54 protein-coding genes and 4 tRNA genes (1 of these 58 cut by a window edge) are annotated in these 57,671 nt (G+C 50.4%); 46 read left to right on the top strand and 12 right to left on the bottom strand.

All coding sequences use genetic code 11. The features are described 5' to 3' along the window. From ACTJKB_RS15665 to ACTJKB_RS15635, 7 genes are all read left to right on the top strand, one after another. Nucleotides 1–429 carry the 3' portion of a hypothetical protein gene (locus tag ACTJKB_RS15665; protein WP_440835154.1) on the top strand. The gene continues 57 nt to the left of window position 1, outside the view, so 429 of the gene's 486 nt are visible here — the last part of the coding sequence; its start codon lies beyond the left edge, outside the window; its stop codon occupies nt 427–429. A gap of 15 nt (nt 430–444) precedes the next feature. Continuing rightward, the gene (locus ACTJKB_RS15660; protein ID WP_440835152.1) at nt 445–1,011 is read left to right on the top strand and encodes an RDD family protein; all 567 of its coding nucleotides are present in this window, start codon (nt 445–447) and stop codon (nt 1,009–1,011) included. Between the two features lie 235 nt (nt 1,012–1,246). After that, the gene (locus tag ACTJKB_RS15655) at nt 1,247–6,622 is read left to right on the top strand and encodes a chitobiase/beta-hexosaminidase C-terminal domain-containing protein (RefSeq protein WP_440835150.1); all 5,376 of its coding nucleotides are present in this window, start codon (nt 1,247–1,249) and stop codon (nt 6,620–6,622) included. Between the two features lie 214 nt (nt 6,623–6,836). After that, nucleotides 6,837–7,523, top strand: coding sequence for a YjgB family protein (locus tag ACTJKB_RS15650; RefSeq protein ID WP_440835148.1), 687 nt, complete (start codon nt 6,837–6,839; stop codon nt 7,521–7,523). A 45-nt stretch (nt 7,524–7,568) separates the two neighbouring features. Further along, the gene (locus tag ACTJKB_RS15645) at nt 7,569–8,723 is read left to right on the top strand and encodes a winged helix-turn-helix domain-containing protein (protein ID WP_440835147.1); all 1,155 of its coding nucleotides are present in this window, start codon (nt 7,569–7,571) and stop codon (nt 8,721–8,723) included. An 82-nt stretch (nt 8,724–8,805) separates the two neighbouring features. Further along, complete coding sequence (locus tag ACTJKB_RS15640) at nt 8,806–10,083, top strand: MFS transporter (protein ID WP_440835145.1); 1,278 nt, start codon at nt 8,806–8,808, stop codon at nt 10,081–10,083. 25 nt (nt 10,084–10,108) lie between these two features. After that, nucleotides 10,109–10,687: a histidine phosphatase family protein gene (locus ACTJKB_RS15635; RefSeq protein WP_440835143.1), complete on the top strand. Its 579-nt coding sequence runs from the start codon at nt 10,109–10,111 to the stop codon at nt 10,685–10,687. Between the two features lie 186 nt (nt 10,688–10,873). Here ACTJKB_RS15635 and ACTJKB_RS15630 read toward each other — a convergent pair whose 3' ends face one another. Together ACTJKB_RS15630 and ACTJKB_RS15625 are read right to left on the bottom strand one after the other, a co-directional pair. Beyond that, nucleotides 10,874–11,653: a TatD family hydrolase gene (locus ACTJKB_RS15630; protein WP_440835142.1), complete on the bottom strand. Its 780-nt coding sequence runs from the start codon at nt 11,651–11,653 to the stop codon at nt 10,874–10,876. Between the two features lie 4 nt (nt 11,654–11,657). Then, nucleotides 11,658–12,791: a stalk domain-containing protein gene (locus tag ACTJKB_RS15625; RefSeq protein WP_440835140.1), complete on the bottom strand. Its 1,134-nt coding sequence runs from the start codon at nt 12,789–12,791 to the stop codon at nt 11,658–11,660. Nucleotides 12,792–13,059: 268 nt separating this feature from the next. Between ACTJKB_RS15625 and ACTJKB_RS15620 the strand changes: the two genes are divergently transcribed. The 4 genes from ACTJKB_RS15620 (at nt 13,060) to ACTJKB_RS15605 (ending at nt 15,349) form a co-directional block, all read left to right on the top strand. Further along, a complete protein-coding gene (locus ACTJKB_RS15620; RefSeq protein WP_440835139.1) occupies nt 13,060–13,476 on the top strand; it encodes a MarR family winged helix-turn-helix transcriptional regulator in 417 nt (138 codons plus the stop codon). 184 nt (nt 13,477–13,660) lie between these two features. Then, on the top strand, nt 13,661–14,245 hold the full coding sequence (locus ACTJKB_RS15615) for a sigma-70 family RNA polymerase sigma factor (protein ID WP_440835138.1): 585 nt from the start codon (nt 13,661–13,663) through the stop codon (nt 14,243–14,245). Next, a complete protein-coding gene (locus ACTJKB_RS15610) occupies nt 14,235–14,993 on the top strand; it encodes a DUF3600 domain-containing protein (protein WP_440835137.1) in 759 nt (252 codons plus the stop codon). Before ACTJKB_RS15615 ends, ACTJKB_RS15610 begins: the two co-directional genes overlap by 11 nt. Before the next feature lie 176 nt (nt 14,994–15,169). Next, nucleotides 15,170–15,349 (top strand): aspartyl-phosphate phosphatase Spo0E family protein, encoded by a 180-nt coding sequence (locus ACTJKB_RS15605; protein ID WP_440835135.1) that lies wholly within the window; start codon nt 15,170–15,172, stop codon nt 15,347–15,349. Here ACTJKB_RS15605 and ACTJKB_RS15600 read toward each other — a convergent pair. Next, on the bottom strand, nt 15,323–15,898 hold the full coding sequence (locus ACTJKB_RS15600) for a TetR/AcrR family transcriptional regulator (RefSeq protein WP_440835134.1): 576 nt from the start codon (nt 15,896–15,898) through the stop codon (nt 15,323–15,325). The two genes, ACTJKB_RS15605 and ACTJKB_RS15600, sit on opposite strands and share 27 nt — an antisense overlap. A gap of 269 nt (nt 15,899–16,167) precedes the next feature. Between ACTJKB_RS15600 and ACTJKB_RS15595 the strand changes: the two genes are divergently transcribed. From ACTJKB_RS15595 to ACTJKB_RS15585, 3 genes are all read left to right on the top strand, one after another. Further along, nucleotides 16,168–17,370: an MFS transporter gene (locus ACTJKB_RS15595; RefSeq protein ID WP_440835617.1), complete on the top strand. Its 1,203-nt coding sequence runs from the start codon at nt 16,168–16,170 to the stop codon at nt 17,368–17,370. 377 nt (nt 17,371–17,747) lie between these two features. After that, nucleotides 17,748–18,950 (top strand): ABC transporter substrate-binding protein, encoded by a 1,203-nt coding sequence (locus tag ACTJKB_RS15590; RefSeq protein WP_440835132.1) that lies wholly within the window; start codon nt 17,748–17,750, stop codon nt 18,948–18,950. Next, nucleotides 18,947–20,650, top strand: coding sequence for a methyl-accepting chemotaxis protein (locus ACTJKB_RS15585; RefSeq protein ID WP_440835130.1), 1,704 nt, complete (start codon nt 18,947–18,949; stop codon nt 20,648–20,650). Before ACTJKB_RS15590 ends, ACTJKB_RS15585 begins: the two co-directional genes overlap by 4 nt. Nucleotides 20,651–20,828: 178 nt before the next feature. Here ACTJKB_RS15585 and ACTJKB_RS15580 read toward each other — a convergent pair whose 3' ends face one another. Further along, complete coding sequence (locus ACTJKB_RS15580; RefSeq protein WP_440835128.1) at nt 20,829–22,892, bottom strand: methyl-accepting chemotaxis protein; 2,064 nt, start codon at nt 22,890–22,892, stop codon at nt 20,829–20,831. 315 nt (nt 22,893–23,207) lie between these two features. Here ACTJKB_RS15580 and ACTJKB_RS15575 point away from each other — a divergent pair, with 315 nt between their 5' ends. The 12 genes from ACTJKB_RS15575 to ACTJKB_RS15520 all read left to right on the top strand — a co-directional run bounded on the left by ACTJKB_RS15575 (nt 23,208) and on the right by ACTJKB_RS15520 (nt 37,143). Continuing rightward, the gene (locus ACTJKB_RS15575; protein ID WP_440835127.1) at nt 23,208–24,050 is read left to right on the top strand and encodes a methyl-accepting chemotaxis protein; all 843 of its coding nucleotides are present in this window, start codon (nt 23,208–23,210) and stop codon (nt 24,048–24,050) included. An 11-nt stretch (nt 24,051–24,061) separates the two neighbouring features. Further along, nucleotides 24,062–25,273, top strand: a complete 1,212-nt coding sequence (locus ACTJKB_RS15570; protein ID WP_440835126.1) for a hypothetical protein — start codon at nt 24,062–24,064, stop codon at nt 25,271–25,273. A 161-nt stretch (nt 25,274–25,434) separates the two neighbouring features. Beyond that, nucleotides 25,435–26,520, top strand: coding sequence for a LolA family protein (locus ACTJKB_RS15565; protein ID WP_440835124.1), 1,086 nt, complete (start codon nt 25,435–25,437; stop codon nt 26,518–26,520). 224 nt (nt 26,521–26,744) lie between these two features. Then, nucleotides 26,745–27,926, top strand: coding sequence for an alanine racemase (gene alr, locus ACTJKB_RS15560; RefSeq protein WP_440835616.1), 1,182 nt, complete (start codon nt 26,745–26,747; stop codon nt 27,924–27,926). Between the two features lie 212 nt (nt 27,927–28,138). Then, entirely contained in the window at nt 28,139–28,420 is a 282-nt protein-coding gene (locus ACTJKB_RS15555; RefSeq protein WP_025708964.1) for a CopG family ribbon-helix-helix protein, read from the top strand. A 3-nt stretch (nt 28,421–28,423) separates the two neighbouring features. Next, nucleotides 28,424–28,774 (top strand): type II toxin-antitoxin system PemK/MazF family toxin, encoded by a 351-nt coding sequence (locus ACTJKB_RS15550; RefSeq protein WP_019913013.1) that lies wholly within the window; start codon nt 28,424–28,426, stop codon nt 28,772–28,774. A gap of 166 nt (nt 28,775–28,940) precedes the next feature. Continuing rightward, nucleotides 28,941–29,549 (top strand): TetR/AcrR family transcriptional regulator, encoded by a 609-nt coding sequence (locus tag ACTJKB_RS15545; RefSeq protein WP_440835123.1) that lies wholly within the window; start codon nt 28,941–28,943, stop codon nt 29,547–29,549. A 233-nt stretch (nt 29,550–29,782) separates the two neighbouring features. Beyond that, nucleotides 29,783–30,991: an MFS transporter gene (locus tag ACTJKB_RS15540; protein ID WP_440835121.1), complete on the top strand. Its 1,209-nt coding sequence runs from the start codon at nt 29,783–29,785 to the stop codon at nt 30,989–30,991. A gap of 147 nt (nt 30,992–31,138) precedes the next feature. Next, complete coding sequence (locus tag ACTJKB_RS15535; RefSeq protein WP_440835614.1) at nt 31,139–33,322, top strand: Tex family protein; 2,184 nt, start codon at nt 31,139–31,141, stop codon at nt 33,320–33,322. Between the two features lie 218 nt (nt 33,323–33,540). Continuing rightward, nucleotides 33,541–34,452: a GNAT family N-acetyltransferase gene (locus ACTJKB_RS15530; protein ID WP_440835120.1), complete on the top strand. Its 912-nt coding sequence runs from the start codon at nt 33,541–33,543 to the stop codon at nt 34,450–34,452. 205 nt (nt 34,453–34,657) lie between these two features. Next, nucleotides 34,658–35,953, top strand: a complete 1,296-nt coding sequence (locus ACTJKB_RS15525; RefSeq protein ID WP_440835119.1) for a GntP family permease — start codon at nt 34,658–34,660, stop codon at nt 35,951–35,953. 35 nt (nt 35,954–35,988) lie between these two features. Then, nucleotides 35,989–37,143: a glycerate kinase gene (locus ACTJKB_RS15520; RefSeq protein ID WP_440835118.1), complete on the top strand. Its 1,155-nt coding sequence runs from the start codon at nt 35,989–35,991 to the stop codon at nt 37,141–37,143. Nucleotides 37,144–37,240: 97 nt separating this feature from the next. Here ACTJKB_RS15520 and ACTJKB_RS15515 read toward each other — a convergent pair whose 3' ends face one another. Further along, a complete protein-coding gene (locus ACTJKB_RS15515; RefSeq protein WP_440835117.1) occupies nt 37,241–38,266 on the bottom strand; it encodes a CdaR family transcriptional regulator in 1,026 nt (341 codons plus the stop codon). A 213-nt stretch (nt 38,267–38,479) separates the two neighbouring features. Between ACTJKB_RS15515 and ACTJKB_RS15510 the strand changes: the two genes are divergently transcribed. After that, the gene (locus ACTJKB_RS15510) at nt 38,480–39,268 is read left to right on the top strand and encodes a hypothetical protein (protein ID WP_440835115.1); all 789 of its coding nucleotides are present in this window, start codon (nt 38,480–38,482) and stop codon (nt 39,266–39,268) included. Between the two features lie 198 nt (nt 39,269–39,466). Here the strand turns inward: ACTJKB_RS15510 and ACTJKB_RS15505 are convergent, their stop codons facing one another. Continuing rightward, the gene (locus ACTJKB_RS15505) at nt 39,467–40,441 is read right to left on the bottom strand and encodes an S-layer homology domain-containing protein (protein WP_440835114.1); all 975 of its coding nucleotides are present in this window, start codon (nt 40,439–40,441) and stop codon (nt 39,467–39,469) included. Nucleotides 40,442–40,700: 259 nt separating this feature from the next. Between ACTJKB_RS15505 and ACTJKB_RS15500 the strand changes: the two genes are divergently transcribed. The 4 genes from ACTJKB_RS15500 to ACTJKB_RS15485 all read left to right on the top strand — a co-directional run bounded on the left by ACTJKB_RS15500 (nt 40,701) and on the right by ACTJKB_RS15485 (nt 44,934). Then, nucleotides 40,701–42,680 (top strand): GTP-binding protein, encoded by a 1,980-nt coding sequence (locus ACTJKB_RS15500; protein WP_440835113.1) that lies wholly within the window; start codon nt 40,701–40,703, stop codon nt 42,678–42,680. Nucleotides 42,681–42,830: 150 nt separating this feature from the next. Further along, nucleotides 42,831–43,097: a hypothetical protein gene (locus ACTJKB_RS15495; protein WP_440835112.1), complete on the top strand. Its 267-nt coding sequence runs from the start codon at nt 42,831–42,833 to the stop codon at nt 43,095–43,097. A 42-nt stretch (nt 43,098–43,139) separates the two neighbouring features. Continuing rightward, nucleotides 43,140–43,709 carry a histidine phosphatase family protein gene (locus tag ACTJKB_RS15490; RefSeq protein WP_440835110.1) on the top strand — a complete coding sequence of 190 codons (570 nt, stop codon included), beginning with the start codon at nt 43,140–43,142 and terminating at the stop codon, nt 43,707–43,709. A gap of 100 nt (nt 43,710–43,809) precedes the next feature. Beyond that, on the top strand, nt 43,810–44,934 hold the full coding sequence (locus ACTJKB_RS15485; RefSeq protein ID WP_440835109.1) for a GGDEF domain-containing protein: 1,125 nt from the start codon (nt 43,810–43,812) through the stop codon (nt 44,932–44,934). Between the two features lie 58 nt (nt 44,935–44,992). On the opposite strand, the gene ACTJKB_RS15480 is transcribed toward ACTJKB_RS15485, so the two are convergent. Beyond that, on the bottom strand, nt 44,993–45,568 hold the full coding sequence (locus ACTJKB_RS15480) for a CGNR zinc finger domain-containing protein (protein ID WP_440835107.1): 576 nt from the start codon (nt 45,566–45,568) through the stop codon (nt 44,993–44,995). A gap of 207 nt (nt 45,569–45,775) precedes the next feature. Between ACTJKB_RS15480 and ACTJKB_RS15475 the strand changes: the two genes are divergently transcribed. Further along, complete coding sequence (locus tag ACTJKB_RS15475) at nt 45,776–46,270, top strand: DinB family protein (RefSeq protein ID WP_440835105.1); 495 nt, start codon at nt 45,776–45,778, stop codon at nt 46,268–46,270. 141 nt (nt 46,271–46,411) lie between these two features. Beyond that, a complete protein-coding gene (locus ACTJKB_RS15470; protein ID WP_178382630.1) occupies nt 46,412–46,579 on the top strand; it encodes a hypothetical protein in 168 nt (55 codons plus the stop codon). A 104-nt stretch (nt 46,580–46,683) separates the two neighbouring features. On the opposite strand, the gene cmpA is transcribed toward ACTJKB_RS15470, so the two are convergent. Together cmpA and ACTJKB_RS15460 are read right to left on the bottom strand one after the other, a co-directional pair. Further along, entirely contained in the window at nt 46,684–46,821 is a 138-nt protein-coding gene (gene cmpA / locus ACTJKB_RS15465) for a cortex morphogenetic protein CmpA (protein ID WP_143191759.1), read from the bottom strand. A gap of 87 nt (nt 46,822–46,908) precedes the next feature. Then, complete coding sequence (locus tag ACTJKB_RS15460) at nt 46,909–47,268, bottom strand: hydrolase/acyltransferase (protein WP_440835103.1); 360 nt, start codon at nt 47,266–47,268, stop codon at nt 46,909–46,911. Between the two features lie 121 nt (nt 47,269–47,389). Here ACTJKB_RS15460 and ACTJKB_RS15455 point away from each other — a divergent pair, with 121 nt between their 5' ends. Then, the gene (locus ACTJKB_RS15455; RefSeq protein WP_440835612.1) at nt 47,390–47,875 is read left to right on the top strand and encodes a SprT family protein; all 486 of its coding nucleotides are present in this window, start codon (nt 47,390–47,392) and stop codon (nt 47,873–47,875) included. A 7-nt stretch (nt 47,876–47,882) separates the two neighbouring features. Here ACTJKB_RS15455 and ACTJKB_RS15450 read toward each other — a convergent pair whose 3' ends face one another. Beyond that, nucleotides 47,883–48,536 carry a pentapeptide repeat-containing protein gene (locus ACTJKB_RS15450; protein WP_440835102.1) on the bottom strand — a complete coding sequence of 218 codons (654 nt, stop codon included), beginning with the start codon at nt 48,534–48,536 and terminating at the stop codon, nt 47,883–47,885. A 31-nt stretch (nt 48,537–48,567) separates the two neighbouring features. Beyond that, complete coding sequence (locus tag ACTJKB_RS15445; RefSeq protein WP_440835101.1) at nt 48,568–48,996, bottom strand: Lrp/AsnC family transcriptional regulator; 429 nt, start codon at nt 48,994–48,996, stop codon at nt 48,568–48,570. Between the two features lie 130 nt (nt 48,997–49,126). On the opposite strand from ACTJKB_RS15445, the gene ACTJKB_RS15440 reads away from it, so the two are divergent. The 11 genes from ACTJKB_RS15440 to ACTJKB_RS15390 all read left to right on the top strand — a co-directional run bounded on the left by ACTJKB_RS15440 (nt 49,127) and on the right by ACTJKB_RS15390 (nt 56,847). Continuing rightward, nucleotides 49,127–49,879, top strand: coding sequence for an MBL fold metallo-hydrolase (locus ACTJKB_RS15440; RefSeq protein WP_440835099.1), 753 nt, complete (start codon nt 49,127–49,129; stop codon nt 49,877–49,879). 88 nt (nt 49,880–49,967) lie between these two features. Further along, nucleotides 49,968–50,043, top strand: a tRNA-Asn gene (locus tag ACTJKB_RS15435). A gap of 7 nt (nt 50,044–50,050) precedes the next feature. Next, nucleotides 50,051–50,139 (top strand) — tRNA-Ser (locus tag ACTJKB_RS15430). 494 nt (nt 50,140–50,633) lie between these two features. Further along, the gene (locus tag ACTJKB_RS15425) at nt 50,634–51,539 is read left to right on the top strand and encodes a branched-chain amino acid ABC transporter permease (protein WP_440835098.1); all 906 of its coding nucleotides are present in this window, start codon (nt 50,634–50,636) and stop codon (nt 51,537–51,539) included. 12 nt (nt 51,540–51,551) lie between these two features. Next, entirely contained in the window at nt 51,552–52,520 is a 969-nt protein-coding gene (locus ACTJKB_RS15420) for a branched-chain amino acid ABC transporter permease (RefSeq protein WP_440835096.1), read from the top strand. After that, the gene (locus ACTJKB_RS15415; protein ID WP_440835095.1) at nt 52,489–53,271 is read left to right on the top strand and encodes an ABC transporter ATP-binding protein; all 783 of its coding nucleotides are present in this window, start codon (nt 52,489–52,491) and stop codon (nt 53,269–53,271) included. The genes ACTJKB_RS15420 and ACTJKB_RS15415 overlap by 32 nt, the downstream gene beginning before the upstream one ends. A gap of 5 nt (nt 53,272–53,276) precedes the next feature. After that, nucleotides 53,277–53,978: an ABC transporter ATP-binding protein gene (locus ACTJKB_RS15410; protein WP_440835094.1), complete on the top strand. Its 702-nt coding sequence runs from the start codon at nt 53,277–53,279 to the stop codon at nt 53,976–53,978. A 75-nt stretch (nt 53,979–54,053) separates the two neighbouring features. Continuing rightward, nucleotides 54,054–55,253 (top strand): ABC transporter substrate-binding protein, encoded by a 1,200-nt coding sequence (locus ACTJKB_RS15405; protein WP_440835093.1) that lies wholly within the window; start codon nt 54,054–54,056, stop codon nt 55,251–55,253. A gap of 126 nt (nt 55,254–55,379) precedes the next feature. Continuing rightward, the gene (ald, locus tag ACTJKB_RS15400) at nt 55,380–56,516 is read left to right on the top strand and encodes an alanine dehydrogenase (RefSeq protein WP_440835092.1); all 1,137 of its coding nucleotides are present in this window, start codon (nt 55,380–55,382) and stop codon (nt 56,514–56,516) included. A 170-nt stretch (nt 56,517–56,686) separates the two neighbouring features. Continuing rightward, nucleotides 56,687–56,761 (top strand) — tRNA-Glu (locus ACTJKB_RS15395). A 3-nt stretch (nt 56,762–56,764) separates the two neighbouring features. Beyond that, nucleotides 56,765–56,847 (top strand) — tRNA-Leu (locus ACTJKB_RS15390). 94 nt (nt 56,848–56,941) lie between these two features. On the opposite strand, the gene ACTJKB_RS15385 is transcribed toward ACTJKB_RS15390, so the two are convergent. Beyond that, nucleotides 56,942–57,139 (bottom strand): Rha family transcriptional regulator, encoded by a 198-nt coding sequence (locus ACTJKB_RS15385; RefSeq protein WP_074108399.1) that lies wholly within the window; start codon nt 57,137–57,139, stop codon nt 56,942–56,944. A gap of 146 nt (nt 57,140–57,285) precedes the next feature. Here ACTJKB_RS15385 and ACTJKB_RS15380 point away from each other — a divergent pair, with 146 nt between their 5' ends. Further along, nucleotides 57,286–57,651 carry a helix-turn-helix domain-containing protein gene (locus tag ACTJKB_RS15380; protein WP_440835091.1) on the top strand — a complete coding sequence of 122 codons (366 nt, stop codon included), beginning with the start codon at nt 57,286–57,288 and terminating at the stop codon, nt 57,649–57,651. Nucleotides 57,652–57,671 lie beyond the last annotated feature (20 nt).

The following is a 57,671-nucleotide window of genomic DNA, read 5'->3' as shown; positions in this document are numbered from 1 at the left end:
TATCTTTGGATGCGGCCGCAGCAGATGGAGCGGGAATACGGAAGTATTATATATACAAATGAATCCGGAGTCATAAAAAGCACGACTATTCACTTTAAAGGACAGGTTGTCCGGGGCGTCCTCCTGTTCTCCAAAAGTACAATAAACGGAACATTGACTGTAGACCAGGATCTGACCTATAAGATAAAGCTGAAGGATAACGGAGGTTATTATCTGGGGGTTATGACGGCATGGGATACCGATCACCAGACACGTACAACCGGGGTGATTTCTGCGGCGAAGAAGCTGGACCGGTTCTGGATTACGCTGACTGATCTCGATAAGCGCTATAATCTTAAGAACGGTGAGGGGAATATTTCAGGTCCGGCAAGTACACTGGAAGAAGCGAAGCAGGTAGGAAAGGATATTTTGGCTGCGTACAGGTCTTAACTCTGGAGGTACAACATGAATCGAAGTGTGGAAGAACAGCTGGTTCCAGGGGACTTCACAGGATTTTGGAAAAGGGTGCTGATCAGTATTGTGGATGTTCTGGTGCTTCTTCTTCCGGCCTATGTTGTGAATAAGTTCTTCGTCTGGGCGACAGAACATTATCATTCGGGGATACCGTTGTTTATCCAGTTTGCGCTGCTGTGCGCATTTAATATTTATATGGTGGTCAAATACGGCGGGACGCCCGGAAAGCTGCTCCTGAAGGTCAGAATTATAAATGCGGACGGACAGCTGCCCTCTGTGAAGCAGGCATTGATCCGGGATAGCTTCTATATTCTGAACTCATTTTTGGCGGTCATTGCAAGCTTGAGTGTGTACAAAACCCTGTCGATTTCCACTCATGCCGGGGAATGGCTTCCGCTTGTGATTGGTTTGAATGCATTTTTTGGCTTTGTGATTATAGTGGACTGCCTATGCGTCGCATTCATCAAGAATAACCGGGCCATACATGATCTGATGGCGGGAACGTACGTGGTTGATAAGTCGGCGATGGATAGTCTTAAGCCAGACAAGATAAGTTGATATGTTCCCAAAGGGATAGAATCGGCAGTCCGCTGCTGAGTTCTATCCCTTTACTGTTTTAATCTAATTGCAGCTAGTGTTGCGGAAGAATTCAACAAAATAAAATAAATATTCGTAATTATCATTTTTAATATAAAAATTAAAGGATTTGTACCACCTGCTGTCGAATTATGGAACCCATAAAGCGTATATGCCCATTCATCTTAGAACGAATAAATTATTGGAGGCAGCGATTATGAAAATAAGGTCCAAAAGGTCGAGTTATTCGCTATTGGGTGTGCTCTTGCTTGGAATGGCAGTACTCTTCTGCTTACGCCCGGTACATCTGTATGCTGCGGGTCCGGCGCCGGACAGTTTCACAACCTCCAGCTATACCAACTTGCCTTCAAATGCAATGACTGGTATGGCCTACGGCAACAATGTGTATATCGCAGTCGGCTACTACGGGGCCATTATCAAATCGGCAGATGCCGAAACCTGGGTGAATGTTAAAACCAAAGCTGACATTAACTATGCAGGAGTGGCAGCACCCGATTCTTTTACTTTTAACGGGGCAGCTTATGGAAGCGGTTTATTTGTTGTTACGGGGAGTGAAGGGGTTATTCTGACCTCGCCAGACGGCAATAACTGGACCCAGCGCACCTCCAATGTCACGATTGGCATTTCGGGTGTTGAATTTCTCACTTTTAATGGGAACAGTGCTTTCTACGCGACAACACAAGGGAAGCTGCTGACCTCACCGGACGGGATCAATTGGACCTCTCTCGTTCCTACAGGGCTTGACCCCTCGGCATACGTAACCAGAGTGACCGTAGGAAATAGCGGCACCAAATTAGCCATAGGGGCATCAAACGGAAAAATCTACTCCACGATTAACGGCACCACCTGGACCTGGACGCAGCCCTCTACCGCGGCAGGACCTTCCACCGGTACCAACATGCTGTCCTGGATGAACGGCCGTTACTATATTTCAGATCCTAGTGCTTACCTCTGGACCTCTACGGATCTCTCCACGTATACGCTGATGGGACTTCCTTTTAAGCAGAATGCCTCACAATACAACAATCAGATGTTTAACGGGTTTTATGATGGTACGAAGGTCTACTTGTTCGGTTATGAATCTCCAAACTATGGAGCAGTATACACATCGACGAACGGAACCGCATGGACCATGCAGCCGTTCAAAAATTATTTTGTTACACAGAACCCGCGTTTTCTGAACGGGAAATATTTTCGCTTGGGCAATGAAGGAATGATGGTTTCCTCAGATGGGGCGGATTGGCGCTATAAATGGGGAGGCGCTTTTACTGAGATTGTTCATGGCAGCGGATCACAGTATATTGCAGTGGGGAAAATGGGCGGTGACGGGGCGATCTGGAACTCGGCTGATCTTGCAAATTGGAACCAGGTAACACTGTCCTCAAGAGCGGCTGGATTCTCGGCGGCGGCATACGGTAATAACACCTATGTGGCGATTGGCGAGGCCAATCAGACAAGCACAACGCTGGCTACCTCGACGGACGGATCTTCCTGGACGCTGCAAAGCAGCTTGAATGATTCGACAGCTATATCGGACATTGCTTTTGGGAATGGGAAATTCGTTGCGGTCGGTTCAGGTGCGGGAGCTGCCAAAATAAAAACGTCGGCGGACGGTATCACCTGGCATGAGCCTACCCTGCCTGCACAATCGATAGATGCGGTGTATTCCATTGCATACACGAATAATCAATTTATTGCTCTGGGTTACGGCTATAATAACCAAGGTAATATAGATGCATCCAGTATTTGGACTTCGACGGATGGGGAGACCTGGACGAATCGCTCAGGAGCTTATCCTAACCAGACAGATGTCCTGAATAATGTTCTATATGACGGAAGCAAATATGTTCTGACTGGTTATAACTCTATCACGTATGAGGTGTTCTCACGTACCAGTGATGATCTCACCACATGGAGTTCACCAACAATGACGGGTTTGTCCACCTTTAACTCAACCTCAGCTATGATGGGGCAAAAGGGCAACAACCTCTACATGCTGGCCTATGACAGCAACTATGTGCCGGGAGTGTATTTCACGGATGATCACGGTTCGACCTGGCAGAATGCCGGTGTGGACTTATCTTCCATTGATCCGAATGCGGTCTATTCGCTGATGGAGGCGAATGGAAGAGTGATTCTCTCCGGGAATTCACAGTTGGTTATGACGACAACAGGAACCATGGCGCAAGCGGCTGCACCGGCAGCGAACCCAACCGGAGGCGCAGTAGCGTCAGGAACGACAGTCGCACTGAGCACGACTACCAGCGGAGCGGCGATTCACTACACGCTGGACGGCAGCACACCGACGAGCGGTAGCGCGGTATATAGCGGCGCGATTCCGGTGACGGGCGCGGTGACGATTAAGGCGATAGCCGTGAAGGTGGGGATGACGGACAGCGCGGTCATGAGCGAAGCTTATACGATTATGGCGCAAGCGGCTGCACCATCCGCCAGTCCGGCGGGAGGCGCAGTAGCGTCAGGAACGACAGTGGCGCTGAGCACCGCTACCAGCGGAGCAGCGATCCACTACACGCTGGACGGCAGCACGCCGACGAGCGGTAGCGCGGTATATAGCGGCGCGATTCCGGTGACGGGTGCGGTGACGATTAAGGCCATCGCCGTGAAATCGGGGATGACGGACAGTGCGGTAATGAGCGAAGCTTACATGCTAATGGCGCAAGCGGCTGCACCATCCGCCAATCCGGCGGGAGGCGCAGTAGCGTCAGGAACGACAGTGGCGCTGAGCACCGCCACCAGCGGAGCAGCGATCCACTACACGCTGGACGGCAGTACACCGACGAGCGGTAGCGCCGTATATAGCGGCGCGATTCCGGTGACGGGCGCGGTGACAATCAAGGCCATCGCCGTGAAAGCGGGGATGACGGACAGTGCGGTAATGAGCGAAGCTTATACGGTTATGGCGCAAGCGGCTGCACCATCCGCCAGTCCGGCGGGAGGCGCAGTAGCGTCAGGAACGACAGTGGCGCTGAGCACCGCTACCAGCGGAGCAGCGATCCACTACACGCTGGACGGCAGCACGCCGACGAGCGGTAGCGCGGTATATAGCGGCGCGATTCCGGTGACGGGCGCGGTGACGATTAAGGCGATAGCCGTGAAGGTGGGGATGACGGACAGCGCGGTCATGAGCGAAGCTTATACGATTATGGCGCAAGCGGCTGCACCATCCGCCAGTCCGGCGGGAGGCGCAGTAGCGTCAGGAACGACAGTGGCGCTGAGCACCGCTACCAGCGGAGCAGCGATCCACTACACGCTGGACGGCAGCACGCCGACGAGCGGTAGCGCGGTATATAGCGGCGCGATTCCGGTGACGGGCGCGGTGACGATTAAGGCGATAGCCGTGAAGGTGGGGATGACGGACAGCGCGGTCATGAGCGAAGGCTATACGATTTCGGCAGCACCGAACAGCATGATTAGTCCGGTCAGTGCCGCTTTTGACAAAAAACAGAGCCAACAGGCCAATCTGGCCGTTGAACTGACATTGAACGGCAATACGCTTACTGGAATCTCCAACGGGATAGCCAACCTTACTTTGGGAACGGACTTCACGCTGTCTGGTAGTACGGTAACGATTACCAAAGAATACCTTGCTGCTATGGCCACAGGTACAACGAACTTAACCTTCAGATTTAGCGCAGGCGCGGTTCAGAATTTGGAGATTACAGTAACCGATTCGACGGTTCCTGTTCCCGGTGTACCTTTACTGCAATCCGCAGTTTTTGGTAATGCTCAGGTCCAATTAATCTGGACGCCGGTAGAGGGTTCGACAGGGTACAAAATCTTCCAGAGACTGGGTGATTCAGCATATGGTAGTGAAGTCGGTACCGTCAGCGGTTCTGTCTACAGCTATAATGCAGTGAATCTATTGAATGGAACGACCTATTATTTTGTGGTCAAAGCAACCAATGCTGAAGGGGACAGCGTAGCCTCCAACGAACTGAGCGCCACTCCAAAGACGGTTCCGGGAGCTCCGGCCAGCGTAATAGCGGTTTCCGGGAACGGGCAAGCGATCATTTCCTTCACGGTTCCTGAAACAAACGGAGGCAGCCCGATTACAGGGTATGAAGTTACCTCCTCGCCGGGGAATATTGTAGCTAATGGAACTGCTAGCCCCATTACGGTCACGGGACTCACCAACGGAACGATTTATACTTTTACGGTGAAAGCGGTCAACAGCGCAGGCAGCAGCACAGCCTCAGCCCTGTCGAATGCCGTAACGCCAATCGCTCCATCCAGCGGAGGGGGAGACCCTTCTCCTGCAGTACCAACGCCAACACCAACGCCAACAACGACACCAGCTCCCACCGGTTTTGACATTCTTGTAAATGGCAAGGTGGAGAGCGCCGGAGCAGTATCCACTGCCACGGTAAATGGACAGACGGCCGTGACCGTAGCCATTGATCAGGTCAAGCTGGAAGAGAAACTCGCGGTGGAAGGGCAGGGTGCTGTAATTACAATTCCGGTAAACCTGAAATCGGATATTGTTATTGGCGAGTTGAATGGTCAAATGATTAAGAACATGGAGAATAAGCAGGCGGTATTAGAGTTGAAGAGTGGAGCGGCAACGTATACCCTGCCTGCAGGGCAAATCAATATTGATGCGATCTCAAGTCAGCTCGGAACCACAGTTGCTCTTGAGGATATTAAAATCAAAATTGAAATTGCTACTCCTGCAGCGGATACATTAAAAATGGTAGGGAATTCGGCTGTTCAAGGTGGATTCACGTTAGTTGCACCTCCGCTCAATTTTGTGGTGCGGGCAGAGTATGACGGTAAAACCATTGAAATATCCAAATTTAACGCCTACGTAGAACGGGAGATGGCTCTTCCGGAGGGTGTGGATCCGAACAAAATTACAACAGCCATCGTGGTTGAGCCAGATGGATCGGTGAGACACGTACCTACCAAGGTCACTACGATTGATCAAAAATATTTTGCCAAGGTGAACAGTTTAACCAACAGCACCTACTCCATTATCTGGAATCCGCTGGAATTTAAAGATATGACTGGACACTGGGCTAAAGATATCGTCAATAACATGGGCTCACGGAAGATCATTGACGGTACGGGAGAGGGTGTATTTACTCCCGATGCGGATATCACACGGGCTGAATTCGCTGCTATCATCGTACGCGGACTTGGACTGAAGCTGGAGAACAGCACAACTCCATTTGCGGATATAAAGGCAGGGGCTTGGTACAGCAGCGCGGTTCAAACCGCCTATGCATACAATCTGATCTCTGGATTTGAAGATGGCAGCTTCCGGCCGGGAGACAAGATCACCCGTGAGCAGGCGATGACCATCATAGCTAAGGCGATGAAGATCACCGCATTGAAAGACAAGCTTCCGGCTCAAGCCGCAACTGAGCTGCTAAGCCCGTTCAAGGATGCCGGCATTGTCTCGAAGTGGGCGGTGAACAGTGCAGCAGATAGTATTCAGGCAGGTATTGTCTCCGGACGGAGCGCCTCCCAGCTGTCTCCTCAGGCTTATGTTACAAGAGCCGAGGTTGCCGCTATGATCCAAAGATTGCTGCAAAAGTCCAATTTGATCTAGATAAAATCACCTTGCGCCTCCCGAGCTGCCCACAGCAGCCGGGGGGCGCTTTTTTTTCCTGAATATATGTTTCTCGCTATAAATCAAGGGTGGCGAAGCCATTTTCACTGGGTCATCCGGCAATGTCCACCGCTGCAACCTTTACGGATTGTCACCCGTCTGAATGAACAGATTGATCTCAGAGAGAACAGACAACCCAAGGAGATGACACTGCATGAACACTTCATTCAAAGCAACAGCCGGAATCCTAATACTTGCTGGTATATTGGGGCTTTCTGCCTGCAGCTCTTCCAATAATGACGCAGCTAACACTACCCCGGAAGCTGCACCTACAGCGGAAGCTACGGCAATTTCACAACCGGAGGCAAGTAGTTCGTCTGCGCCTTCTACAGAACCGTCGAAAGTACCGTCCGCCGCTTCGCCAAACGCTGCAGGCGGAGGCAGCGAATCGGCCTCTTCACCAGAGGACAGCCGCAAGCTGCTTGAAGAGCTTTTACAGCTGGCACAGCAAGGCAAAGTGCCAGGTGTAGAATATGCCGCACACACTGGGTTAATTGACGAGGTTGAAGCGGCCTGGGGTCAGCCGGACACGAAAGAGTCGGCGGGTAAAGGCATCTATTCAACATACAGTAAGAAGCATGTGGTCTTCGGCTTCAACAAGGGCAGCAAGATCTTTGACGTCCGATCCAGCGCCGCCGATTTGCAAAAGCTGACGCTGAAGCAGATTAAATCGGTGCTTGGCACACCGGACCGCACCACGGTCAATGGCAGCGATAAAATCTATATTTACCAGGCAGGCAAGAGATACGATCTCAAGTTCATCATTCCGGATGCTTCCGGTACGGTGGATCATATTTCTGTATTTTCTGAACAGGATTCGATTAACAATAAGGCCGGATAAGCTATAATACCTCCATGGACTTATCCTTGGAAAAGAGGTTCGGCTATGCAACTTGAATTAGACGGGAGCGAATACACCGTCACAGCAGGCGGGATTACGATCACGCTGCTGCCCAAGGAATTCGCTCTTCTGCAATTTTTGTACCGCAACCGTGGGCGTACGTTCAGCCGGGAGCAGCTGCTGGATCATGTATGGCCATTGGAGTACCCGGTAGAACGGACAGTGGATGACCATATCTACCGGCTGCGCAAAAAGCTGGCCGTCCTGAGCGGCCTGGGCATCCGGACCGTCCGGGGCTTCGGGTACAGTCTGACCCTGCCGGGATCTCCAGCCGGTGTAATGATCAATCCTACAACGAATGATTTAGAGCTGCGTGAAACCATTCGCGGTGTGTTCTCCAAGTTTCATGTATACGGCCAAGGCAAATCCATGCTGACTTTGGCGCGGCAGCAGGATATTCTTGGGTTTGAGCTGGACCCGGAGTATTCGATGGTCATTCACTTTGTACAGGGAGATTTGGATTGGCTGCTGCACACGGAAGAAGTTCCGCTCAAGGACCGGCTGTTTTATTTGCTGCTGTACCACTTTTTCTCTGGTGATCCTAAGGAGAGACTTGCGTATTGCGAGCAGATCATTGAACGGCAGCTGCTGTACCCTGAATATCAGCTGGAGCTGGAAATTCTCACGATTCTGGACTTGTTCACTCTTGCGGGACAACCGGAGCGGGCCGTGGAGCGTTTGGAACGTTCACATCAGGTCATTGCTGAGCTTGGTTATGAAAATTTCATTCCCGTGACCATGATTACAGAGCTGTTTGTGCATCTCGTGGCGGGAACCGGGGATGACGAGCTTAACCGGATGGACGAAGCGATTGGAGCTGTCCTTCAGGAGAAGCCTTTTCTACGGGAGATTGGTAGCTATAAAGTGGTAAAGGGACTTTGGAGCTTGCGGCTGGAACATTGGCAGGAATCGGAGAATCTGCTGGATGAGGGCTTGCAGGTACTGGAGATGTCAGAATTCGTTCCGCTGAGGCTCTACGCGTTATACCGGATTGTCCATTTCTGCCGCATGTTCCCGCCCTCCAAAAAGCTGCAGCGTAAATATGAAGACTTGTTCGCGCTGGAGCTGGAGCAATCCGGGTTAAACCGGATGGAGAAGCCTTTGGAGCACCTGATGCAGCAGTTGCTCAAATCCCTCTGATTATTCTCTGACAATTCCCCGTTACAGTAGATCATGAATGATCCTGTTCCATGATTCTAAATGTAACCTGGAGGAATGACAGATGGAAACTTCTATGAAGCAGGGAAACAGCCTGCTGCACAACAAAGTATATATGCGCGTATACAGCGCCTTCGCCACAGCGACCTTTGGTGACTGGTTCGATACGCTGGCGATTCAGGTCCTCGTCGGCTACCGGTGGCACGCAAGTCCCCTAATGCTGGCACTGATTCCGGTAGCCATGGCGCTGCCAAGCGTTCTACTCGGCTCTGTGGCCGGGGTCGCTGCCGACCGGCTGAACAAGCTGAAACTGATGCGCATGTGCGATCTGCTTACCGCGATCCTGACCGTACTGGTGTTGTTCGCACCTGGTATGGTGTGGCTGCTGCCACTGCTGGTGCTGCGATCTTCGATTTCTACGTTGAATGTTCCGGCTCAGCAGTCCATGACCCGCAGTATTGTCAGAGAGGATCAGCTGCTTCAGGCCACTTCTTTGAACGGTATCGTGAATCAGGGCTCCAAAATTGCCGGTCCCCTGCTTGGCGGTGTTGCGCTTACGCTGCTCAGTCCGCATTGGTGTATTTTGCTGAATGCGATATTTCGGGTAGGCTCCTATTTGCTTCTCCTCTCGGTCAAAAACATCCATACAGAAGGTGAACTCCCGGCTGCACAGACGCAGGAGGAAAGAGTTCCCATGGGTATGATGTGGAAAGAGGGCTGGAGCTTTATGCTGCGCAGCCGACTGCTGCTGCATACAATGTTATTTGGACTTGCCGGAGCTCTGGCGATCCAGATCATTGATTTCCAGTTCACCAGCCTGTTCCGGGTGATCTCACCGGCGAATGAATCCCTTCTGGGCTGGATAGTGGCCGCCTCCGGCGTGGGTGCCGTAGCTGTTATCCTGCTTCTGGGTAAGTTGAAACTGGGAACCCGCTATGGTCTAAGACTGGGAATGGGCTATGTACTGATCGGCGGATCGGTTGGGGGTCTCGGATTACTTCAGCCGGGCGCTTCTGCGCTTTGGGTGTTGTTGTTCGGCTTCGTACTGGGAATTGGAAATGGAACCTTTTTCGTGACCTTCAATTACTGCCTGCAAAAAGAAACCCCGCCCCACATGACCGGCCGTATCTTCGGCATTCAGAGCACCATCCTCGGTGTGGTGATGATTGCGGCGCCTCTCCTGGGAGGGCTATTGGTCCAAATGGCCGGGCCTGGCCGTATCTTCTTGAATTTTGGCCTCGTTCAAGTGCTGCTAGGACTCGCAGGTATCCTCTTTGGCCGATTACTTTGGCCTGAGGCCAAGCCGGAGCGGGGACGGACAGCAGTGGAGCATAGTTCTTAACATACTTCATTTACAGGAGGGTCCAATGACAACTTATATTTATATGGTTCGGCATGGAGATTCGCTCAAAACCTCGGGCAATGAAAGATCGCGCGTATTGTCCCCTCAGGGTGAGAAGGATGCGCGTAGAGTAACGGAACGATTGCTGAACGAAGGCATACATGCGCTATACAGCAGTCCTTATGTCAGAGCAGTGGATACGATTGCCGGACTGGCTAAGGTATTGGGCAAAGAAGTCCAAAGGATTGAGGATTTAAAAGAAAAATGCTGGACGGATGATGACCGTACGCTGCAGGACCCGGAACTATATCCATATCTGGAGCGGATGTTCGCGGAGCCGGAATTTGTATTGGATGGCGGCGGAGAGTCCAATCGGGTCTGTAAAGACCGGGCCGTAAAGGCGCTGAAGGCGATTCTGCGGAATCACCCGGAAGAGAGGATTGTTATCGGTACTCACGGAATGGTGATGACGCTGATGATGAATGAGTTTTCCGAAGAATATGGGTTGGATTTTTTGACGCAGACCACCAAGCCGGATATTTACCGTATAGAAATTATGGACGGACTGATGACTCATGTGGAGAGACTGCCGCTTAACGACTGAAGTGCAAATCCTCTGAATTTTATGAAGCCGTTCAACGAATTTCAGCAGCAACCACCCTGCCCCGGACTCCGTTTGATGCCCAAATAAAGCGGGAGCAGCGGCTGCTGAATGAAAATTTTATTTTGTCATGAATCTTGTTGACGGTTTAATGAGAACGTTGAAGGGGAGCCATTGAGCCGCCCAAGGCTACAGCTGATAAAAGCGTGCCGTATTGGCGGTCAGCATCGCCTTCGCCTGGTCGGCGGAATAACCATGCAGCGTTGCCCAAGCTGCCGCAACGTCATGAACCATTGCCGGCTGGGTAGGATGTCCGGCAAAAGGGCCTTCGAACGGCCAAGGACCGTCCGTCTCGGCCATGACCAGCCCCGGCGGATAGCGCCGTGCGAGTTCCTGAATCTCCGGCTCGTATACAATATCCGGTGTGAAGGAGATGTGGTAGCCCCGTTCAATCATGCGAAGAACCGCTTCTTCCGGACCTTTGAACCAATGAAAATGAGCTCTGGTGATGTCGTGCTTCTCCAGCAGATCGCAGGCGGTCACGGCATCCTCATAGACGGCATGCAGGATCACCGGCTTGTCCAGCCGGGCAGCCAGAGCAAGCAGCTCATCCAGAAGCCGCACATAGGGCTCCATGTCGAAAGCTTCACCGCGCTCTAGCGCTTCGGCTCTTGAATAGTAGGGAAGCCCGATCTCGCCTATAGCCACCATATTTTCCGCGTGCTGACTGATCCACTGTATTAGCGCGGCTAACTCTCCTTCTGCCGGAACCGGCTGCTCGGGATGGAAACCGTAGGCCGGCTTCACCCGGCCTGGATACCGTGCAGCGATTTCCTGTGTGCGGATGCAGGAGTCCAGATTCATTGAGACGGCAACCAGCGAGTGGAGGTCATACTCCGGAAGCCCATGCAGCATGGTTTCCAGTTCTGAATCTGTATATTGCTCAAGGTGAATATGGGCATCAATCATTGGCTCACTGCTCCTTTTCCACATACTGCTTAGTAGTATCGTAGGGTTCAAACCGGATCGAGTCCAGGTTCAATCCTCCACTGCCTGCTTTGTAGTCCAGTATCAATGTCCCCAGACTCTCCTCAATTCCAGCATTTACACTGGTTTCTGCCTTCAGCTTGCCATTTGCCACTTGATAATGAGTACCTGCCCCAATCCCAACCTGTGTGCCAAAATGGTTCAAACCGCCATCCCCGGCACGGCCGGGAAGCCTCAAGGTAACCTTCGATGGAGCAGGGCCGGCAAGCTCAAGCCGGACCACAACATCGCCGTTGTCGAGCGAGATCTTGGAGGTGACAGCTGCCGAAGCAACCTTTTCTGCTGCCGGTACCGCAAGCTCCTTCCACTCTTCCGGCTTGACCACATGGACCTCCTCCAATGAAATGCCTGTGCCTGTACCAAGGCTGAATACCGCTGTAGCTTCCGGCTTCCCGTCGTTATCCACATCGGCATAGTAAAGCACCGGAGGGTAAGACCCAAGTCTGGGAGCTTCCCATTTGAAACTGTGCTTTTTGCCGTTCACTTCGAGTATGAACCCTTTATAGGTACTGCCATCCTTCCGGGCCGCATAGAGCTTGACTTTGCCGGAGGTGCCAGCTGCAACCGCCAATGGTTCAGCGGGAACCCGCACGGATGTACTGACATCTCCAGACGTAATGGATACTGCACTTCCAGAAGCTGTTCGCTTGGCTTCGGCCCCAGTTAATGAAGACACCGTACCGGCCGAAATATACACATGTCCCTCCTTCAAAAGGACAGGCCCTTCAAGGTTGTCTTCATAACCGCCGTCCGTCTGCGTATATTGAACCTGTATGGCTGAACTGCCGGGTGAAAGAACCGTGCGGGAGCTGTTATCGGTTAGGATGAGCTTTTTGCGCGCATTATCCCATTTCAATTCAACCGGATAATATTCCAGCAGCGCTCTTGCGGGAACATACAGGATCTCCCCGGAATGAAAAGGATGAAGCTTGGGCAGAACAGGCTGGCCATCTACAGTCAGTGTGAGTGGTGCGGCGGCGGATATCGAATCTATAGTGGGAGCTGCCGCACATCCGGCAATTAGCAGGGCGAGGGTGGAAGCGGTCAGTATTTTTTTCACAGAATAACCTCCAGAGTCTAAAAGTTCCAATCTGTTCAATTATACTGTAAATGATCTGCCCGGGGGCCACGATCCGTTAACAATAAGAAGTCAGGACTGTTACGTTTGGGCAGAGTGTAGGAAATCCCGGCTACAGATGGCAATGTGATTGCTAACGGATCACTTCACCCGGACCACGGTGGGCAGCAAAGGATACGGTGGCTTCGCGCTTGGTATTCGGATACAGGAGGGGCTTGACACTCTTTTTGCATAAATTTAACATGGAAGAATGAATGAGAATAATATCTTGGCGGCCATCGGCCGAATTCACCGGCGCGGGAATAAGTTCATTGAACGGGAGCTCAAAAAACATAATATTCATGGAATTGCCCCTTCACACGGGGACATTTTGTTTCAGCTGTTTGCCCGGGAAGACATCACGATGAACCAGTTATCCTGCTCAATCGACAAGGACAAGTCAACGATAACGGCATTGGTAGACAAATTAGTGCGGTTTGATTATGTGAAACGGGAACAGGACCCGCTGGACGGCCGGATACACCGCCTGTCGCTTACACCTAAAGGCCGGGAGCTCCAGCCCATCTTTGAGGAAGTATCAGAAACGCTTCTTGATGCAGTCTATGCGGAGTTTGTACCGGAGGAGAAACAGCAGCTGCTTGCTTTACTGGAGAAGATTAAGCTGTAAGCTGTGATAACTCCCTGATGGAGCACCAAAAAATAGACATACATAAGAGCAGTCGGGCCTTCCATTTATGGAGGGTTCTGTTTGTTTTCAGTTGTGGTCCCGTATAATGAATCCTAAAAATAAATCGAACGATCTGAGCGTTTCCTTCCAATACATAGTGTAAGCCTGAAGGAGGGGAAGACAGATGGAAGAGCAAAACGAATATTCGCAGCTCATAGCGCGCACGCTGGCCGGCAGCCGTGAAGCCTATGGGGAGTTGTATGAAGCGACTGTTCGCGATGTCTACCGGACTGTGCGTTTCCTCGTTTCCGAGCCTTCCGATGCGGACGATGTGGTGCAGGATATCTATCTCGAGCTGCACCGCTCGCTGGAGCAGTATGATGGGACCCGGGCGTTTAGGCCTTGGCTGATGGGTCTTGTGATGCGCCAGGTTCAAGCTTACCGGAGGAAAGGCTGGAGACAGCTCCGGATCACAAAGAAAGCGGAGCACACTGCCCCAATCCTGGATGCTGATTTTGCCGGTGAAGTCATAGACAGGCTGTCCAGCCGGATGCTCATGGATAAGGTGAACAGTCTGCCATACAAGCTGAGGCAAGTCATTGTTCTGCACTATTTGCAGGAATATTCCCAGGAAGAGGCCGCAGCAATCCTCGGCATTCCGCTGGGGACTGTCAAATCCCGCATTCATGCTGCATTGCAGAAGCTGCGCCGGAAACAAAAGGCTGACACCATTAGAATAGGGAAGGTGGAGGATCTGCATGAGTCTTGAAGAGAACCTGCGGCGGACGCTGCAAGCAGAAACCGAAGGCTGGAGCGCCCCACCGGAACTGAAGGGGAAGATTCTGAATGGGATTTCACCCGGACAAGGGGGCAGACGCATGAAAAAATGGCTCGTAGCTACGATAATAGCAGCATCGTTGATCATCCCGACCGGAGTCTTTGCCGGATACAATTATTTGGCTGATTCCGTATATGGTTCACAGGACAACTATATTCAAAACGGCGGCACCCTTGAGCAGTATGACCAGCTTGAAGCCAAGCTCCAGCAGGCGAAGCAGAACCTGAGTAAGGAGGATTTCAAAAGTCTGACCGCGTTGCTGCATGAGATTGGCGGTTTCAATCTGCAGATTGCCGATACGGCAGGAGCACTTCATCCCGAGAAGCTGAGTGCTGCGGATCAGGAGCGGTATCACAAGCTGGCGGCAGAGCTTGAGCCCTATTTCAGCAAATTGGTAAATACCGGAGCACTGCAACAACCGGTGAAGCAGGTGGACTCCGATACGTTCTGGGAACAGCAGCTTGCCAAGGCGAAGCAGACTTTCAGCGGTGAAGAGCTGGCCAAGTTCCAGCAATTAATCAGTCAATTTAATCTCCTTAATGCCAAAGCAACGGACCCGGATGGCAGTACTCATCCGGACCGGTTTACCAAGACGGACCTGGACAGTCAGTCCCGGTTGATCGAGGAGCTGAACCCATATCTGGAGAAGCTGGGTATTATGCTCAAGCCAATCCAGTAAAAGGCTAAAGGCTGCCCCGGATAGAGGCAGCACCCTCGCCTCAAATCCATTGCACAGCAAAAAACCGCCGGAGGGTATAACCTTGCACTTCGGCGGTTTTTCATTCAATGCTGCATTTTGCCTTACTTCCTATAATTTCACATAACCCTCTAAAATACCTAAGGGAGGTTATGTATATGAAGAAGTTGGAAGCCATTCAGCAGCGCATCGAAACGGAGCGCAGGAAGCTGAATGAGATCGAAATAACCTATGGACTGCTGCATCCGAAAGTGATTGAGCAATCCATGAAGCTGGATGAATTAATTAATGAATATACAAGAGAAGAATCGCTACGCGCGAATCCCTTCGAAAGCTAACGCCAACAGCTTTTCTACAAATTCCCCATTCAGCATGTCCCCTGTAATCAGCAGCCGGTAGAATATCGGTCCATACATAAGATCAATACTGTAATTCACATCCAAATCCTTTTTAAGTTCACCCCGGGCTACCCCACGCTCCAGCAGCTCCCTGGCTTCCTGGCGGCGTGGTGCAAAGAATCTGGTTCGGTTAGCCTCGGCCAGGCCTGCATCGAACTGCGCCTCTCCAATCAACTCGGTAATAACCTTTCCTTCACGGCTGCATAGAAAAACAGCCAGATTCGTCGCATGAATTCGAATATCCTCCTGTACAGAACCCGTGTCCGGCACGGGAAGTCTGGCAGATGCCGCGGACAGATATCCATCAAGCACCACGGCCGCTTTATTGGGCCACCATTTATAGATCGTCGCTTTGCTGACTTTCGCCCGTTCCGCAATCTTCTCAACGGTTACCGCGCCAAAACCCGCCTCCAGCAGCAAATCATAGGATGCGGCAAGAATGGAAGCCTCAGCCTCGTTGTTGCGTGGCCGTCCTCTTTTTTTATCCATATTCCAATCCTCCTGATTTCAATATACCCTAGCCATAGTCCGGTTCACTTGAGAAACTATACGTTCATTATACGAAAACATATATGAAGTTAGCCAGTCTGACGCAGGATAAATCGAGATGAATATACTGTCCAGGCAAAACTGCAAATTACCTATTTACAAAACTGTACGTTCAGTATATCATAAAAACATAATTAATGAACTATACGTTTAGTATTTAAATGGAGGGTGGTATTCACATGAACCAGGTAAAACAGGCAACTCGAACGATGAACGTGAAACATGCACAAAAAAGACAGGGTAGTAATGCAGTACCCGGTTGGATCACTTTTCTGCTGGCGGCATCTTGCGGTCTAATCGTGGCCAATCTCTATTATGCCCAAACGCTGGTCGGACCGATCAGCGAAGCTACTCATCTCTCATCAGGAGCTGCTGGTCTGATTGTGACACTAACCCAGATTGGTTATGTTATTGGTCTGCTGTTCGTAGTGCCTCTTAGCGATATTATTGAAAATCGCCGCCTTACCGTGATCTCCCTTAGCGTAGTGGTGGTAGCTCTGGTTGCGGCCACCTTCGCTCCGAATGCATCATTGTTTCTGGGCGCCTCACTATTTATTGGCCTCGGCTCTGTAGCTGCTCAAATTCTGGTACCGTATGCTTCCTATCTGGCAACTGAAGAACACCGGGGCCGGGTAGTGGGAAATGTGATGAGCGGGCTGCTGCTGGGCATTATGTTTGCCCGTCCGCTGGCCAGCTTCATCTCCGGCCTCTGGGGCTGGCATGCGATCTTTGCCATATCTGCTGTAGTGATCGCTCTATTGACGATTCTATTATCCCGTGTTCTTCCAGAGCGCCGGCCTGTACCTTCAATGAACTACGGCGGACTGATCCGTTCCCTGGGTACACTTCTGAAGAATACACCTGTGCTGCGGCGCCGGGCGATGTATCAAGCCAGTCTTTTCGGAACCTTCAGCCTCTTCTGGACGACTGTTTCCCTGCGGCTGGCTGATACGTATCACCTGACTCAGCAAGGGATCGCTTTGTTTGCTCTGGCAGGTGTGGCGGGTGCGGTTGCTGCTCCAATTGCAGGAAGATGGGCTGACAGGGGATGGACAAGGCCGTTGACGGGTCTTGCTTTTGGACTTGCGGCCGCTGCCTTTCTGCTGGCTTACCTGTTTCAGGGTGATTCCAAAGTGACGCTGGGACTGCTGGTGGTTGGAGTGATTATATTGGATATGGGGGTATCGGGAAATCTGGTGCTTGGGCAGCGGGCGATATATTCTCTTGGCAGTGAAGCGAGAGGACGCTTGAATGGATTGTTTATGGCGATTTTCTTCATAGGCGGAGCTATTGGCTCCTCGCTCGGGGGCTGGTCCTATGCCTATGGCGGCTGGGGATTGACCACACTGATTGGGCTGGCGCTGCCGGTCCTGGCCTTCTTGTACTACTTGACGGAGAAAAAACAAGCGTAAGGCAACAAGGACAATACATGTGTTGTTAAAAAGGACTGCTCTCTAAGCTGGATCAAGCCAGTGTTAGAGATCGGTCTCTTTTTTATGAAGAACGCCAAATAGCTACTGTGATGATGAATGACCCAAGCTTTGCAGTACCTCTTTCAGGGCTTATTCAAAAAGTGAATGGCTTATCCGATATATAAAAATGAATTAGACAAAAAACTACAAAATGTCTAAAATTTTATCGGATTTCGACAAAAAGGGGCGGGGTTTTATTGAAAAAAGAGAGGTTTCGCACGGTTTTATGGGTTTTAACTAGTCTATTAGTACTATCTGCACTAACGGGCTGCACGAGTTCTGCTAAAGAAACCAAAGAGAAAACAGCAGAGCAGAAAGTGACTTTGAAGTATATTTGGTGGGGGAAGCAGCAGCGGAAAGAAGATACCCTCAAGGTAGTGGAACTGTACATGAAGAGTCATCCCAACGTCAAGATCATTACCGAGGATTATTCGGGAGCCGATGATGTAGCTGCTCAATTGGCTGTAGAAACCGCTGACCAGGACACCGCGGATATCATTCAGGGAGATTATGAATTTATTTTCAACTATATTAACCGGGATTTGGTAGAGCCGCTCAATCCGTATATCAAGAATAAACTATTATCCACAACGGATATTTCACCTGATACCCTGGCTCCAGGGATGAAAAATAAGGAACTATATGCAGTCAATATTGCAATGAATTCAGAAGCGGTGTTGTACGACCCCGAACTCTTTGAGGAAGCAGGGATCACCGTACCAGCAGAGGACTACACGATTGATGACCTTCATGCAACGCTCGTGCAGTTGAAACAATCCATAACCACCCCGGATTTTTATCCTTTAGGCAACATGCTTAATGTTAACTATTATCTGAGAAGCCGGGGAGTTAAGATGTATAATGCTGACGGGACGGGGCTTGGATATGATGACGATAAGATCCTGGCAGATTACTTTACCCTGTATAAAAAGTGGGTTGACGAAGGCTTGCTGAGCAAGGATTCATTGAAGGACTGGCCTATTGATGAGAATCATCCTTTAATAACCGGAAAGTCAGCCTTTTACTTTGGGTTCAGTAACCATACCACTGCACTAAGCAAAATTGCCGGACATGCGATCCACCTGCTGCCTTTTCCACAAATATCAAAGGAAGCAGAGGGAAGATTCATCAAGCCTTCGATGTTCTTAATGGCCTCTTCCTATTCGAAACATCCGGAGGAAGCCGTCAAATTCATTGACTTCTTTGTAAATAATGTGGAAGCCAATAATATCCTCAAAGGAGAACGCGGAGTTCCGGTATCTAAAGTGATCTCTTCAGGACTATCCGCCAAGGTAGATGAAGCGGGCAAAGAGCAGTACAAGCTGCTTGATTATCTGAAAACCCATTCGTCGCCGATCGATCCTCCTTCACCCGGAAATGCAGTGGTCTTGAAAAATGCTCTTCAATTAATACTGAGTCACGTTATTGACGGCACCACCACTCCTGAAAGCGGGGCTAAGGAATATCGGATACAGGCTATTGACACCCTGCAGGGAACAAAGGAGGAGCCAGCGAAATGAGCAGACTACTAGGCACATTTACGATAAGAAAAAAGCTCTACAGCGGCTTTGGACTGGTTCTGATTCTCTTGCTCGTTGTATCTTTCAGCAGCTATGCCTATCTCTCGAAGGTGAATAGATCCTATACCCATCTGCTCACGAATAAATCTCAATCCGTTCAGTTGATCAAGGATATGAGAATTGCTGTGGAGATGGAGAAATCCAGCCTTAACAGCTATCTCGTCAACGGGGACGAGAATAACATTACTATGTTCAACGATGCCCGTGCGAAGTTCGGTACCGTACTGGAAGAATTGAAATTGTTAATTAATGATCGCGGTGACAAGCAAATCCTCGCCGGTCTTGATCTGCTGCAGGAGCGTTACAGCATCACAGCAATGAAGGTCATAGACAGCAAAAAACAAAATGATACGGAGACATATCTCAAAATTCTTGAATCACAGGGTCCTGTACTGAATAAATTCAGCAGCACTGCAGAACGATTGGTTAAACTGCAGGTGGATGATCTCACGGTAGAAGCCAATGATACGTTCGATGAAGTCTCCCGGATTAAGCTGCTGGTGCTTGCCCTGACTGGTGCTGCTCTAGTGATTGGAGCAATTGCCTCCATTCTGATCAGCAGAATGATATCGAACCCTATCCTCAGACTTCAGAAGATGGCTGTGCAGATTGCGGATGGTGATTTGAGAAATACGTTGGTTGACATTAAAAATAAAGATGAGATCGGTCAATTGTCAGTGGCCTTCAACAATATGGCTAATCATCTGCGGGTACTGATTCAGGACGTGGGCTCGAATGCAGAACAGGTTGCGGCTTCATCCGAGGAGCTGACTGCCAGTGCTGAGCAGACCGGTCAGGCAACAGAGCATGTTGCCATGATTACGGAGCGGGTGGCTGAAGGTACACAGACACAGGTGAGCAGTATTGAAGCCAGCGTTGCGCTCGTTCAGAAGATGGATGGAGAGGCTGCACAAATAGCAGAGCGTTCCGTCCACGTCAAAGAATCGGTGAATATGGCGTCCAGCTTGATTTCAGAAGGTATTCAGGCGGTTGAAACAGCAATCCGGCAAATGTCAACGGTATCGGCGAATGTGGTTGATGTATCGCAGGTCGTAAGTTCCTTAGGCGAAAGATCCAAAGAAATCGGAGATATTATTGCGATTATTACGGATATTGCCTCTCAGACCAATCTACTGTCCCTGAACGCCGCAATCGAAGCGGCAAGAGCAGGGGAGCATGGCCGGGGCTTCGCTGTAGTGGCTAATGAAGTGCGCAAGCTCGCTGAGAAAACGGCTGAATCCGGTAAGCGGGTATCTGATGTTATTCATTCCATTCAATTGGAAACCAGCCAGACCATTGAAATGGTCGTACAGGGAGAAAAGGAAGTTGAGCTGGGAATACATGCCGTCCGGATCGCCGGGCAATCCTTCGCGGAAATTGAAGCATCTATACAAGAAATCAACGAACAGATCAAGAGTGTGTCGGATTCTTCCCAAGGAATGTCACACGAAACGCACGAATTGGTAATTGCCTTTGAGCAGATTAACCAGATGACTGTATTATCTTCCGAGGGAGCGCATGACGTCTCGGCTTCTGCTCAGGAACAATTAGCCAGCGTGGAAGAAATTGCGGCTGCTTCCAGATTGCTGTCTGAGCTGGCCCAAGAACTGCAGGAGAGTATAGCAAAGTTTTCGGTATAAAGAGGATCAAAACTTGCAAGGAGATGACTTCTGAATTTCAGGGGTCATCTTTTTTGTTGCCGGTGTACCCGGACAATTGGACGGAGACCAGCAAAAGACCCACAAGAAGATCACCTTTTTAAAAAGTGCTTTCATGTGGGTCACCGTTCACTATTTAGGGAATCTCTGCTTGATCGGGTTACTCTACCCGGAATTTAGCCGCTGCTTCTGCCAGGTTTTTCGTTAGCTGATCAATCGTTCCCACCATCTCCGCCAGTTGTTCAACGGTAGAGGATTGCTCCATCATAGTAGCTGTAACTTCCTCTACCGATGCGGAGACTTCTTCTCCGGTAGCGGAGAGGCTTTGAGCCGAATCAAGAACGTCATCTTTGTCTTTCTGCATTTGAGTCATTTCATCAGCCATGGTTTTAATTTGAACCGTTATGTCTGTGACTTTGTCCAGAATGGTCTGGAATGCTTTTTGTGTTTGCCCTACGAGCTCATCCTGCTCAGAGGAAATATTATTGATTTCAATCACGCTATCATTGTTTTCTGCTACGAAGGCAAGGTTTTGTTGGATGATCTCATAGATATCGTTCGATTGCTTCGAGCTCTGCTCAGCAAGCTTGCGGATCTCGGAAGCTACTACTGCAAAGCCTCTTCCGTGCTCTCCGGCCCTTGCGGCCTCAATCGATGCATTAAGCGCGAGCAGATTGGTTTGAGTCGCGATCTGGTTGATGGCTCCTGTAATATTGCTGATGCTGTTGGAGCTGTCCTGAAGCTTAACGGTGATGGCGGAGATTTTCTGGACCTCCTGCTCATTCTTGTCACTGATCTGGATCAGACCCTCGACAACCTGATTGCTGGTATGGAAGACTTCGACGATTTCTTCAGCTCTCTGTCTGACCGATTGTGCATTATCATTCATCGCAGCCACTTTCTTGCTGAATCCAGAGAACTTATCAACGATATGTTCAGTGTCATTAGACTGAAGCTCCATCGCCTGGGCAATCCCCATTGAAGTTACGGAGGTTTCATTAATCGAACGTGCGGTCTGCTTGGAGGTCTCCTCAAGCTCATTGGTGCTTGTATTGAGCACTGCAATTGAATGGTTCATATTGGTGATGAGCTCTTTATTTTGCCGGACCATGACATTGAAGCTGTCTGCCAAGTCCTTGAACTCACTTTTATAATTCCCATCTGCTGTCACGGTCAAGTCACCATTCGCCAAAGTTTTGAACAGTGAGGTCAACCGGATAACAGGTTTGGTAATGGAGCGGGATAGCAGTAGTCCGAAAGCAATCGCAACGAGCAGGGCAATAATGGTTACGATCATCATTTTTCGGAACATATCGCTTATAGGCCGCTGGATATCGTCGAGGGGATCGGATACAGTAATCATCAGATCCGCTCCCGGGATTTTGCTGTATCTAATATAACTATCTCCCGTTTCGGCAGAATTAGTCTTTATCTCTCCGGCTGCCCGATCCTCCAGGAAGGCTTTGGTCCCGGGGTTATCGGCAATGCTTTGCCCGACTTGGGTGGAGCTCTTTGAGTTGTACAGGATAATTCCGCTCCGGCTCACAATAACTATAGCTCCTTGGCCATTAATTCTGATATCGCCCAATTTATCGGTGAAGAAACTGCTGTCCACGGTCATGGCAAACACGCCTAGTACCTTGCCGTCCAAGTCTTTGATGGGCTGGGCAAAAGCAATGATTAGTTTTGTACTGCTTTTAGACGTAATCGCATCACTGATGAATGGGGCTCCTTTTAGCGCTTGGGTAAAGTATTCCCGGTCTGATCTGGACTGGCTAATCGTGTCAGGTTTTGTTCCGGCAACAATAGTTCCCTTTGTATCCAGAACGAGCATGGCGTCAGTTCCCTTTGTTCCTTTTAAACTATCCAGCAGTATTGTATTAGCTTTGTCAAAATGCGGGTTTTTCGATGAGAAGAACTCATCGTCCGGAATGGAGCCTTCTGCTCTAAGCTTCAATAGTTCTTTAAACGTATTATGAACAGAAATGACATAAGAAGTCTGCTCCTGCAACTGCATGGCCGTCCACAATCCCTCACCTATACGGTCGCCGTTTGCGTTGATTTCATCCTTGCTCTTCCGGAGCAGCAAATCCGATGAGAATAGATATACTGTTACCGAAGTCGCCAAGAGAACGACGGCCACCAGCAAGCTTAGTAAGATGGGAAGCTTGACCCTCAAAGAAATGTTGCCTATTTTTTTAGTTGCTTTGTTTATGTTCCCCATATGCTCATTCTCCTCTGTTTTTTTAAGTAACCTGTAAATGGCCACGTTACATTATCGGTTATAAAATCGCGTTAATTTAATGAGAAAATCTGACATTCTCCCTTCTTGATATTCAGATAAATCACTGATCACTGTAATCTAGTTGTAACAAGTATTTGTGTAAAAAAAATGATAGAAATATAAGAATATTTGGTTCTCCGAATAGAAGATAATATGAAACCAGGTCTATGGTCTTAAGGGTAAGATATCTAATATTGCTATAGTTTTTCATGTGCTATAATTATCAAAAATGTTATCGTAGGAGCTGTTGCAATCATGAAAAGCCCAAGTGAAACAGACATCGAGCAATTGCTAGAATCCTTGAAAATATCATTACCGCTGGTGCAGCAACTCTTTCCACTTGATGTAATGTTCGCGTTGGCGGATGTGGAGAAGTTTATCTACTATCTTCCGGGGAAGGAGCTGGATATCCGCATACAAGAAGGCACTCCGATTCCGCAAAACGGGGGATTACGATTAGCGCTGGAGACAGGGGAAACGGCCAGTGCGAATATACCGAAGGAAATCTACGGTTGGCCCTTCAAATCCTCCTCTATCCCAATTAAGGACAAGAACGGGGCGGTTGTGGGCGTGTTCACGATAGGGATCAGCCTCAGCAATCAGGAAACCCTGAGCTATGCGGCGAATTCACTGGCGGTAACCTCGGAACAGATCAGTTCCACTTCGGAGGAGATTGCCGGGACAGCCTCTGAACTGGCCAACACCGTAAGCGATCTGAAGGTGCTGGGCCAGAGGGTTGTAGAGGAGCTTCACAAGACAGATGAGATTCTGGATTTCATCCGGAAAGTGGCGGATAATTCCAATCTACTGGGCCTTAATGCCGCTATTGAGGCTGCACATGCGGCAGAGCATGGGCGCGGATTCGGTATTGTCGCTCAGGAGATCCGGAAGATGTCCGTATCAAGCGCATCGTCTGCGAAGGATATCGCCGGCATCCTGCAGATGATCAAGAAGAACATTAACGAGATGGATGCAACGCTGATGGATTGTATGGCTCAAAGCGAACGCCAGGCGGCAGCGACGGAGGAAATTACCGCCTCCATGCAGCAAATGGCCGCATCTGCCGTAGAGATTGAGAAGATCGCGCGGCTGATCTGAGGAGAGTAGTTATGAAAAGGATTCCAAGTCTACTAATTATGCTGATGTCTGTACTTGTATTGCTGAGTCCTATGCCTGCTGCTGCAGAAGCAGTGAATCCCGGTACCGGTACGGAGCCGCAACTGGAGCAGCAAGACCCGATCAACTTCCCTGTTTCTACTCATGGCTATGACTATTTAGGAACGGCGAACGGACTTTTGTACTTCAAGGAGCCCCTTTGGAGCAAGAATCCGCGTAATGATAAGGGGCAGATGCTTCAGGAGTATATCGTTACTATCAATGCCAAGACGAATAAGGTGGAGTGGCAGCTTCCGATTTATGGGGGGTTCAAGTTCGGTGAACGTGTTTGTTTTGACAAGGCAGGTAACTTGTATAGTATCGTTGGAGCGGGGCTGAAGCAATTCTCTAATGAAACGTTGCTCTATTCCATTAGTCCCAAGGGGACAATGAATTGGGAGGTTATCTTTCCCAGGATGGTGGAGATTGATAGTCTGATAAACAATAAATTGTTCGTGCATGACAACTCCTCGGTCTACGCAGTGAATCTGAACGGTACAGTAGCCTGGAGTAAAAGTTTCGAAAGTGAGAGAATGCAGCCTTCCCATTTTATTAGCGGAGTTGCAGCGAATGAAGTATTGACCCTCAAATCCAATACAAAGGGGCAATCGGTATCCTTTGACGTTCACGACTGGAATCTTAAGAAAAAAACCAGTTTTCCGTTAAATGCATATAGTACAGTAGAGCAAGCGCTTAAGCTGGACAATGATACCTATATCCTCAAAATAAAGAAATCAGAGAGTACCACGCTGCTGGCTGCTATAGGCATAGACGGCAAAGCGAAATGGACAAAGGGAATTGATCCGACAACAAACAGACTATATGTCCTGGACGGCAAACTATTATTTGCCAATAATAAAGGGTTTTATGTACTGAATGGCAGCGGCGAACAACTGAATTATACTCCGCTTGCCCCCATTCCTGTTAGAGCAATATCCTACCGATTGCGGATGGATGACAAGTACATTTCCATTTCGTCCGATAGCAGCATGAATGTAAAAACAGCGCTGACCGTGCTGGACCGGAAAAGCTACAAAACGCTGTATTCATTTGCTTACCCGCTCAAAGTTGGAGAACAGCCGGCAATCTATTTTGATGATATATTATTCACCCAGGGCAGGTTTTTCACCGTCTATAACTATCAGCTCATTCCGTTCAAAGAATAATCAGTTCAGCAAGCCCGCGCGTGCGCGGGCTTTTTGGTGCGCCTGGGCGGCCGCCCGTGATTATCCTTCCTGCTTGTCATGCCCGTCTGCATATTGCAGGCAAGTCCCTCATAGACATGTACTAATCAATGCTTTTCAAAACAGGTTAAGGGGATGATGTCATGCGCCGGATAACATGGGTACTCGCTATCATTATGAGCGTGACCCTGGTGCTTGCGGGGTGCGGGAAGAAGGATGCCGCTTCCGTGGTCAAGGATTTGAACAATGTGTCTGATAAATTGGAGAGCAAGCAGGGGGCTTACCAGGGTTCAGGCACGATGACGCTGTACACCGGCGAGCAGCCACAGGAGTATAAGGTGGAGGTCTGGTACAAGAATCCTTCTTACTACCGGATCAGCCTGTCGAACGTCCAGAAGGATGTGACGCAAATCGTGCTGCGCAATGATGAGGGCGTATTCGTACTGACACCTAGCCTTGGCAAAAGCTTCCGCTTCCAGAGCGACTGGCCGGACAAACAAGGTCAGGTCTATCTGTATCAAACACTGGTCCGGGGAATTGTCTCCGATAACAACCGCCAGTTTGTGGAGGACGGAGACAACTACGTGTTCGAGGTAGCGGCCAATTATCAGAGCAGTGCACTGGTCCGCCAGAAGATCTGGCTAGCCAAGAAGACCTATGAGCCTAAGCAGGTGCAGGTCTCTGACTCCGAAGCCAAGGTTGTGGTGAATGTGAAGTTCGACAGCTTCAAGTTCGATCCGGAATTCACGAAGGATTCTTTTGATATGCAAAAGAATATGGCCACTGGAACAGCATCCGAAAGCACGGTGGCGGAAGTTGACGAGAACGGCAACCCGGTGACTGCACCGGAGAACAGTAAACCGTCAGAGCAGCCGGTAGCCGCTGAGCTCGGTGATTTCGGAATCATTGAACCAGGTTATATTCCTGCTGGTGTGCAGCTTAAGGACTCCAACAAAATTGAGGACAGTAAAGATCATTCTGTGCTGATCCGTTATGACGGAACCTACCAGTATACGATTATGGAATCGCGTCCGCTGGACCGTGCTGTCTCGCTCGCTCCGGGTAGTGTGATTGATCTGGGCTTCACGGTAGGTCTCCTCAGCGGTGACGAACAGCAGACACTTACCTGGATGAGTGATGGTGTGGAGTACCGGATTACCAGCGCAAATCTCCCGGTTAACGAAATGATGCAAATCGCCGCTTCTATGGAGGAACAAACGGGTAAGTAAATATCAGTAGGCGGATACTGCGTATTGTGGGAGTCATTCCTCTACATGCAGTGTCCGTTTTTTTATCTTCTTGACGAGGACAGGCCCGGTGGCAGTTCTGCAAAAAGATAGTTCCTGCTTACATTGACAGCCGCCTTCCATTAGCATTACCATTGACAGTAAGACTTAAATCAATGAGATGCTGCAGGAGATGTTTTACTACAATGTTAGAAGGTGACCCTGAAGTGCAAGCAAGCTATCGACCTACAGTAGCCGAGATTAATCTCGATGATCTGCGTGCCAATTATGAGGCCTTCCGTAAGGTTCTTCCAGCGGAGACCAAATTCATGGGATGCGTCAAAGGTAATGCGTACGGCCATGGGGCTGTGGAAGTGACCCGGGAGCTGGAACGGCTCGGAGCGGACTATGTAAGTGTAGCTTTTCTGGATGAGGCATTGGAGCTGCGAGAAGCGGGAATACTAATTCCTATTCTCGTACTCGGCTACACCTCACCGGAAGGAATAGCCGTTGCCTGGAAGAACCATGTAACCGTAACACTGTTCACACCGGAGGTGCTTGAGGCGGTAAGACAGCTTCCAGACACACCGGAGCACCGGCTGAAGGTGCACATCAAGATTGACAGCGGGATGGGAAGGCTGGGGCTTTTACCGGCTGACGCGCCTGATTTCATCGCTGAAGTGCATTCTGTAGCGCAGGCGGAGCTGGAGGGAATGTTCACACATTTTGCCAAAGCAGACGAAGAAGACAAAAGCTATACACTGTTGCAGCACCGACGGTTCATGAGCGTGGCCGAAACGCTTCGGGACAGAAACATTCACATCCCGATCATACATACGGGCAATAGCGCTACGGCCATTGATACACCTCTTCTATCCCGAAACATGGTGCGTGTAGGCATAAGCTTGTACGGTCTCTATCCCTCCACAGAGGTGAACCACGAGCTTGTGGCTTTACAACCGGTAATGACGCTGAAAACGCAGGCGGTATATGTCAAAACCCTGCCGCCCGATTGGGGAATCAGCTACGGCACCCGGTATTTCACAGACAGCGAAGAGATCATTGCGACGCTTCCTGTGGGGTACGCTGACGGATATTCCCGCATGCTAACAGGCAAAGCGGAGGTGCTAATACGCGGACGCCGCGTTCCTGTCGTCGGAACGATCTGCATGGACCAGTGTATGGTAACGCTCAAATCTTTCGCTGAAGAAGCGGAACAAATCAAAGCTGGCGAAGAGGTTGTTCTCATCGGCCGCCAGGGCGCCGTGTCCATTACGGCGGATGAACTGGCACTCCATCTTGGAACGATTCACTACGAGGTAATCTGTATGCTGGCCCACCGGGTGCCGCGTGTGTATGTACGCGAAGGCGCTGCTCCGAACCTGGTCAACCCCTTGCTGCAGACCTAATGTCATTGCCGTGTTACTCATGCAGGAACTGAATAGAAGGATTATGCCGTGTAGACTAGTATGACTTATGGTCTATACGAACCGCCAATTGTAGTTTATAATGGAATGCAGCATACTTGATATACTGGCGGCATATATTCCTTGTATAAAATTCCTTGTATATTGTAACACTGGAACACAAGGGCAGAAGGTTTGTGGGGGTGGAAGAGAAGGTGGCCAATTTGCAGAACACCAAAAGAATCATGATCAGCTTGCCCGATCATCTCTTGCAGGAAGTGGATGGGATCGTCCAATTGGAGAACTCCAACCGGAGTGAATTGATCAGGCAGGCCATGAAGCTGTATCTAAGCGAACGGAGGAAACGAACCATACGCGATTCGATGCAGCGTGGCTATATGGAAATGGCTAAAATCAATTTGACCATGGCATGCGAGGCGTTTCTCGCGGAGGAAGATGCAGACAGTACTCTTGGCCGCTTAGTAAGCGGGGTGTAGATATTGATCGTTAAACGCGGCGACGTTTTTTTTGCCGACCTTTCGCCGGTGGTGGGTTCAGAACAAGGCGGAGTACGGCCGGTACTGGTCATTCAGAACGATATTGGCAATCGCTTCAGCCCGACAGTCATTGTGGCAGCCATCACTGCCCAGATTCAGAAGGCTAAACTGCCGACGCATGTGGAAATTGATGCGGCTGCTCACGGCTTTGACCGGGATTCCGTCATATTGCTGGAGCAGGTTCGGACAATTGACAAACAACGCTTAACCGATAAGATCACCCACCTGGATGACGAAACGATGAAACTGGTGGACGATTCGCTGCAAATCAGCCTGGGACTGATTGATTTTTGAATCAGGCAGACTATAAATCGCATGGTAATGTATGGGAAGGCGCACTCGGGATAACCCGGTGTGCCTTTTTTAACTTTATATGAACTCTATGCCGGGCAGGCGGTATCCATTTCACTTTGAGAAAACCCTGTGCTATAATTAGACCGTACGGTCGGTCTAGAGGGAGGTGGTCAGGATTAAAGGACGTTCTGACGGAGAAGAGACAAAGAAACGCATTGTGCAGAAGGCAGCACAGCTGTTTGTGCAAAAAGGGTACGGAGCGGTAACTATGAACGAGGTGTGTTCAGCGGCCAAGGTCAGCAAAGGGAGCCTGTATCATCATTTTCCCAGCAAGGATGAGCTGTTCCTGTATATTGTGGAAGATGATACAGAGCAATGGCTGCTCCAGTGGACACAGAAGAAGAGCAGCATCAGCGGTTTCGAAGAGCGGTTCTATGCCCTTGGCGAGCATTATGCGAATGATTACCAGAACCCGCTGATCCGGGCACTTGAGGAATATGCCCGATCCCGGGCCCTTTCTGGCGACGTTCAAGAGCGTCTTGCACGGCTCTACGAGTCCGGCTCGGAAGCCTGCCGCAATCTTCTGCAAGAGGGGATGGACTCCGGATATCTGGTCCGAGGCGATCTGGACAATTATGTAATCGTTGTGAGCGGACTGCTGGAGGGTATCGGCAGAGTCAGCGAGATTATGACCGTTGTTCATGCGCCGAATGATATCATGAAATATTACCGGGAAGCGATAGCGCTGCTGTTGCAGGGTATGCGTGTGCGGTAGGGGACGTGGCATATTTCCTATATGGCAAGATTAGAGAATGTACCTTTGAAATCGCCGCGAACGGGCAAAATGGCGGAATGAGCTAAAATTACTACGCGGTATTTACCCGTTGGGTGATTTTCTTATAGTCTGTAATTAGACCGGATGGTCGGTCTTGTGCGGAAAATATTAATAACTAACGGGAACACCAAAGATATGAACATTGTGTTCTGGGAATACGGAGGTTACTTCAAATGAAATTATTACTTAGAAACCGGGGCGCGATGCTGCTCCTGATGCTGAATATATTCCTAGCCTTTACAGGGATCGGTCTGGTTGTTCCGATTATGCCTACTTACATGAATGAGTTGCACATTGGAGGCAGTATAGTTGGATTGCTGGTGGCCGCCTTTTCACTGACCCAGCTGATTCTCTCCCCTTGGGCTGGCGGGCTGTCCGATAGAGTGGGGCGCAAAAAAATCATTGTCTGCGGATTGGTTGTCTTTGCAGTGTCGGAGCTGTTGTTTGGTCTTGCCGAATCAAGCTGGCTGCTGTTTGTGTCGAGAATGCTGGGAGGTGCCGGAGCAGCCCTGATTATGCCTGCAGTCATGGCCTATGTAGCGGATACGACCTCTATGGAGGAACGGGCTAAAGGCATGGGACTGATTAATGCTGCCATTACTACCGGGTTTATTATCGGACCGGGTCTGGGGGGCTATCTTGCTGAGCTTGGCCTTCGTGTGCCTTTCTTCGCTGCCGCTGGTGCTGCGGCATTCGTTGCCGTTGTAACCTTCTTTGTACTGCCGGAGTCCCGTTCACGGGAGCAGCTTGCCACAGCCGGGTCCATGGAGGGGAGTAAAGACCGCCTTATCACCCAACTGGTGCGTTCCTACCGGGAACCCTACTTTTTCGGCTTGCTGATCGTTTTTGTGCTTTCCTTCGGGCTTGCTAATTATGAGACGGTATTCGGATTGTTTGTGGATCACAAGTTTGGGTTCACGCCCAAGGATATCGCCTTTGTCCTGACCTTTGGCTCGATTTCGGGAGCTGTGATTCAGGTTACGGCGTTCAGCTGGATTTTGAACCGTTTTGGCGAAAATAAGGTCATCTCGGCCTCTCTGCTTGCTGCGGGCTTGTTCATCCTTTTGACCTTATTTGTAAAGGGCTATTGGGCGATCGTCGCTGTGACCTTCATTGTGTTTCTTGCCATGGATATTTTGCGTCCTGCTGTCGGCACACAGCTCTCCAAAATGGCCGTGGAATCACAGCAGGGCTTCGTGATGGGCATGAATTCTGCCTATACAAGTCTCGGGAATATTGCCGGACCTATTGTCGCAGGCGTCCTGTTTGACCTGGATATTAACTTTCCATACGCTGTGGCTGCGCTTGTACTCGTACTCTGTTTTGTGCTGTCGCTCGGTTCACGAAAACGGATGAGCCGCCCCGGCCTGCAGGTAAAGTAATGGTCTGCAGCTCCTCCCGGATTTTGGCGCGGAGCTAATCTGTGATACTATTTCAGGTAGAGATCATATGAACACAGATCGTGTACGGAAAGAGGGATTTCATTGACAGTGGATACAAATCAAGGGGGTCCGGCGGCTGAAGAAGCGCTGGCCCGTCAAGAGCAGGAAACGATCACACAGGCGATTGCCAAGGAGCTTGGCATCAGTGTGAAGCAGGTGCGGACGACGGTGGGGCTGCTGGATGAAGGGAATACGATTCCTTTTATCGCCCGCTACCGTAAGGAAATGACCGGCGAGCTGGACGAGAACGTGCTGCGTGATATTGAAGAGCGGCTGGGCTATCTGCGTAATCTGGGGGACCGCAAGAAGGATGTACTCCGCAGCATCGAGGAGCAGGGTAAGCTGACGCCGGAGCTGCATCAGCAGATTATGAAGGCGGTCAAGCTGCAGGAAGTGGAGGATTTGTACCGTCCGTTCAAGCAGAAGCGCAAGACAAGAGCAAGTGTGGCTAAGGAAAAAGGGCTGGAACCGCTGGCAGACTGGGTCATGGAGCAACGCCGTCAGGGCAACCCGCTGGAGGAAGCCGCGAAATATATAGATGTGGACAAAGGTGTGGAAAGCGCCGAGCTGGCGCTTCAAGGTGCGATGGATATCATAGCGGAGAACATTGCAGACGATCCTGCGATCCGTTCCTGGGTCCGCCAATATACAGCCAGCCAAGGCGTATTGGTGTCAGAATCGAAGGATGCAGAGCAGGAGAGCGTCTACGAGAATTACTATAATTACCGTGAACCGGTACATAAAATGCCGCCGCACCGCATTCTCGCCATCAACCGCGGCGAGCGGGAGAACGTACTGAAAGTCGGCATCGAGGTGACTGCCGACAAGATTCATGCTTTTATCCAGCGGAAGCTGATTAAGGGGCCGTCCCCGGTCAAAGGCCTGCTGGAAGCCGTGACCGAGGACGCCTATAAGCGGCTAATCGCGCCTTCCGTGGAGCGCGAGGTGCGCGGGGAGATGACGGAAAAGGGGGAAACGCAAGCGATTTCCATCTTCTCCGGAAATCTGCGCAGCCTGCTGCTGCAGCCGCCGGTGAAGGGTCGAAGCGTTCTTGGCGTCGACCCGGCCTACCGCACCGGCTGCAAGCTGGCCGTGGTGGACGACACCGGCAAGCTGCTGGAGGTGGCGGTCACCTATCCGACGCCGCCGAACAACAAGAAGAAAGAGGCGGCGGCGAAGTTCAAAGAGCTGATTGCCAAATATGGCATACAGCTCATAGTGATCGGCAACGGCACCGGCTCGCGGGAGACGGAGCAGTTCACCGCCGAAGTCATCGCAGAGATCGGCGATCCGGGGCTGGCGTACCTCATTGTCAATGAGGCCGGAGCCAGTGTGTATTCAGCCTCCAAGCTGGCGCAGGAGGAGTTCCCTGATCTGGATGTGGCGGAGCGCAGCGCCGCCTCCATCGCCCGCCGCGTGCAGGACCCGCTCGCGGAGCTGGTGAAGATCGATCCGAAGGCGATCGGTGTGGGGCAGTACCAGCATGACGTTTCCCAGAAGCATCTGGAGGAGAGTCTTAAGGGTGTTGTAGAATCGGCGGTTAACCACGTCGGTGTTGACGTGAACACGGCCTCCGCTTCCCTGCTGTCCTATGTCGCCGGAGTCAATGCGACCATTGCCAAGAATATTGTGAAGTTCCGCGAGGAGAACGGCAAGTTCACCACGCGCAAGCAGCTGCAGAAGGTGCCGCGCCTGGGCGCCAAATCCTACGAGCAGTGCATCGGTTTCCTGCGCATTCCCGGCGGCGACAACACGCTGGACCGGACGCCTATCCACCCGGAATCCTATCCGGTGGTGGACCGTCTGTTCCGCGAGCTGGGGCTGGATGTATCCTCGCTCGGCAGCAAGGAAGTCGCCTCACAGCTGGAGGCACAGGATGCCGCTGAGCTGGCTGTGAAGCTTGAAGTCGGCGTGCCTACGCTGCGCGACATCCTGGAGAGCCTGCAGCGTCCGGGCCGCGATCCGCGTGAGGAGCTGCCGCTGCCGATCTTCCGCACGGATGTGCTGAAGATCGAGGACCTGGTTCCCGGCATGGAGATGCAGGGAACGGTACGCAACGTAATTGATTTCGGCGCCTTTGTCGATATCGGCATCAAGAACGACGGGCTGGTGCATATTTCCCAGCTAAGCGGGAGCTTTGTGAAGCATCCGATGGACGTGGTCTCCGTGGGAGACAACGTTACCGTATGGGTGATGGGTGTCGACCTGAAGAAGGGCCGTGTCAGCCTGACCATGCGCCCGCCGCGTGATAATGCCGGAGGCGCAAAGTAAAATATTAAGCCAGTCATCTGTTTCGGAAGTCGAAGCAGATGGCTTTTTTAATATCCAAATGGAGGCGTTCCTTCGGGAACTACTACAGTAATGTATTCTACACAATGTAACTGCCTTTTGGCTTAAGGTACTGAATAGATATATTCATTTATTAGCTACCTGCACTATTTTCCGTCATGATATGATTTGGAATAATATAGGAAAAGGTGGAGACATTATTGAATGAAATCGTGATTCGGAATTTTAAGCAGGACGACATGCCGGCACTGGGTGAATTTTATCAGGCGGTGACCGCAGGTGATCCTGTGATTTTTTGGTGGGTAGGCGAACAAGAGAACTATCCGAATGTGTTTTGCGCTTTTGAAGGACAACAGATGGTCGCCAAAGGGCAGGTTGCCGTATTCAATATCATTGCACCCGAATGTGTGACGGATAGCAAGCACAAGATCTTCCTGAATCTGAAGGCTTTCCCGGGCAGGGAAGAGGATGTGGAACTGCTGGATTCTGTGTATGAACGCCTGCTGGCCCGGGCTCATGAGCTGAAAGCGACGCTGCCGGACAGTCATGGAACTATACTGTGTGTGGGGAACTACTTGGCGGAAGAGAGCTGCCACCGTTATTTTCAGCAGCAGCAGGGGTATCAGTATTTACACAGCTTATATAGCCTGAAACGTGACTTGAATGAGCCTGTTGCGGAGCTGCCGCTCCCTGAAGGAGTGGACTTCATACAATGGAGTATGGAGACCCCTGAGGAGCAGAAACAGTATATGCAGCTAGAAGCTGAGGTGTGGCCGGATGCTCCCATTGGAGCAAAACGGCTTGCCGAGCATCGCAGTCATCCGCTGTGGACAGCCATCATTGCACGCGAAGCAGGAACGATTGTTGGCAGTGTAATGGTCTGGCAGGAAGACGAGGGTGGTGTTGTTGAGGATGTGTTTGTCAGGGATCCCTGGAGAAGACGGGGGATTGCCCGATTTTTGCTGAGCCACGCCTTGAAATATTTACAGGGGCATGGGCTTGAAACGGCCTCACTAGTAACCGGAACGGACAACCATTCCGCCCAGGCTCTTTATCATTCTGTTGGTTTTCACACGGAAAGCGAAGAAACCAGATATTACATCGAGCTATAAGGGTCACCGGCTGGCAGCAGCATTTAGCGCGTTATATTCCACTATGGATCACAACCTCCTGTAATCACAGCCATTGGCTGTGATTTACAAGAGGTTTTCTTTTGGTCAACTGCACAATACATTTCGTCCGATCATCAATATTTTTTTATATAGGGCAGCCTTTATACTGAAAGCGTGTTCAACAAGAGTTATGGGAGGCTGTACAATGGAAGGGTTAACAATAGGCTGGTACGGAGCACTGGCGGGACTGGCAATCGCGATCATTCTGATCCTGAGAAAGCTGAATCCGGTCTACGCTTTATTCCTCGGAGCCATCGTGGGGGCGCTGATTGGCGGTGCCAATCTGGAACAGACGGTCAGCGTACTCGTAAGCGGTACACAAAGTGTGATGGGTACAGTACTTCGCGTGCTTGCAGCCGGTGTACTGGCAGGGGTGATGATGGAATCCGGGGCGGCAGAGACGATAGCGCAGGCCATCGTGAAAAAATTTGGCGGCAGCAAGGCCATTCTGGCTCTAGCCCTGGCGACGATGATCATTACAGCGGTCGGTGTATTTATACCTGTAGCTGTACTGATAGTGGCACCGATTGCTTTGTCGGTAGGGAACAAAATGGGGATTTCAAAAATGGCACTGCTGCTGGCACTTTCCGGCGGCGGGAAAGCGGGGAACATCATCTCGCCCAATCCCAATACGATTGCCGCTGCACGGGGGTTCGATCTGGATCTGAGCCATGTGATGCTGGCCGGCTTCATTCCGGCAGTCTGCGGCCTGATTGTAACCGTTATTGTAGCGTCGCTTCTGAAAAATAAAGGTGTGAAGGTGCTGGATGAGGAAGCAGTATACAACGAAGCAGACAACTCCAAATATCCGCCTCTTGGCAAGGCTATCGTAGCACCGCTTGTTGCGGTCATCCTGCTGATGATCAATCCTATCGGTTCGATTGCGGGTATTGACGTGCTGTCCAGCATTAAGGTTGACGCGCTGTACATTCTGCCGATTGCCGGAGTCATTGGTCTGCTGGCCATGGGCCAGGGGAACCGAATTCTGGCGTACACTTCCTCCGGTCTGAATAAAATGACAGCGACGGTGCTGATTCTGATCGGTGCCGGCGGGATTGCCGGACTGATTGCCGCTTCCGACTTGTCCGTCCAGATCGTCAGCCTGATTCAGACGGCGGGAATTTCAGGAACCCTCCTGGCGCCGATCTCCGGTATTCTGATGGCGGCGGCTACAGGCTCTACCTCAACAGGTGTTATCCTGGCGACAGGTTCGTTCGGGCAAGCTATTCTGAATATGGGCACCGCGCCGCTTGCCGCAGCCGTAATGGTTCACACCGGGGCAACTGTTATCGACTCCCTGCCGCAGGGGAATTACTTCCATGTCACAGCGGACAGTATGAAAATGTCAATTAAGCAGCGGATGGGGCTGATCCCCTATGAAGCGGTTGTAGGCGGGACGATGGCCATTGTGGCAACGTTAATCTACGGTTTTTTCTTATAAGGCACAGACTATAATATTTGGCATGGGGTGAGGATATGGGAGAGAAAGAGAAAGAGAAAACATTTGTACTGGCACCGGACTCCTTCAAAGAGAGCATGAGCGCTAAGGAAGTATGTGTCGCAATGGAAAAGGGGCTCCGGAAGATCTATCCGGCTGCTCATTACATTCATGTGCCGATGGCTGACGGCGGGGAAGGTACCGTACAGTCACTGGTCGATGCTTCGGGCGGGGAAATCCATTATAAAGAGGTCACCGGACCCCTCGGGCAAAAGGTTACCGCCAAATTTGGCATTCTCGGCGGGGGACAGACTGCGGCGATTGAAATGGCCTCCGCGAGCGGTATCCATCTGGTGTCGCAGGAAACCCGGAATCCTATGATCACCACTACTTATGGTACCGGGGAGTTGATCCGGGAGTGCCTGGACCGGGGCATCCGCAAAATCATTATCGGCATCGGAGGCAGTGCGACGAATGACGGCGGTACAGGCATGGCCGAGGCGCTCGGGGCCAGATTCCTGGATGAGTCGGGAGCGGAGCTTCCCCGCGGGGGCGGCAGTCTGGGAAGACTGGCAAGTATAGATATTACAGCGCTGGACGAACGCCTGCAGCATGTACAATTGATTGTAGCGTGTGATGTGACGAATCCGCTCTGTGGGGAGCAGGGCGCTTCCCGGGTATTTGGCCCGCAAAAGGGAGCTGACCCGGAGATGGTACAGAAGCTGGACGCGAATCTTGCCCATTATGCTGAGCTTGTGAAGCAGCAGCTTCGCAAGGATGTACGTGATCTGCCGGGAGCGGGTGCTGCCGGAGGATTGGGCGCGGGGCTGATGATCTTTACCCAAGCGGTACTCCAGAAGGGGATCGAAATTGTGATAGAATACACTGGTTTGAAGGATAAGCTGGCGGGGGCCAATATTGTGTTCACCGGTGAAGGCGGCATTGACTTCCAGACGAAGTTCGGAAAGACACCCTACGGTGTAGCCCGCACTGCCAAAGCCAGAGGCATAAAAGTCATTGCTATTGCCGGTTACATTGGCGAGGGTATTGAGGCCCTGTATGATGAGGGCTTTACCGCGATCTTCGGCATTGTTCCCGGGGCCAACGGGCTGGAAAAGCTGCTGGCCGAGGGGCCGCAGAACGTAGAGCGGACCTGTGAGAATATTGCGAGAATTTTGAAACTAAGCGAATAGCATAAGCAGAGGCTCTGGAGAATTTATTATCTTCAGGGCCTTTTGGTGTATGGGGATCATAGTCATAAGTATGCCGGCCAGGGGAAAGGGGACAGTATTACTTATAGAGTGCCAGCAGGCCCTGCATAAGCTCGAATAGCTGGAGCAGATTGCGCGGATCTTTACCGGTCAGGGTCTGAATCCGTTTCAGGCGGTATTGCAGCGTGTTGCGGTGGATATTCAGGTCATCGGCCGTTTGGGAGACACTGCAATTATGGTTAATGAAGCTTCTTAGCGTCTCTATCATATCCACGGCATCCTCCAGCTTGGCCGCGGTATTATGCGTACTAAGAGAGGCATGGCTCAGCTTCACCAGAAACTCGACGTCGGCAAAAGCAATAATCTGTGAATCCGGTCTCAGCGCCAGCAGAACATTCATGGCGGATTTGGCCTGGCGGTAGCTTTCGGCAATGTTTGCTTCCTGCTTGCCTGCTGCAATCAGCACCCGGGGCTGGTTCTGCAGAAGCTGCCGGATCAGCGGCCCGGGATCAGTTGAATGCTGTAAGATCAGCAGCTGTGTGTCTTCATCTATAGCAAAGCAGGGGTAGCGTAACAGCAGATTGCCCGGGGACACTTCCGCGTTATAATGCTTGATGTATAGCACTACGCTTTTCAAGAGCAAGTCGATTTGGTACGGTGCCGCTTCTTTTCTCAGTTTTTGGGAGTAGGTGCCCTGATGATTCAGGAGCAGCTCCAGAAAGGCCTTTTTACGATTCGCTTCATGGGCCAAATTCTCAAGATTGTTGCGCTGCTCTATAAGCAGGGATACGGTAGTTCTTACAATATTGCAAAAGGGGCGGACCTCGTCTGGATTTCCGGAAATACCGATGACTCCTACAGAGGCGTGACCGATGACAATTGGCTCGTTGGTGCCTTTTTTCTCGAATCGGCTGTCTTCCCAGACCTCAACCATTTTGCCGGTGGACAATGCCTTGACTGCACCTTGATGTACCGTGCCGACCCGTTCCTTGCGTCCGCTGCCGATAATAATGCCGTCAGCATTCATGATATTAATATTATAGGGGATATCCATCATCATTTTATCCACAATTTCCTGTGCCTGATTCTCCGAAAGCTGGAACAAATCAAGGTCCTCCTTCGCTAAATGGGTAATACTTCTTAGGCGTATCTGTACTGCTGAACCTCTCTGTGCAATTGTGCATCTGAACAAAAGTATAGCTGATTTTCTTTGCATTGTCAGGGGCACTTATCCATCCGGACAGACCTGCCATTTGCAACATTATCCATCTGCGTACGTCTTAATAAAAAGAAGGGGAACAACAATAGGAGGGATTTCATGAATACTGTGAAAATAGTTGGACGTTCAGCGCTGGCCGCTGTTCTGCTGGTTCTAGCAGGGTGCAATGCAACGCCTGAAGCTAAGCCGGAAGCTACACTGGCACCGGAGCAGACTCAGGTGTCCCCATCGCCGACTGCATCACCGACCGCATCACCGACCGCATCACCGACCGCATCACCGACCGCATCACCGACCGCATCACCGACCGCATCACCGCTCCCTTCGGAACCGGCAGAAAGTCAGCAGCCGCAGGCTTCGGCTGTTCCGGAGGAAGGAATGCCGCCAACCGCTGAGGAAGCAGCCACTACGGTACTAAGAGCATTAAAGGCAGGCGATATGGAGACCATTGCGTCCTGGGCACACCCGGACAAAGGTGTCCGTTTCTCACCTTACGCTTATGTCGATACAGCAACTGATCTGGTATTTACCCGGGATAAGCTGAAGGGTCTGATGAAGGACCCTAAGCCGTATGTATGGCGTGAATTCGCCGGGTCCGGGGAGATTATGAAGCTGACCTTCGCGGAATACTTCAAGCGGTTTGTATATGACGCTGACTTCCTGAATGATGCCAAAACAGCGCTCAACAAAGGGTTGGGGCAGGGAACGACACTGAATAATATTAACGAAGTTTATCCTAAGGATAAATACGACTTCGTCGAATATCACATTGCCGGCGTTGATCCGGCAAATGAAGGGATGGACTGGCGTAGCCTGCGTCTGGTATTCGAGAAGATCGGAGAGGATCATGCGCTGGTAGGCATTGTCCATGATCAATGGACACCCTGACGGAACGGAAGGAAGGCAGACGCGTCTGTAACATACTGAAGAATTATACCAACTTATCGGAAGTAAGCACGCAGGATAATTCCTGACGAGTGTAATAAAAAGAGTCCGCACTTCCCTGAAGGGAAGTGCGGACTTTTGAAGTTTGTTCAGCCTGCTGCTGTCGAGCCAGCGAACCGGGCATATGCTCTGAGTAACAGCTTACCTTGCGCTGGAGCCTGAGGAGGAAGGATTAGCGGTCAGCGACTGGGCAGTTGCAGTATAGCCTTCTGGCAGATAGGTTACAACAGTGCCCTTCGAGATAACCATCGGGTACATTTTACCTGGTGCCGGCTTGGTGATGCTGAAATAGATGACCGCTGTTTTGTCTTTGCCGAATTCAATCCGGTTAATGGTCAGCCCATAACCAGGGTTCGGCAGATCGCTTACGGTTATCGTGGCTTTGTTCACGCCATCACCGGCTTTTTCCAGGGTTACCGAGCCTTCATACATCATCTGGGAAGGAGCTGCGGTGCCGTCATCCGGAGCAATTACCGTTCGGGCAAACTCAGCAGCGTCATAGATCCAGACAGCGGCTTCCGAACGGGTCACGGCATCATTGGGACGGAAAGTATTATTCTTCTCTAATGTCACCAGATGCGTATTCACCAGAATCTGTAGGCTGTTCATTTCTGCATTTGACAGCTTGCCGCCATCCGAGATATCGGCATACATCAGTGTGACCGGAAAATTCCCTTTGCTCTGCAAAGCCTGAGTCAGCAAATGGGCGAACTGGATGCGGGTCATCGCGGCGTTCGGATCAACCGTGGGGTCCAGGGTCAGGCCATTTTGCTTCGCAATCAGAAAAGCTGAGGCATACCAGGCCTTATCTTTTACTTTGTCAAAGTAAGTACTAGCCGTAACTGTACTGCTGCCGGTTTGCGGGGACAACTGCAGGCCATTTACGATAAACTGGATGCCTTGGGCAAAGGTAACCTTCGATTTTGGCGCAAATCTGTCCGTTGTCACTCCATTCACAACTCCTTTGTGATGCAGTGCGTTGATTTTGGACTCAGCGGGATCTCCTTTTAAATCGGAAAAAGCAAAAGCAGATGCTCCAAAGGACACACTTGCCGCCAGAATGCCGCACGCAATAGTCATTTTTTTCGCGCTCATCTGGAAAGTTTGTTTGTTCATTATGCCTCACCTCTTATCCTCTTAGATGGCAGAAATGCGAGAAATGTTGCAGACATACTCCAAAAAAATGAAATTCATCCTCCGCATCTTCAATGATTGCTAGCATGCTTCAGTAACTAATACCCTATGCCTCCGGTATGAACCAGCCTGTTGCGTCGAAAGTGGACCCGCCGGTTCAGGATTGAACAAAAGCGCCACTTCGCTGTACACTTAGGGATGATAGCGCTATATCAGAGGAACTTGAGAATGGAGAACATAGATGATTCAGCAGCAGGGGATCGAACGGATTAATGTGGGGATTTTTGCCCATGTCGATGCGGGGAAGACAACAACTACGGAACATATGCTCTATGAGAGCGGCCGCATTAAGGCGGTGGGAAGTGTAGATAGCGGAACGGCTGTAACTGATTCCATGGAGGTAGAGCGCCAGCGGGGGATTTCCGTTCGTGCAGCCTTGGCGTCGTTCGAATGGCGGGGTGTGCAGGTGAATCTGGTCGATACACCGGGGCATGTCGATTTCCTGTCCGAGGTGGAGCGAAGCTTGCGGGTGATGGACTGCGCAGTACTTATTCTGTCTGCGGTAGAAGGCGTACAGGCCCAGAGCGAGATGATCTGGAATGCGCTGCGCAAGCTGGGGATTCCGACGCTGATTTTCATGAACAAAATGGACCGGGTCGGCGCAGATCCCGAAGCTGTGCTGGTCCAGGCGCGAACGTATCTATCCGGTGATATCCTTCCGGTTCAGCAGGCTCTAGGTCAAGAGCAGGATTATGCCGGAGCCGTGGACTTATGGGCAGATGGGGCCGACCCTGCGGCGCGGACGGAGCTGCTGGAAGCACTGGCTGAGCGGGACGAGGCGTTGCTGGAGGTATATATGTCGGGTGCTCCGCTTGCTGTGGCAGACTGGAAAGAACAGCTGGTCGCCAAAACGGCCTCGGGTACGATGTTCCCGCTCGTCTACGGTGTAGCTGCCAAAGGTCTTGGCATTACGCAGCTGCTGGACGCGATGACCGATTATTTTCCCCGTGCCGGGGGAAATCCGGAATTGCCGGTGTCCGGCATTGTGTACAACATTCAGCGTGACAAAAGCATGGGCCGTATGGCCTTCGTCCGTCTCTACCAAGGCACCATCCGCAACCGGGACACAGTGATGAATTACTCGCAGGAGGTTCAGGGCAAGGTAACGCAGATCCGTAAGGTGGAGGGCGGACGGACGGAGGATCTCGGCACGCTGGAAGCCGGGGATATCGCCGTTGTCTACGGGCTGTCCGGGGTCAGAATCGGCGATGTGCTGGGTCTCCCGGATGCCATTCCGCAGGAAGCGAAGCTGGCAGTACCGCTGCTGACGGTGCGGGTGCATTGGGAGGCGGATACAGATGAGCATCAAGTCATCGGGGCATTTCAGGAGCTGGCTGATGAAGATCCGCTGCTCGATACCCAGTGGCTGCAGGATGAGCGGGAGCTGCACATCAAGGTTATGGGTCCGATTCAACTGGAAATTCTGGACAGTGTGCTGGAAAGCCGTTACGGCCTAAAGGTCACCTTCGGCCAGCCGTCCGTCATCTACAAGGAAACTCCAAGCCGTGCGGGTGAAGGTTATGTCGCTTACCTGATGCCGAAGCCGTGCTGGGCTATCCTGCGGTTCAAGATTGAACCGGGGCCGCCGGGCAGCGGTCTTCAATATGAATCGCTTGTCCGCAGCTCCGATCTGCTGCCGCAGTATCAGAATGAAACGGCCCGCCGTGTCCCGGAGGCGCTGATGCAGGGTCTCTACGGCTGGGAGGTTACCGATCTGAAGGTGACGCTGACCGAGGGGCAGCATCATGTGTGGCATACCCATCCGCTGGATTTTGCGGTGGCAACGCCCATGGCTATTATGGATGGGTTGAACCGGGTTGGCACCAAGCTGCTGGAGCCGATTCTCCAGGTTCGTATCGTCGTTCCCGAAGAAAACGGCGGCCGCGTCATGAACGATCTCGTGCAGATGCGCGGCACGTTTGAGCCCCCGGTTCTCCAGGGTGAGCGGATGATTATCGAAGGACGGCTGCCGCTGGCTACGTCGCTCGATTATCCCGTCAGCCTAAGCTCCTATACGAAGGGGCGCAGCACTTTCACTTCTTTTTTTGCCGGCTACGAGGAATGCCCCCCGGATGTCAGGGCTGAGTGCACCCGCCGGGGCGTGAATCCGCTCGACCAGGCCAGATATATTCTGAGCGTACGCAAAGCAATGCAAGGGTAGAGGCGGAGGTTACCCCTGGTGCATGGTAATCTGTATGAAGAATCTGTAATGACGGCTTAGTCTTACAGATTCTTTTTTTGAAAAGCACGCTGGAATGATCTTCGAAATTCATCTATATAATGAGTTACCTTAACAAGCGGAGGGGTACAGATGATCATTTGGGCAACGCTTTTTGCGATAGCAGCTGGTGTAGTTTTATCGATATTTCTTGGGTCTTACGGTATTATGGTGCTGCTCGCAGTCGCCTTTGGCATGGTAACAAGCACCTACTTCAGGACCAAAGAGATTCATTCGGATCTCCAAATCATCAAGGAAAAGCTCGGGATCACGGATGAAGGTGAAACGGGCCTGAGCAATGAAGAGATTGAGGCGGAGTTGGACCGTGAGCATCTGGATCAGGGGAAAACGGTAGATTAGACGCTGAACGAAAATAAAGATTTTGAGCATGGAGGCTGCAAAGTGACGACAACCATCTACTTGATCCGCCATGCGGAATCACTATATACAGAAGGTCAGGAACGGGAAAGAGGATTGTCCGAACAAGGAAAAGCCGATGCAGAGCGTGTTAGGTATATCTTGCAAAAGGAGTCAATGGACCTGTTTGTCTCCAGCCCGTATGCACGGGCCATTCAGACGATCCAGCCTTTGGCTGATGAGATGCAGATGGAGGTCACCCGGATCGAAGGGCTACGCGAACGGGCGATTGGAGATATAGCAGGTCTTAGCTTTTTGGAGGCCAAGCGGAGTGTCTATAAGGATTTTGCAGCTATATTTAAAGGCGGTGAGTCCAGCGCTGAAGCACAGGCCAGAGCCGTTCGAGAGCTGAAGCTTCTAATTAGAAAATATGAAGGAAGCACCCTTGCTGTCGGCACACATGGTGATATTATGACACTAATGTTAAATTATTTTGATTCCCGGTTCGGATATGGGTTCTGGCAATCCACGACGATGCCGGATATTTATCGGCTGGTGTTTGAAGGAGAGGAGCTTGTTCAGATAATACGGAAGTGGGGGGGCAAATTTCTCTGACGACCCTAGACCAATCCAAGTATCAAAAATACCGCACATCATGGTAAAATACTATGACTAGTACAGCAACAGTCCAATCTGAATTTAGCAGGTGACCGTGTTGAGATTACGAGAATTCATGAACCCTTCCGACTCCTCGGCCTATCGGCAGGCGAAGTGGATCAAACGTTTTTTGCAGACCTATTGGCTTGTGATTTCCCTGCATTTTTTGGCCCAGCTAGGGGCATTTTGGTTTCTGCCGTATGAGAGAGGGGCGCATGAGTTTTATTTTGAGGTGCTGCTGTATCCGACTCTGCTGATGGCAGCGGTGGTGATCATAGCCCAATTGATTGATTACAGCGCCTCTAAGTATTCGTTCTACTCTCTTTTTATGGCTGGCACGATTATTGCCATGATCATCATCCATCTGAACATGGATATCCGTATTATTGGAGCACTTATGCTTCTGCCTATTTTCGCTTCGGCGATTTTCTACAGGCTTGACTTAACATTATTTACATCAGCGCTTCAGGCCGTTGCCTTTTTTGTGCTCTACCGATGGGATTATTGGTTTAAGTATTTTCTAAGTTCATTTGACCTGATTGCGATCCCGATTTTCCTCATGGTGGGTACCCTGGTAGCTATTATCATGATTATTAACGGGCGGGAGCTGGCTAGTGACCTGGAGGCAACGTTGACGGCGAAGCAGGATCTGTTAATCGAGAATGCGATCATACGCAAGCTGTCGACAACGGATGCGTTAACGGATCTGTACAATCATATTTCTTTCCATGAGTTCTACGACAAGGCACTGGAGTACGGAGATCAAGGTGCACCCTTTCATCTGGCCCTGATTGATATCGATAATTTCAAAATGGTCAATGACAAATACGGACACCGTACAGGGGATATTATTCTGGCGAGAGTGGCCAAAGTCATCCGGGAGCTTATCTCACCGGCGGATATTGCCTCCCGTTATGGCGGGGAGGAGTTTGCCATACTTCTTTTTGAGAAGTCCTTTGAACAGGCAGCGGAGATCGCGGAGAAGATTCGCCTGCGGCTCTCTGATACTCCGCACGAAGAGATGGACGGGAAGGTGGTCACCGTAAGTATCGGACTTGAGAGCTACATGCAAGGAACCACCAAGGAGAAGCTGTTTGAGGAAGTGGACACACTACTCTATGCGGCGAAACACTCGGGTAAAAACAAAGTGATGACCCCTAGTTCATCCATGGTATATACATAACGCCAATTCCCGGAGAAATGATCTGGGACAGCGCAGTTTTGAGAGTTCAGATCATGCGTCAATCGGTAGTGGTATTTCCTTCGGTGTCCGCCTTCTTGCGCGCCCGGAAACGCCGGACCTTCATCAGATTGCCGCACATTTTATCGTCGCAATAACGTTTCGAGCGGTTGCGGGTATCATCGTAATAGACCCATAGGCAGTCTGGATTCTCGCATATGCGGAAGCGGGAGGTATCCTTCTCCACAAGCGCAGCGGCAAAAGAAGACGCAATCTCCGCCATCACCTGTGTCCAATCGGCGCGCTGCGGCAAAAGGTAGATTTCCGCCAGGCCAGCATCATTCCAGACGATCTGCCGAATGGCCGGCCCCTTGTCCATATATCTGTTTAGCTGTTCCAGCGTAGCCCGGTTTACTGTATGTACCTGGACCAGCATCTGCACCTCTGCCCACATGAAGCTCCGGAGCTGCTTCAATTGATCCAGTTCTGTGGGTTTAATCGGCCATTCTGCTTGAAGCGAGTGACGCTCCAGCCAAGAGGCCAGCCATTCCGGATCGATCAGTTTGTCCTTGTCACCGCCACGGTTGCTTGTCCGCCAATCCCGCCAATAACTGTTTAAGAAATCGTCCCACAACACCTTAACATCCCTCCTTCCAGGCCCACACCTTTTCAACGATTGTAACAGTTAAAATATAAATTTGCTAGTTACTTGAACCGTGGCAGAGAATATGCTACATTTTCTAAGTAACTATTATCCATGTTTTTAAGTCGTTACCGATTTTCGGATGATGCTCAGGAAAGCCATGTTCTACAAAAACTATGCGGATGCTTTAGGAGGTAAAACATGCAGAATAAGATCAGTGATGTTTTGCTGGAGAACTGGGATTATGTTATGGATATCGAGGATTGGGCACCGCCGCTTAGCGCAGCACTGGAAGGTGTAACCAGCGAGCAGGCGGTTTGGAAGCCGCAAGGAGTAGCGGGTAATTCCATCTGGGAGACGGTCAACCATTTAACTTACTACAAGGAACGTCTGCTGAATAAGCTCAAAGGATTGCCGAAGCTGCCTGACGTGGAGAGCAATGATGCTACTTTTAGTGTTACAAGCAGCGGGGAAGAAGCTTGGGAGCAAGCGGTGGCCAAACTGAAGAACATCCATGCTTCGTTGCGGGAAGTAATTGAGGCGCTGGAGGAAGGCGCATATGACTGGGGCAGTTCCGGGCATGCTCCGGGTGAAGAAGTGATGAGTCTGATTCTGCATGATTCCTATCACACCGGTCAGATTGTGCTGGTCCGCAAGCTGCAGGGCTCCTGGCCCACAAACCGCAGTTTCAACTAAATCTGTCAGGTGCTTTTATGAGCCGCAACTCCGGCTCTCCGTAACTATGGAGAGAACCGGGGGTGCGGCTGTTTGTTTCAAGCAGGAAAGGGGCGGGGTAATGGAAGCTATCAACATGAGATTCGAAAGGAGAGATTGATGATGGAGCCGAATTCCAAGGACAGAAGTATTGAAGTGGAGCGTACTGAGGTGCACAAAAAATCGGATTCCAGCGTTGTCGCATCCACCTTTATCAAATACGCCGCTTATCTTATTATATTTTTCGGACTGTTGTTCTTCCTGGTTAAGTACGTCTTCCCGATGTTCTAGGTGATTTCAATGATGCAGGCAAAATGCAACAACCCATCCCCGAGAAATCGGGGATGGGTTGTTTGAAATATAAGAACTCACATGGTTTACGCTATAAATGATCCTTATATTTCACGCTGAATGGAGTCGCGGGATTCAGCGGAATTGCGGTAAAAAAACCAGCATTCATTCAGCAGCTTAATCTGACGCCGGTCTTTTTTATAATAAGCCTTCATGAGCTGATGGCAGAGCCACTGCGGCAAGAGTACCCCTCCTCTGCATGCTAACGTAAGATAGCATATGGGAGAAGTCGCCCAAAGGTGCAGCCGCGGACCTGATTTCACAGGTTCCTAGTGTACACCTTCTTCTTCCTCTTCGTACCACTGCTCAAGCTGGGCTTGAAGCGCACGGATTTCGGTCAACAGTGAGATCAGCGGATAGTTATTCTCCTGAATGGATGAAAAAGCGCTCTCCAGCCGGTTGATGTAGGCCAGCCCGGATTCCAGTGAGTGCTCCTCACGAAGTAGCTCCAGAGAATCACACTCCGCAATAGCAAGCGGCAGATCCGGGACATTAACCGCGGTCAGCTTGTCGATCTCTTTGTTGAGGCGAAGATTGAGGGCGCTCAGCTGGTACGCATACTCCTCCGGCATCTCCACGAACTGCAATTCCTGCTTCTGCTGCAACATTACATACCGCATTTTCGGCATAAGTCATTCTCCCTCCGAACTTGTCTTCCTTCTTGACAGTGTAGCCTATGGGCAAGTTACAATTCAAGTAGAGATCGTAATTTTCCTGTGGAGAGGACTTGTGAGAGAAACGATGACTAGAATGACCAATGAAGAGTTGCAGCAGTGGATCGAGCAGGTGTCACAGGACAGCTTTGGTGTCCCTTTCCGGCACTCAGCCAGCTTTAACAGCCGGCTGAGCACAACGGGAGGGAGATATTTTACCAAGAGCCATAATATTGAGATCAACCCGATGCAGCTGGAAATGTTCGGGCGTGAAGAGACAGAGCGCATTATTAAGCATGAGCTGTGCCATTATCATCTTCACCTGGCAAAACGGGGATATATGCACCGGGACGCCGATTTCAAAAAACTGCTCGCCATGGTCGGCGGAAGCCGGTTTTGCCAGACCCTGCCCGGAGCGAAGGCGCGTAAGGTGCTGCCTTACCGGTATAAACTTGTCTGTACTGCCTGTTCGACCGAATACCCGCGCAAACGCAAGGCTGATCCGAAGCGCTACCGCTGCGGCAATTGTGCCGGCAAGCTCAAGCTGATTGCACTGGAAGAAGGCCAAGGGAGAGCGAAATAGGCAAATTTTAGAGTTCGGGGTCGGTCTTGATGATCAGGCCCATAAGCCCAACAAAAGAAGCTGCCTGTTCTGCAGAGATAATACAGCCTGCAAGATCTTCAATGTCGACATTCAGACCGGAGAAGCTGCAATCGCTGAGATCGATTTCTTTTAACTTGCAGCCAGCCAGGGTGACCTGATCGATTTCGCATTCCGAGAATTCTACATGATTCAGGGTTGCCTGGTAATAATCGCTGCTGACCAACCGGCAGTTCGCAAAAGCCGTCCCCTTAAATTTACCGAAGCGAAAGCTGGCGAAATCCCCGATACAATCCACCATACGGACATTCTGAAACCGCCCCCTGCTGAAATCGGTTCCGGTTAGTTTACAATTCCGAAACTCTGTCCGGTGCACAAAAGCGTCACTAAAATTCACATTGGACAGATCACAATTTTCAAATATCACATCCGTCAGTTCAATGGCGTTCAGTGTGGACTCAGCCACCGTTACATTCCGGAAAATCACTTTATCGAACGAGACCCTGGCCGCTTCCTGATATTCAATCAGACAGTCGCTGATGAGGCATTGGCTGATTTCTTCCTTTGATGTGAGAGTATGTATTTGCTGTGACTGCAAGGAATCTCGGTCGTTAATTTGGGGTGGATCAATCTTGTTTTTCATCTTTGCCTCCATGTAATTATTATATGATCTGCTACTTCAGCTTGCCCATTCCCAGATTAACCCGGTAGTTGCCGAACTCCAGCAGCTGGTCCAGAAAAGTTGACAGTTCCTCATGATCTTTGGCGTATACTCGCATCCAGTAGCAGCCTTCACCGCTAATCCGGTGCAGCTCGGCCACATCTCCATGTTCCTGGGCGAATTTTTGAAAAGGCGGATGCGCTTTGTTGGAGCTGAGGAACACTGTTATAAAAGCGTGGATGTTCTGCCCAAGCTTCTGCGGATTCCATCGCACGGTATAGCCCTCGATAATCTCCAGCTCCCGCATTCTGCGGATTCGGGCGCCTACAGCCTGCCCGGTCATGTGAATTTTCTCCCCAATTTCCTTCTGGGTTAAACGAGAATCTTCTATTATATAGTGTAGGATTCTGTAGTCTATATCATCTATTGTGTAGTTATCCATTTATATGAGAATCCTTTCCGGGTGAAAGCAGAACTGTCGAATCTCTTTCGCCGCACAATGTATTCTGATCGAAGCCGCGTCTATACTTAGATTGTAGCAGAAGACAGGATGGATGAAAGAGGTGTTTATGATGAAAATTCAGCTTATCCGCAACGCAGCCCTATGGCTGGAATACGGTGGTGTTTCTTTTCTGGTTGATCCTATGCTTAGTGAAAAAGAGGCGAATCCGCCTATTCCGAATACCGCAAATGCACGTAATAATCCCTTGGTGCCTTTGCCGGGGCCGGTTCAGCAGTGGCTTGCACCTGATGCTGTGCTGGTCACACATCTGCACCGGGATCATTGGGACGGAGCCGCAGTGTCTCTATTGGCACACGAGCTTCCGGTTTTGTGCCAGGATGGTGATGGAGAGACTTTCGCCGGGCAGGGTTTTGAACATGTATCCGTGATTGGGGACAATGAGGGGATGAACTTTCAGAACGTGACGCTGAAGCGGACCGGAGGCCGGCATGGCACGGGAGAAATTGGGGAGCTTATGGGTAAGGTGTCCGGTTTTGTGTTCCGAGCCGAAGGCGAGCCAGTCTTGTATGTAGCCGGTGACACGATTTGGTGCGATGAAGTAAAACAGGCTCTGGATGAACATAAACCGGAGGTAATTGTCGTTAATGGGGGAGGAGCGCAATTTCTGACCGGAGGCCATATTACGATGAATGAGCAGGATATTGTGGAATTATGCAACTATTCGCCTGCAGCATCTGTGATTGCTGTGCATATGGAGGCCATCAACCATTGCCTGGTTACCCGTGAACAGCTTACAGCCCGGCTGGAGCAGGAGGGACTGCTGGAGCGAGTCAAGATTCCTGGAGACGGGGAGTGGTGTTGATTCGATCCTGAAAACGATATCAAAATTGTGCGATAAGCTTGACTAGACTACAAAATCATGATAAATTATTTCTTGTTCATGTGAATGTTCCCTGATAGCTCAGTTGGTAGAGCACTCGACTGTTAATCGAGTTGTCACAGGTTCGAGTCCTGTTCGGGGAGCCATTTTCTTGGAGAGATACCCAAGTGGCTATAAGGGGACCCTCTGCTAAGGGGTTAGACTGCGTAAGCGGTGCGAGGGTTCGAATCCCTCTCTCTCCGTTCTGAATACACTTTTTAAACCATATCATGTAAGAAGAGCTTCCCAGCGGAGGCTCTTTTTTTGTCTTTAACCTTCTGACAGAATTCTTCCCACTTCTCTCTCCCTCGATAAATAATCTGTTGATGCAATCCATTACCCCTTTAATTAATTGAAGAATTGATGCTGTAAAGAGACAAATGTTATATGATTTACGGAAAAATATATTATTGTTTTAGAAAAGGAACTGGGTTCAAAAATATGCGTGCTTCAAAAACCTCTATTTTCTTCGATTTTCTCCGAAATGTTCATTTGTGTTAGCTTAAATTACCTGCTTCTTACCTATTGAGTTATAATACCTTACATAAAATTCTGAATTTTGTATTACATTGCATTTTTGTTAGTGACGAGGGTATAACCCTGTGTTAATATAAATAACACCATAGAGATGAAAAAGAAAAATGCATGTGAGGTATAGGAAGGGGACTTAAGAATATATGGGGAAAAGGGGATGGCGATGGAGTATTTCATTCAGCAATTAATTAACGGAATTTCAGTCGGCAGTATCTACGCTCTGATCGCCCTTGGTTACACTATGGTATATGGGATTATCAAGCTGATCAATTTTGCTCACGGGGATGTCTTTATGGTGGGGTCATTTATCGGGCTGTATAGTGCCAAATATCTGGCAAATGCAGGTTTTCCTCCGATGGTTGTCCTGATTCTGTCGCTTGTCATTTCCATGACGATCAGTGCGCTGCTGGGCATAACGATTGAACGGCTGGCCTACAAGCCGCTGCGCAAATCCACGCGGATTGCCGCACTGATTACTGCCATTGGCGTATCGTTTCTGCTTGAATATACCGGAGTGCTCATTCTCGGGCCCCAGGCTCAAGGCTTCCCGGACATTATGGACAAAAAACAGTACACACTGTTCGGATCATCGATCCAAGTGGAATCGAATCAGATAATGATTCTGCTAACAACGATTATTCTTATGATTATTCTGCAATACATTGTCCGTTATACCAAAACCGGCAAAGCCATGCGTGCGGTATCATTCGATGTGGAAGCGGCACGATTGATGGGGATCAACGTAGACCGTACTATTTCGGCAACCTTTGCCATCGGATCTGCGCTTGCAGCCGCAGCCGGCGTGATTTTCGGTATGACCTATAACTCTGTCGATCCTCTGATAGGTGTTATGCCAGGGCTTAAGGCCTTTGTTGCTGCAGTGCTTGGAGGAATCGGAAGTATTCCAGGGGCGCTTGTTGGCGGATTGCTGCTGGGAACGGTGGAGACAGAAATTTCCTCACTCGGATTTTCCTCCTGGCGTGATGGTGTAGCCTTTGCTGTGTTGATTCTGATCCTAATCTTTAAACCCTCCGGACTGTTTGGCAAGAATGTCCGGGAGAAAGTGTAGGAGGGAATCAGCGTGAAGAAGCTAAATAAAAATTTCTGGGTGGGTATTATTGTTGCCCTGGCCTTCTACGGAGTCGTTCAAGTTCTTCTAACAACCGGAATATTCAGTGATGTAACGAGATCTATGCTGCTTCTGATCGGTGTTAACATCATGCTAGCGGTATCACTCAATCTGATTACCGGGATTACCGGACAATTTTCTATTGGTCATGCCGGGTTTATGTCAGTAGGTGCCTATACCTCGGCGATCCTGACACTTGACTATAACGTTCCATTTGTTCCGGCGATTATTGCCGGTGGCTTGCTCGCTGCGGTGTTTGGAGTGCTGATTGGTATGCCTACGCTTCGCCTGAATGGTGACTATCTGGCTATTGCTACCCTTGGGTTCGGGGAAATTATCCGGATCATTATGCTCAATACAGAATATGTCGGCGGTGCGTCTGGACTCAGCGGCATTCCAGCTAAAACCACGTGGACCCTACTGTTCCTGTTCACTTTGGTCACCGTTGTTGTGATCAACAACTTCATCAGATCTACACACGGCCGGGCTTGTATCGCCATCCGTGAGAATGAAATTGCCGCTGAGGCTATGGGGATCAATACGACACGTTACAAGATTATCGCTTTTACCATCGGTGCTTTATTCGCCGGTATGGCGGGCGGGTTGTCGGCTCATACGTTCTACGTTATTACTCCGGGCAGCTTCAACTTCCTGAAGTCGTTCGAAATCATTGTTATGGTAGTTCTCGGGGGACTTGGCAGCACAGCCGGTTCTATCGTCGGAGCGGTCTTTGTTACTCTGCTCTATACTTACTTGCGCGAATTCCCGGAATGGCGGATGATCATCTATTCTATTGTTTTGATCCTGATGATGATCTTCCGTCCAAGCGGCCTGCTGGGTAAAACCAAGTTCTCTCTAGGCAAGTTCGGCAAAAAGGAGGCCAAGGCAAATGACGCAATCAGCGAAAGTAGTGCTCCTTGATGTGAAAGAGGCCAGCCGCTCTTTTGGTGGACTCAAAGCCCTTAGCGAAGTGTCTCTTCATATTGACAAAGGCGAGCTTATCGGTCTGATCGGACCGAACGGTGCAGGCAAAACAACATTGTTCAATCTGCTGACCGGGGTATACCCGCCTTCTACTGGCAGCATCATCCTTAACAACGAATCCATCGGCGGCATGAAGCCTTATAAGATTAACCACAAAGGGGCAGCACGCACCTTCCAGAACATCCGGTTGTTCACCTCAATGACCGTGCTGGAAAATGTCAAAATAGCCTTTCACCAGCATGCCAGACACTCCCTGTTCTCCTCGATGCTCCGGCTGCCGAAGCATTTCAAGGGAGAGGACGAAATCACACAGAAGGCTATGGATATTCTGAAAATATTCAACTTGGCTGAGCAAAGTGGTGAGGTTGCCAGCAATCTCAGCTACGGGAACCAGCGGCGTCTTGAAATCGCGCGTGCACTGGCCGCCGGGCCAAAACTGCTGCTCCTGGACGAACCGGCGGCCGGTATGAACCCTAACGAAACCCGTGATCTGATGAATCTCATTGCCTGGATCCGCAAGGAATTTGATCTTACGATTCTCCTGATTGAACATGATATGTCTCTCGTAATGGGCGTTTGCGACCGGATTTATGTGCTTGACCGCGGCATATTGATTGCAAATGGCACACCTGCGGAGATTCGGAGCAATCCGAAGGTCATCGAAGCGTATTTGGGACAGGAGGCGTAAGGGATATGCTCAAAGTACAGGGAATCAACGTTTATTATGGAGCTATTCACGCTCTGAAAGACCTTAGCATTGAAGTGAAGCAAGGGGAGATTGTAACCTTGATCGGTGCCAATGGCGCCGGCAAGTCGACACTGCTCAAGACGCTTTCGGGCCTCCTTAAGCCAAAGACAGGGAGCATTGATTTTCTGGATAAATCCATTACGAACCAGAGCGTTCAGGCAATTGTGAAGCAAGGGCTGATTCATTGTCCTGAAGGACGGCGTGTATTCGCTAATATGTCGGTAGAGGAGAATCTGGAGCTTGGCGCTTACCTGCAGAGTCCAGCAAGTCTGGCGGCGGATTTCGAGAGAGTCTACAATACCTTCCCGAGACTTCTGGAACGCAAGAAGCAGCAGGCCGGAACCTTATCCGGCGGCGAACAGCAGATGCTTGCCATGGGCCGCGCTCTTATGGGACACCCCAAGCTGCTGCTGCTGGATGAACCGTCCATGGGGCTTGCACCGCTTCTGGTTCAGGATATTTTCAAAATTGTCAAAGAAGTAAACGATGCCGGCACAACGGTGCTGCTTGTGGAGCAAAATGCACATCAGGCCCTCAAAATTGCCCATCGCGCTTATGTACTGGAGACCGGCAGAGTGGTGCTGGAAGGAGACGCCAAGGAATTGGCTGATTCTGAAGAGATTAAGATGGCTTATCTCGGACACTAAGTCTGTCAGGCTTACTATGCGGCATCACAGAAACAACATATACAAATTTAATTTATCGGGAGGCTGGGAGAAACTATGAAGAAAATTGGGGCCATTATTTTGTCGACAGTACTGACAGCTGTATTTGCATCGGGCTGCGGCAACAACAACACAGAGAACAGCGGCAACTCTGCAAGCGGCGGGAACACTGCCGGGGACACAATCAAAATCGGTGCTGACCTTGAGCTCACAGGCGGCCAGGCTTCTTTCGGCGACTCCGCATCAAAAGGCGCGAAGCTGGCTGTACAGCAGATTAACGACGCTGGCGGTATCCTGGGCAAGAAACTGGAACTGATCGTAGCCGATAATGCCTCGAAGTCCGAGGAAGCCACGCAGGTTGCGCAAAAACTGATTACAAACGATAAGGTTGTTACCATTATTGGTGCTTCCACATCGACCAACACACTGGGTATCGTTCCGGTGGCCACCGAAAAGAAAATTCCACTCGTTGCAGTGGGTGCCACCAACCCTAAGGTTACTGTGGACGAACGCACCACCAAAGTGAATGAATGGGTATTCCGCGCTGCTTTTATCGATCCTTTCCAAGGACAGGTTATGGCTAACTTTGCTCTTGATTCCCTGAAGGCCAAAACTGCAGTAATCTACACAGATACGTCGAGTGACTACTCCAAAGGTCTGCAGAAATTTTTTGAAGAAACCTTCAAAGCCAAAGGCGGCGAAGTGCTGAGCCAAGAGTCTTACCAACAAAAGGACTCTGACTTCAAAGCTGTGCTGACCCGTATCAAAGCAGCAGGCCCGGACGTTATTTATCTGCCAGGCTACTATGAAGAAGTGGGCAAAATCCTGAAACAAGCTCGTGAAATGGGCATCACTGCCCCATTCCTGGGAGGAGACGGCTGGGATTCTCCACAGCTCGCAGAAATCGCCGGTGCGGAGGCACTGAATGACACTTACATGTCCAATCACTACTCGCCGGAAGATACGGCTAAGGAAGTCACCAGCTTCGTGGATGCATACAAAGCAGCTAATGGCGGAGCAGTGCCTGACGGAATGGCAGCCCTGGGTTATGACGCACTCAAGCTGGTTGCTGATGCGATTACCCGTGCCGGAGAAGCAGATCCTGCCAAGATCAAAGATGCTTTAGCAGCAACCAAAGACCTGCAGCTGGCTACCGGTAAAATTACGCTGAACGAAACGCATGACCCGGTAAAAGCAGCAGTTGTTCTGAAATTCGTTGACGGCAAGCAAACATTTGAAACGAAGGTTAATCCTTAAACTGACCTTGCGCATATGATAAAATAAACCTGACTGCTGAAAAGAAAGGCTCATAAGTGGGCCTTTCTTTTCGCATCCTAATACACTGTAGGCTTATACTCTCATAACATCTAAGGAGGCGGTAAAATGATTGTCGGCGTACCCAAAGAAATCAAGAACAACGAGAATCGTGTGGCCATTACGCCAGCTGGAGTAGAGGCTCTCCGCAGAGCAGGCCATGAGGTGTTCGTTGAGCAATGTGCGGGATCGGGCAGTGGCTTTGAAGACAGTGAGTATCTGGACAAGGGCGCAAGAATTGTGGAATCCGCGGCTGAAGTGTGGAGCAAGGCAGATATGATTATAAAAGTGAAGGAACCGCTCCCCGAAGAGTACGGTTATTTCCGTAAGGGGTTGATCCTGTTCACTTATCTGCATCTGGCTCCGGAAGCCGGATTGACTGCTGCCCTTGTAGAGAGTGGCGTAACAGCGGTTGGGTACGAGACGATCCAGGTGGAGGATGGCTCCTTGCCGCTGCTCATTCCTATGAGCGAAGTAGCCGGACGGATGGCGGTTCAGATTGGAGCGGGGTTGCTAGAGAAGCCGCATGGCGGTAAAGGTGTGCTGCTTGGCGGTGTTCCAGGTGTTCAGCCTGGTGAGGTGGTGATTGTAGGTGGAGGTATTGTGGGTACCAACGCAGCAAAGGTTGCGCTCGGCTTGGGAGCAAGAGTTACTGTGCTTGATGTGAATGCGACCCGGCTCCGGGTTCTCGATGATATTTTTGGCGGGCGTCTGGTTACCCTCATGTCTGACTCTTATCACATTGAACAAGCTGTCCGCAAAGCGGACCTGCTTATCGGGGCTGTGCTCATTCCGGGTGCCCGGGCACCCAAGCTGGTGAAAGAGTACATGGTGCAGCAAATGGCGGAAGGTTCTGTCATTGTGGATGTTGCAGTCGATCAGGGGGGTTCAATAGAAACGATTGACCGGATCACAACCCATGAGAATCCGACCTATGTGAAGCACGGAGTTGTTCATTATGCTGTGGCTAATATGCCGGGCGCAGTGGCACGGACCTCGACACTGGCGCTTACGAATGTGACGATCCCCTATGCCTTGCAGATCGCTAATCTGGGCATTCATGTTGCTGCATTGAACAATGCTGCCTTGGCCCGTGGAATTAACGTGGCCGCCGGGTATGTGACCAATCTGGCCGTAGCGCAAAGTCTGGGCTATGAATCCGCTAATGGCATAGAGGTGATGGCCGCTGCCGGAGGTCGAATCTAAGTGCGAAGGCTCAGGTCGATATCTTTTTGGCGGGAAGTAAAAGTAGCGGGGAGGACAGATTGCAGACGGATGCAGCTCCCCGCTATTTGATGCAAAAAAACTTCTTGTCAAAATCCACAGTGTTTGATATACTCATTTTTGTTGTGACAAACACATAAGTTATCAATCATGGCTCGTTGGTCAAGGGGTTAAGACACCTCCCTTTCACGGAGGTAACATGGGTTCGAATCCCATACGAGTCACCATATGCGGTAGTGGTGGAATGGCAGACACGCTATCTTGAGGGGGTAGTGGGTGTATACCCGTGGAGGTTCGAGTCCTCTCTACCGCATACAGTCACAATAGACCGCTCCTGAATCAGATATTACGTCTGATAGGGAGCGGTCTTTTTTTTGTATAGGAACAGGCTGGCCCCCGGGAGAAAGCTAAGATGGGGGCAGGCCCAAAAGCTCTGAAATCTGGCGCCGGTAACGTTCGGCTCTGCGAGTGCCATGGATCAGGTTGGACAGGCGATAAGGTGGGATATTATAAATCTCGCAGAATTTTTTCTGGTCCAGATGCAGCTCTGTCAGCCGCTGTTTGATTGCCCAGCCGTAGGGGGTTATGGGACGTTTGCTGTTCAAAAGGGGCTCACCTCTTATCGACTATCCAGCCGTATGATATAATGGGATAAGACATAATAATAGTTAATTATATACTTTTTTACGTCATTTTACAATATTAATTACGCAATTAAGTGTGTCCAAATATAGTGGAAGGCGGTTGGCATATGCAGTCCATCTACGACCGAATTGAATACTTGATTAAGCAGAAGGGGATCACCAAGAAATCGTTCTGCGAACAGTTGAATATAAGCACCGGGAATATGGGAGACTGGAAGCGGGGCAAGTCAACGCCCGGTACGCATAAGCTGATTGAGATTGGGGCTTTTTTTCATGTGAGCCTGGATTGGCTGATCTTAGGCAAAAAAACACCTGAAATGGTGCGTGAAGGTTCGGAGGAATATTTTTTTGGACAAATTCGGCAATTGAATTGCCAAAGTAATGAACTGTTACCTGAAGAGCAGAATTTCATTAAGGAATATATCGCCTTCACCCAATATCGCAAGCAAAAAGAAATGGAAGAAAATTCTTAATTACGGTAGCTTTACTTTTC

It is taken from the genome of Paenibacillus sp. 22594 (assembly GCF_052044425.1).
In the GTDB taxonomy this organism is placed as follows: domain Bacteria; phylum Bacillota; class Bacilli; order Paenibacillales; family Paenibacillaceae; genus Paenibacillus_AQ.
This window is presented reverse-complemented; position numbering and strand designations above follow the sequence as displayed.

What these genes read in the sequence shown, in the direction of transcription:
- ACTJKB_RS15660 (WP_440835152.1), top strand. Translation starts at nt 445, where the DNA reads ATGAATCGAAGTGTGGAAGAACAGCTGGTTCCAGGGGACTTCACAGGA.
- ACTJKB_RS15655 (WP_440835150.1), top strand. Translation starts at nt 1,247, where the DNA reads ATGAAAATAAGGTCCAAAAGGTCGAGTTATTCGCTATTGGGTGTGCTC.
- ACTJKB_RS15650 (WP_440835148.1), top strand. Translation starts at nt 6,837, where the DNA reads ATGAACACTTCATTCAAAGCAACAGCCGGAATCCTAATACTTGCTGGT.
- ACTJKB_RS15645 (WP_440835147.1), top strand. Translation starts at nt 7,569, where the DNA reads ATGCAACTTGAATTAGACGGGAGCGAATACACCGTCACAGCAGGCGGG.
- ACTJKB_RS15640 (WP_440835145.1), top strand. Translation starts at nt 8,806, where the DNA reads ATGGAAACTTCTATGAAGCAGGGAAACAGCCTGCTGCACAACAAAGTA.
- ACTJKB_RS15635 (WP_440835143.1), top strand. Translation starts at nt 10,109, where the DNA reads ATGACAACTTATATTTATATGGTTCGGCATGGAGATTCGCTCAAAACC.
- ACTJKB_RS15630 (WP_440835142.1), bottom strand. Translation starts at nt 11,653, where the DNA reads ATGATTGATGCCCATATTCACCTTGAGCAATATACAGATTCAGAACTG.
- ACTJKB_RS15620 (WP_440835139.1), top strand. Translation starts at nt 13,060, where the DNA reads ATGAATGAGAATAATATCTTGGCGGCCATCGGCCGAATTCACCGGCGC.
- ACTJKB_RS15615 (WP_440835138.1), top strand. Translation starts at nt 13,661, where the DNA reads ATGGAAGAGCAAAACGAATATTCGCAGCTCATAGCGCGCACGCTGGCC.
- ACTJKB_RS15610 (WP_440835137.1), top strand. Translation starts at nt 14,235, where the DNA reads ATGAGTCTTGAAGAGAACCTGCGGCGGACGCTGCAAGCAGAAACCGAA.
- ACTJKB_RS15605 (WP_440835135.1), top strand. Translation starts at nt 15,170, where the DNA reads ATGAAGAAGTTGGAAGCCATTCAGCAGCGCATCGAAACGGAGCGCAGG.
- ACTJKB_RS15600 (WP_440835134.1), bottom strand. Translation starts at nt 15,898, where the DNA reads ATGGATAAAAAAAGAGGACGGCCACGCAACAACGAGGCTGAGGCTTCC.
- ACTJKB_RS15595 (WP_440835617.1), top strand. Translation starts at nt 16,168, where the DNA reads ATGAACGTGAAACATGCACAAAAAAGACAGGGTAGTAATGCAGTACCC.
- ACTJKB_RS15585 (WP_440835130.1), top strand. Translation starts at nt 18,947, where the DNA reads ATGAGCAGACTACTAGGCACATTTACGATAAGAAAAAAGCTCTACAGC.
- ACTJKB_RS15580 (WP_440835128.1), bottom strand. Translation starts at nt 22,892, where the DNA reads ATGGGGAACATAAACAAAGCAACTAAAAAAATAGGCAACATTTCTTTG.
- ACTJKB_RS15575 (WP_440835127.1), top strand. Translation starts at nt 23,208, where the DNA reads ATGAAAAGCCCAAGTGAAACAGACATCGAGCAATTGCTAGAATCCTTG.
- ACTJKB_RS15570 (WP_440835126.1), top strand. Translation starts at nt 24,062, where the DNA reads ATGAAAAGGATTCCAAGTCTACTAATTATGCTGATGTCTGTACTTGTA.
- ACTJKB_RS15565 (WP_440835124.1), top strand. Translation starts at nt 25,435, where the DNA reads ATGCGCCGGATAACATGGGTACTCGCTATCATTATGAGCGTGACCCTG.
- ACTJKB_RS15540 (WP_440835121.1), top strand. Translation starts at nt 29,783, where the DNA reads ATGAAATTATTACTTAGAAACCGGGGCGCGATGCTGCTCCTGATGCTG.
- ACTJKB_RS15525 (WP_440835119.1), top strand. Translation starts at nt 34,658, where the DNA reads ATGGAAGGGTTAACAATAGGCTGGTACGGAGCACTGGCGGGACTGGCA.
- ACTJKB_RS15520 (WP_440835118.1), top strand. Translation starts at nt 35,989, where the DNA reads ATGGGAGAGAAAGAGAAAGAGAAAACATTTGTACTGGCACCGGACTCC.
- ACTJKB_RS15510 (WP_440835115.1), top strand. Translation starts at nt 38,480, where the DNA reads ATGAATACTGTGAAAATAGTTGGACGTTCAGCGCTGGCCGCTGTTCTG.
- ACTJKB_RS15505 (WP_440835114.1), bottom strand. Translation starts at nt 40,441, where the DNA reads ATGAACAAACAAACTTTCCAGATGAGCGCGAAAAAAATGACTATTGCG.
- ACTJKB_RS15500 (WP_440835113.1), top strand. Translation starts at nt 40,701, where the DNA reads ATGATTCAGCAGCAGGGGATCGAACGGATTAATGTGGGGATTTTTGCC.
- ACTJKB_RS15495 (WP_440835112.1), top strand. Translation starts at nt 42,831, where the DNA reads ATGATCATTTGGGCAACGCTTTTTGCGATAGCAGCTGGTGTAGTTTTA.
- ACTJKB_RS15475 (WP_440835105.1), top strand. Translation starts at nt 45,776, where the DNA reads ATGCAGAATAAGATCAGTGATGTTTTGCTGGAGAACTGGGATTATGTT.
- ACTJKB_RS15470 (WP_178382630.1), top strand. Translation starts at nt 46,412, where the DNA reads ATGGAGCCGAATTCCAAGGACAGAAGTATTGAAGTGGAGCGTACTGAG.
- ACTJKB_RS15460 (WP_440835103.1), bottom strand. Translation starts at nt 47,268, where the DNA reads ATGCCGAAAATGCGGTATGTAATGTTGCAGCAGAAGCAGGAATTGCAG.
- ACTJKB_RS15455 (WP_440835612.1), top strand. Translation starts at nt 47,390, where the DNA reads ATGACCAATGAAGAGTTGCAGCAGTGGATCGAGCAGGTGTCACAGGAC.
- ACTJKB_RS15450 (WP_440835102.1), bottom strand. Translation starts at nt 48,536, where the DNA reads ATGAAAAACAAGATTGATCCACCCCAAATTAACGACCGAGATTCCTTG.
- ACTJKB_RS15445 (WP_440835101.1), bottom strand. Translation starts at nt 48,996, where the DNA reads ATGGATAACTACACAATAGATGATATAGACTACAGAATCCTACACTAT.
- ACTJKB_RS15440 (WP_440835099.1), top strand. Translation starts at nt 49,127, where the DNA reads ATGAAAATTCAGCTTATCCGCAACGCAGCCCTATGGCTGGAATACGGT.
- ACTJKB_RS15425 (WP_440835098.1), top strand. Translation starts at nt 50,634, where the DNA reads ATGGAGTATTTCATTCAGCAATTAATTAACGGAATTTCAGTCGGCAGT.
- ACTJKB_RS15415 (WP_440835095.1), top strand. Translation starts at nt 52,489, where the DNA reads ATGACGCAATCAGCGAAAGTAGTGCTCCTTGATGTGAAAGAGGCCAGC.
- ACTJKB_RS15410 (WP_440835094.1), top strand. Translation starts at nt 53,277, where the DNA reads ATGCTCAAAGTACAGGGAATCAACGTTTATTATGGAGCTATTCACGCT.
- ACTJKB_RS15405 (WP_440835093.1), top strand. Translation starts at nt 54,054, where the DNA reads ATGAAGAAAATTGGGGCCATTATTTTGTCGACAGTACTGACAGCTGTA.
- ald (WP_440835092.1), top strand. Translation starts at nt 55,380, where the DNA reads ATGATTGTCGGCGTACCCAAAGAAATCAAGAACAACGAGAATCGTGTG.
- ACTJKB_RS15380 (WP_440835091.1), top strand. Translation starts at nt 57,286, where the DNA reads ATGCAGTCCATCTACGACCGAATTGAATACTTGATTAAGCAGAAGGGG.